The sequence below is a fragment of the Beggiatoa alba B18LD genome (genome assembly GCF_000245015.1).
Classification (GTDB): domain Bacteria; phylum Pseudomonadota; class Gammaproteobacteria; order Beggiatoales; family Beggiatoaceae; genus Beggiatoa; species Beggiatoa alba.
The window spans coordinates 1,444,437-1,502,107 of the sequence record NZ_JH600070.1 but is presented as its reverse complement, the minus strand read 5'-3'; the positions used below and the strand labels follow the sequence as shown (position 1 = coordinate 1,502,107).

Sequence of the window (57,671 nt, the reverse complement as noted above, 5' to 3'; positions counted from 1 at the left end):
GCTGAAATTTCTGCAATAATATCATTCACTTTTCTAACAGAGAGTACAATCTGTTCTAAAGTTTGTCCTGATTGATTTGTCAGGCGTGTTCCATCGCTGACTTTTTGCAAGCTGTCCCGAATCAAGCCTTTAATTTCTTTTGCTGCATTCGCGCTACGTTGTGCAAGTTGACGGACTTCACTCGCAACAACCGCAAAACCGCGTCCTTGCTCGCCTGCTCGAGCAGCTTCAACTGCAGCATTTAAAGCTAATAAATTGGTTTGAAAGGCAATTTCATCAATCACTCCAATAATATCCGCGACTTGATGGCTACTTTTACTGATTTGTTCCATTGCTGTAATCGCTTGATTCACAATATTACCACCTGTATCTGCGCGGTCTTGTGCGATAACGGCTAACTGCATTGCTTGATGTGCATTATCTGCATTTTGTTGTACCGTGCTTGTCATCTCTTCCATGCTAGCAGCGGTTTCCTCTAAAGCAGCGGCTTGCTCTTCAGTTCGTTGGCTTAAGCTGGTATTGCCAATCATGATTTCTTCGGAAGCCGTATTGACCGTTTCGGCAGATTCTTGAATAACACGCATCACTGCGGTGATTTTGCTAATGGTGGCATTGACATCATTTTTTAACTGCTCTAATGCACCAACATATTCATTTTCAACCGTTTGGCTTAAATCTCCTTTTGCCAATGCAGAAAAAATTCGCATTAAATCCTGAATTGCCTGCTGGTTATAATCCATAATGACATTAACACCCGCACTAAACGTGTTAAAAAATCCAGTTTTATTATCTAAATTAATATGCTGACTAAAGTCCCCTTGTGAAGCGGCTTGAATCACAACATTAATTTCTTGCTCTGTTGCTACTTCTAACGTGCGATCAAAAAACTCTTGGACATAACCAATTTTTTCACCTTGTTCGTTAAAAACAGGCGTAATCATGTAATCAATATGTAAATGCTCTAAATTAAATTTAGTCCGTAAACTATTGTTTAAGTTCCGTAAAATATCGCGCTGTTGCGTGGGGTTTTTATACAGCACATCAATATTTTGGTTTAACAACTGGTCAGTTTGTAAATGTGGTAACTCTTTATAACAGTTATTTTCTATGCGTTTAAATAAAGCATGTGCGGATTTATTCAGATAAATAATTTTAAACTGGCTATCGATAATCATCACACTGGTTATGCTGCTATCAACGGCTTGTTTAATCCGCAAAGCCTCTTCCATAATTTCCCTATCTCGCTGAATTCGTTCGCGGAGTTGTGTCTGCATGATAGAAAAAGATTGTAATAATTTCCCGATTTCATCCAATTGAAAAACACGAATGACGCTATCAAATTTCCCTTGTGTAATCGCCTCTATGGCTTGCACGGCGTGGCGCAATGGTACGGTGATTGAACGAGAAATACTAAATGCAGCCCAAAGACCGATAAAAATCACGCTACAGACAATGGCAAATACCCAAATGGTAGATTTATAAGCTTCATTATTGGCATTGTCTAAAAAGCTGTTTGCACGATTACTTGCAAAATTAATGACTTTTTGCACGTTAGATAACATCACAGCAAAACTATTCGCTCCTTCACCTGCTTGAACTGCTTGCATTTTTTTAGTGGATGGCAAGGTGTAGATGTTTTCTCGAGTTTCTACCCACTCTGTAAATTCTGCTCTTAAGTCAGTAATGTCTTGTTGATTACCTAAATAACGCTCTTTTAAAACATCGAATAATAAAAAAACTTTTTTATCAATATCACGGTTTTCTGCCACTATCTTCTGTGTTTTTTCACCTTCATTATCAGTTAGATAAGCCAGTTCTTTCATGTTATTGCGAATCCGCCATATTTCGCCATGAACTTCTAAAATACTCCGTATTACCGTATGCGGGTGTTTATAGAGCATATTCGTCAAATTTGACACAGCATGTATTTGAATAATCGCTGATACGCCTATAAGGAGCATAAAAATAATCATGATACCAAACCCTATCCATAGTCGGGTATTCACTGTCATTGTTCTAAACATTTTTTGTATCTCGCAACAGTTTATTATAAAAAACTTAATTAACTTCAATATATTACAAAAATAATCCTAATGCAATGATTATATTGAAACTTCATAGTTTAAGATAAATTTAAAGCATTATTTATTCCATTGTCTGGTGTAAATACGCGCTTTATACTTCATATTGTGTAGGATTTCACCCATTTCTAACAACATATAACGAAAGAGTTTTTATAATGAGTTTAAAACCACCCACTTGCTTAGATGACTATGATACAGAATCTATCACCGTAGATATTGCATTAGAACGAATTCAAAATACATTAAAACCGATACAAGGTTATGAACAAGTTGCTATTCGTAGCGCGTTAGGTCGCGTCTTAGCAACGGATATTTATTCTGCTTTAAACGTACCTGCTTACCCAAATTCTGCCATGGATGGCTACGCTGTGCGTGGCGAAGATTTGCCCATTGTAGGGATTGCCAGTTTGCAAATTATAGGGAGTTCTTTTGCGGGACATCCTTTTGAACACGAGGTTCTTACAGGGCAATGTGTACGTATTTTTACAGGGGGCGTATTGCCTGAAGGAACAGATACGGTCATTATGCAGGAACATGTTGAAGTAGAAGGTAAAACTATCCGTATTCATGCAGGGGAGAATCGGGCAGGGCAATTTATCAGTCATGTCGGTGAAGATGTAAAAATTGGTCAACGAATTTTAAATCGGGGGCGACAATTAACTGCGGCAGACATTGGCTTGCTCGCATCTTTAGGTATTCCTGAAGTACAAGTCGTGCGCCGTTTGCGAGTCGCGTTTTTTTCAACAGGGGACGAATTGAATACGTTGGGTGAACCCTTAAGCATTGGGCAAATTTATGATAGTAACCGTTATACGCTTTACAGTATGCTAGTTCAGCTTGGCGTTGATGTGATTGATTTAGGTGTTATTCGTGATAAACCTGACGTTGTTGAACGCGCTTTTTTACAAGCAGCGCAACAAAGTGATGTGATTATTACCTCTGGTGGGGTATCTGTTGGCGAAGCCGATTTCGTCGTAGAAACCTTGCGCCGTATTGGCGAGGTGAATTTTTGGAAAGTTGCCATGAAACCAGGGCGACCGCTCACTTTTGGGCGCATTCAACAAGCCCTATTTTTTGGCTTACCTGGTAATCCTGTTTCTGTGATGGTTAGTTTTTATGCGTTTTTACAACCTGCATTGTGGCAATTAATGGGGATGTCGCCTCCTTTTCGCTTACAGTTGCGAGTGCCCTGTATAACACCGCTCAAAAAATTAGCAGGGCGTACAGAGTTTCAACGCGGTATTTTAGAATACAACGCAGAAGGACGTTTACAAGTCCGTTCTACAGGGAAACAAAGCTCTAGTATTCTTAGCTCTATGAGTCAAGCGAACTGTTTTATTATCCTACCGATGGAATGTACTGAAGTCCGTGCAGGTGATGAGGTCACAGTAGAACCTTTGCCCCACATCAACATGAGTCATTTAATCAGCCCCATTTAGTTTTATCTAAAAAATAGACCCGCTAGGCTTTTGAAGCTTAACAGGTCTAAGATTAAAAATAGTTATACATTCGCTAAAGCAAGTTTTAACCCTGTCAAAAATGCCTGATTTTCATCCGCAGTGCCGACCGTGACACGTAAGCAGTTTGCTAATAACGGATGTCCACCATCCAAACATTTAATTAAAATTCCTTGCTGTTTTAAATGTTCAAAAACCATTTTTGCATTTGGAACACGAAACAAAATAAAGTTTGCCTGACTATCCCATGCGTGAACGGCTTTAATAGCACGTAAATCCGCTAATAACTGAGTGCGGTCGAGCTTAATTTGCTCCGTTTGTTTTTTCAACACCTGATAATGTTGTAAGGCAAACTCGGTACTAAGCTGAGTTAATGCATTGATATTATAGGGTAAACGAACCTTATCAATTTCATTTAACCACGTTGGCGACCCTACTAACATGCCTAAACGTAAACCAGCAAGCCCTAATTTCGAGAGCGTTCGCATTAATAAAACATTTGGATAACGACTAACCAATGATAATAAACTGTGTTCGGAGAATGGTTCGTAAGCCTCGTCGATAATCACTAAGCCTTTTGTTGCCTGAATAATTTTTTCAATCTCATGCTGAGAAAAAGTGTTACCCGTTGGATTATTAGGATAAGCGATAAACGTTAAAGCAGGTTGATGTTTCGCAATAGCGGCTAACCATGTTTCTAAATCGATAGAAAAATCCGTTGAATGTAGTGGTACACCCACATATAGCATATTCGTAAACGTTGCAATCATCCGATACATCACAAAACTGGGTTCAGGCGCAAGCACAACGCGATTTTGTTCAGCAACGGTTAAAGCAAGTAATTGGATAATTTCATCAGAACCATTGCCTAATAAAATATCCAATTCATCAGGGATTTGCATAACACGACGTAATCCCCCTTTAACACTATTCGCAGTAGGGTCAGGATAACGATTTAACTGCGCCTCACGTAACACATTTAACCACTGTTCAATTAAATCTGCATCCCAACGATAAGGGTTTTCCATCGCATCAAGTTTTATCATCTTATGCGCAGGCGGAACATGATAAGCATTCAATTGGCGAATTTCTGGGCGTACCCATTCAGTAATCAGATTAGTCATTATTCATTCAGTCATTCACAAGGATAAAAATAAAAATCACACCGCTATTATCACGTGTGACTTCATAACATTTTTTAATATTTACTTAATATCTTGAATTAATGCGTTTCAATCTCACGCCAAAAAGCCGCGACATTGTCAATTTGATAGAACTTTATCAACAATTCTATAAGTTTCTCATGAGAAAGTTGAAATAAACGTTCTTTCTCTTCTATTGTCAAAGGTGCGAAACGGGTTTCTAATAAGGTAATTAAGGCTTCAGCTTTTCCTTTAAAAACACCTTCCTCTAGTCCTTCACGTCTGCCTTCTCGTTTGCCCTCACGTCTGCCCTCTAAAATTCCCTCAAGTCTGCCTTCTGCTTTGAATTTTTCGCGCATTTGTTCCATGGCTCTGTCTAACATCTCTTTCACCTCATATTTATCTTGATACACTTGCTCTAGATTTGTGTAGTCTTCTACTGGACGGCGACCATGTTCTACAAGTTGTAAAAACCAGTTCAGTAATAAAGACGTTGCTTCTTTCTCTGCCTCATCATCGAATAAGTCTAGTATTTTTGTTTTTAGCAGTTCTATATCGTTAGGATAAGTTTCTGCAAGGAATAAAGTAGAAACCACATTTTTAATTTGCAAGAGTCGTTCTTGAGGGTATTCATTTTCGGCTATTTTGAAAAAACGAAAGTCAGGGGTATATTTATCTAATAACTCAGGTTTTTCTAAAATATCACGTAGATTGGTATGGGCTGTCCATCTCTTTTCGCCGTTGTACAACACAATTGGAAAAATAGGCGGGAGCTTTTTGATTTTTGGGTGACTTTCTGCATAGTCTAGCCAGAAACTACAGATATAGTGTAAAACACGCAATGCCATAAACCAAACGACACGCGATTGAAATTCTAGCAGAATATAAACATATGCCTCTTCACCTTTAAATTTCACCCTATAAATTAAATCGCTTTCCGTTTCTTTGTAATGTTGTGAAACAAACGATTTATCTAAACGCTCACTACTTTCAAAATCAATTTCTTGCACCCAAGGTTCTGGGACAAATGATTGTAGTAATTGGCGAAAAAAGGTTTTATTGGAAAAGAGTCGTTTATATCCTCTATCATGGATGGTTTTCATAGTTATATTTATGGTAACTTAACACTAAAATCTCAATGTGTTTCAATTTCTCGCCAAAATACATCAATGTTGTCAATTGTGTAGAGTTTTATCAATAAATCCACGAGTTTTTCATGAGTAAGCTGAAATAAACGTTCTTTCTCTTCCACTGTTAAAGGTGCGAACCGATTTTCTAACAGCATAATTAAGGCTTCTGCTTTTCCTTTAAATACACCTTCTTCTAAGCCCTCTAATCTCCCCTCGCGCTTACCTTCCAATCTCCCCTCGCGCTTACCTTCTAATCTCCCCTCACGCTTACCTTCTAATCTTCCTTCAGCCTTAAACTGTTCTCGCATCCGTTCCATTGCTCTGTCTAACATTTCTTTGACCTCATATTGACAGTAAGTCATAGAGAAAAATCTCAATGTGTTTCAATTTCTCGCCAAAATACATCAATATTGTCAATTGTGTAGAGTTTTATCAATAAATCCACGAGTTTTTCATGAGTAAGCTGAAATAAACGTTCTTTCTCTTCTATCGTCAAAGGTGCGAACCGATTTTCTAACAGCATAATTAAGGCTTCTGCTTTTCCTTTAAATACACCTTCTTCTAAGCCCTCTAATCTCCCCTCGCGCTTACCTTCTAATCTTCCTTCAGCCTTAAACTGTTCTCGCATCCGTTCCATTGCTCTGTCTAACATTTCTTTGACCTCATACTTATCTTGATAAACGCGCTCTAAACTTTCGTAATCTGTGACTGTCCGACGACCATACTCTACTATCAGTTGCAAGTTTTTACATATTTACAATTAGTTATATAATAAAAAGTATGAATGCATTTCAATTTTTCTCCAAAATACATTAATATTGTCAATAGTGTGGGGTTTTATTAATAAAACTATGATTTTTTAATAATTACTGTTAAAGATTATTGAAGTAATAGAATATACTGGAAATAGAAATGACGGAAGCAGAGCTAATTGAGTTTATTGAAGACACTTTTAAAGTAGTAGGTACAAAAGATATCTCATGTACAGATATTAACAAACAAGCTTATATTGTTAACAAGGAACAACTAAAGGTTTTTGAGCATCTAAGAATACAACCATCAGCAAATGGAAATGCCAAGGAGATAATTAGTGTTAGAGTGTTAGTTTCAGATCAAGAATTGAAGGCTTCTTTTTATGGAAGTCAGCGAACAGGCTCTGGCAGACCGCCCGAAATACGAATGGGAAGGGAAATCATACCATATTTAACTCAAAATGGTAAAATCATATTTGCAACCGATGGTTATGATATCTTTATATTTAACTTGTCTAAATTGGCTGGACTAAATATGGATGATAATGCAATTCGAGAAGCTATTTATGAGCAAATAAATATTGGTTTTTTAGAGGAGGGGATACCAACTACTCGACAAATCACTACTACAGATGAACCAACTCAACAAATCACTACTACTATAACCACTTTTAGAAGGAATAATAAAATAAATGTTTATGTAAAAAGAAAGGCAGGGTATAAATGTCAAATGCCTAATTGTGATTATGAGGGTTTTGATATGCCTAGTGGTAAAAAATATATTGAGGTTCATCATTTAGTCCCGCTAGCCGAAGGAGGAACAGACAGTTTAGAAAATACCGTTGCTGTTTGTCCAACATGTCATAGAAAATTACATTATGCTACAGATAAAGAGACATTAAAACAAATGATTGAAGCAATTGGCGAAAAAAGGTTTTATTAGAAAATAACCGTTTATAGCCTCGGTCATGAATTTTTTGCATGGTTATCGTGGGAGTTGTGCGTTTAAAAAGAAAAACGCAGGATAAACTTTAGCAAGCTTATCCTACGTTTTATACTTTTTTATAATGAATAAAAAGGCTTAAATTGCGTCGTTATCTTGTTCGCCTGTCCGAATCCGAATAATTTTATCGACTGGCGTAACAAATATTTTACCATCCCCGATTTTACCTGTTCGTGCAGCTTGAATAATCGCATCGATGCAGGGTTCTACTTGTTCACTTGCAACTATCAGTTCTAATTTTACTTTAGGTAAAAAGTCCACTACATATTCCGCACCGCGATATAATTCTGTGTGTCCTTTTTGCCGTCCAAAGCCTTTGACTTCAGTCACGGTCATCCCTGTTACGCCAATATTGGACAGTGCTTCGCGCACATCATCCAAGCGAAACGGTTTAATAATGGCTTCAATCTTCTTCACGAGATAACTCCCTTATAAAGTTCGGAAAAGATGAACGGCTAGCAATTAAAAATTGAGCCTTTATGCAGTTTATCACAACTCATGATAAACAACAGAAAGGCTCAATACTATCTTTTTAAAGACAGCTAACAGTCAATAAAAAAGGCTGTTATTTCAGACGCTCTAACATTTTCGCGCCTAATTCTGTCGGAGAACGTACCACGCTCGCGCCTGCAGCTTCTAATGCAGCAAACTTAGCTTGTGCTGTACCTTTACCACCCGCAATAATTGCGCCTGCATGACCCATCCGTTTTCCGGGGGGAGCAGTGACACCTGCGATATAGGAAACAACAGGTTTAGTAACGTTATTTTTAATGAATTCTGCGGCTTCTTCTTCAGCAGTCCCACCGATTTCACCGACCATAATAATGCCTTCGGTTTGTGGGTCTTTTTCGAATAACGCTAAACAATCGATAAAGCTCATACCGTTGATGGGGTCTCCACCGATACCGACGCAAGTGCTTTGTCCTAACCCGTTTAATGTGGTTTGGTTGACTGATTCATAGGTTAATGTACCAGAACGGGAGACAATCCCAATCCGACCAGGTTTGTGGATATAACCAGGCATAATACCGATTTTGCACGCACCAGGGGTAATTAAACCAGGGCAGTTAGGGCCAATTAAGCGCACGTCAGGATAGTTTGCGACTAAAGTGGCTTTCACTTTTAACATGTCGAGGACGGGAATGCCTTCAGTGATACAAGCAATGACTTTAATCCCTGCGTCAGCAGCTTCTAAAATCGCATCAGCGGCGAAAGCAGCAGGGACATAAATCATGCTTGCGTCTGCGCCTGTGCCTTTTACTGCGGAGCTGACGGTATCAAACACGGGCAAGCCCAGATGTTTATCACCACCACGACCAGGGGTTACACCACCGACTAATTTAGTACCGTAAGCAAGGGCTTGTTCAGAGTGGAATGTCCCTTGTTTGCCTGTAAAGCCTTGGCAAATCACTCTTGTATTGGCATCAACTAAAATACTCATTCTGCTTACGCTCCTTTAACCAAGCTAACTGCTTTTTTCGCGGCATCGGTTAAATCGTCAGCGGCAGTGACGGATAAACCGCTTTCTCTTAATAAAGATTTACCCGCTTCGACGTTTGTCCCTTCTAAACGGACGATAACAGGTAATTTTGTCCCTGTTTCTTTCATCGCGTGGATAACGCCTTCTGCAATCATATCGCAACGGACGATACCGCCGAAGATATTGACCAGAATGGCTTTAACTTTGCTATCAGACAGAATGATTTTAAAAGCTTCAGTTACTTTTGCTGTATTTGTACCGCCACCCACGTCTAAGAAGTTCGCGGGATTGCCACCATGTAATTTAATCACGTCCATGGTTGCCATGGCTAAGCCTGCACCATTCACCATACAAGCGATGTCGCCATCTAATGCCACATAGTTTAAATCGAATTGGCGAGCACGGTGTTCTTTCTCATCTTCTTGAGACGCATCATATAACGCAGCTAAATCGGTATGACGGTATAACGCGTTATCATCCAGATTAATCTTACCGTCTAAGGCTAATAAATCGCCTTTATCGGTCGTGATTAAAGGATTGATTTCTAAAAGGCTTAAGTCTTTATCTTTGAACAAACGATATAAGCTTGGGAGGATGTAAAGTAATTGTTTACGTTGGGTTGCATCTAAACCTAACGCAAAAGCAATTTCGTTACATTGATAAGCTTGAATCCCGACAGTAGGGTCAATCAATAATCTGGCAATTTTTTCAGGGGTATGGGCGGCAACTTCTTCAATATCCATCCCACCCGCAGCGGAAGCAATCACTGCAATGCGTTTGCTGGCGCGGTCAACTAATAAACTTAAATATAACTCGCTATTAATCGCGCTTGGGCTTTCGACTAATACGCAAGTGACGGGTTGACCATCTGCCCCTGTTTGATGGGTGACTAAACGCTTGCCGATTAAGCTTTTTGTAATTTCTGCAACTTCTTCTAAGCTATTGGCTTTTTTAACACCGCCCGCTTTACCCCGTCCGCCAGCATGAACTTGGGCTTTAACCATCCAACTAGAACCGCCTAAGGCTTGAGCGCGTTGTGTGGCTTCTTCGGGACTAAAAGCGGGATACCCATTAGGCACTGGTACGCCATAATCGGCGAACAGTTTTTTTGATTGATACTCGTGTATATTCATTGAGTTATCCTTAAATCTCTATCGTTCTTGTAAGAGTACAGATGAGCATGAGTACCCTGCCAATGACGGACAGGGTGGGTTTTTTATGGATTAACTTTTTTTATAGAATCCATTAAGCCTTTTATTTTATCAAAAGACACAGCGGAGTAGGGATTTTATTTTGAGTTTGTAAGATGTACAAGGGGCAAAGTCGATTAAATGCTAACTTGGATAGATGGTTAGCATGTTAATCGAGGATATTTAAGGTTTATTGCCGACGACAACGGGGGATTTCGTCTAAGAAAAAGCGTTCACGCTCTGCGCAGGTAAGGCGGAAATTTTCTATACCTGCATCGCGGGGGTCTTCTGAATAACGTGGGGGAAGCATGGTTTTTGCGTAGGCGATGGCATCGGGGGGGACTAGCCAGAGGCGGGCAGAGCCATTACCTGATGCTGTTACAATATGACTATTATCGGGGCTGTACGTCGCTGAGGTTACTCCATAGGTATGCTGAAGTGTGGCAATGCGCGTGCCCGATTCGGCATCCCACACCACCGCTGTTTTATCCAGTGATGTCGTGACGACGCGCTTGCCATCGGAGCTAAATGTCGCTGACCATAATACTTCTTTTGTATGCTTGAGTGTGGCAATGCGTGTGCCCGATTTGGCATCCCACACCACCGCTGTGTTATCCACAGAAGCTGTAACGACATACTTGCCATTGGGGCTGTACATCGCTGACATTACAAAATTTCCATGCTCAAGTGTGGCAATGCGCGTGCCCGATTCGGCATCCCACACCACCGCTGTACTATCATGGGAAGCCGTAACGACATGCTTGCTATTAGGGCTGTACATCGCTGACCATACAGGATCTGTATGCTCAAGTGTGGCAATATGCATGCCCGATTCGGCATCCCACACCACCGCTGTTTTATCATCGGAAGCCGTGACGACGCGCTTGCCATCGGGGCTGTACGTCGCTGACCGTACTGAATCGGTATGCTTGAATGTGGCAATGCGTGTGCCCGATTCGGCATCCCACACCACCGCTGTTTTATCATCGGAAGCCGTGACGACGCGCTTGCCATCGGGGCTGTACGTCGCTGACCGTACACCATCTGTATGCCCCGAGAGTACCATTATCAATTGGCGAGTTTCTACATTCCAAATGTAGCCTTTTTTGTCCACAATGGTTAAAAAAGTCTTGCCATCTGGATTAAAAATAGCTGTTGTAACAACATCATTATGTTCAAACACCCCTTGATGTTGTCGATTCATGGCTCGTACCAAAAAATCATGCGCTTCTGCAACAGCTGGACGTTCTGGATAAGTTTCTGATGCATTGGGCAAAGCTTCTAACGCCAAACGCATCGCAGTTATTGGATGCTCTTTATTTAATTCTATTTCGGCGAAGCCTGCTAACATGCGGGATTGATTCATTTTGGACTGGGTGAATTTTTCTTGAACTTCAATCTTCTTTTGATTAATTTCCAATTCTTTTTGCTGGATTTGCACTAAGCTTTGTTCAGACTCTTGCCATTTCCACATAGCTAACGCACTTAATCCTAGAGCAACCGCTAAAAATATTAAAATAGCAACTGTCCAAGCCTGTTTTTGTCGTAATTGGCGGGCTTCCTCGCGCTGTTTCTCGGCAATACTCGCTTGAATAAAGGCTTTTTCTTCCGCTAATAGTTCCGTGTTCCGCTCGTTTAACCATTCTTGTGCAACGGCGAGACGAGTATCGCGTAATAACGCATTATCTTGCATATCACGGCGTAACCCTTCTTGCCACACTCTAAATTTACGGTCGGCATCAATCCATGCGCGCAAAGGTTGCCAGTGCTTAATTAATGCCTCATGAATTAATTCCACCGTACACGTGGCATCTTTTTCGTCTTGTTGCGTAATCACTAAACGATGATTTGCTAATTCACTGACTAACTGCCAATCAGTTACCCGTGTTTGAGTCACCACTTGGCGCGTGTCCGCAGTGCCTTCCCCAAACCGTATCAACTGCATAAAAATTCGGCGGATTTCATTTTCTTGATTTTTATACTGATTTAATACAACATCCGCATGTTTTGCTAAAGCTTGTTCAATACCGCCGATGTCGGTATAAGCCTGATGAGTTAAATAACGATTTGCTTGTTTTTCCCACAATTCAGACAATGCAAATTGCAATAACGGCAAACGCCCTGATTCTTCTCCCACATCAGCAACAATCCGCTTTAATAATCCTGCTTCTAACTGCACCCCTGAATTTAACGCAGGTCGTTCAATCGCATCGTATAACTCGGTTTCACTCATGCGGTCTAAAAATAACGCGCCTTCTTTATTTAATAAATCACCAAAACTACCAATCACAAACCCTGTAAAATCAGCACGGTAAGCAAGTAATAATTTAATCGGTAATGATTGCGCTGTTGCTTGTAATAAGGTTTGTAAACACTGAATAAATGCGGTTTGAACGCTCTCTGTATTCTGGGTATATAACTCTTCAAATTGGTCAATAATTAACAATAACTGTGCTTTATCTTGTTTGCGTCGTGTCATCTCTAACACATCCGCTAATGAAATAACGCCCTTGCTTAATTTTTCAGGCAATACCGATAAGGCTTCATCTTGTTCTGCGCCTGAATAACGCAAGGGGATAATGCTATGGCTTAATTCTTTAAATGGGTCAATGCTTGGGCGGGTATTTAAAACTAACCATGAATCCTCTAATACGCTCTGTAACCCTGCCTGCAATACCGATGATTTTCCGCTCCCACTTGCGCCAATCAGAACAATAAAACGGTATTTTTCCACCCGTGCTTTTAAATCTTCGGTGATTTGTTCCCGTCCGAAAAAATTGGCGTGGTCTTGTAAACGAAAAAATGCCAAACCCCGATAAGGATTTTTAGGTGTAAACGGTTTTAAAAACGCAGAAGGGTCAATGCCTAAATCGCGCAATTCATTTTCAAAGGCTAATTTTTGTTGTTTTTTCTCAGCGACATATCCTTGATAACGTAATTTATTTAACGGGTCATTTTCTGAGATAAGCGTTTGTTCTATCGCATGTAATGATTCATAAACATCCGTTAAAGTTTCTTGTAAATGCGCAATCCGTTGTTGATTTGGGTCAATCATTACGGTAACTCACTCAGTGATAAAGTTAATCTGAGTACGGCGAGATTATTGTCTGAATCAGAATTTTCAGAATTAGCAGAATTAAAAAGCGTGATTCGTATTAATTTCTTGGTTTAAGGGTTTTAAATTCTGTGAATTCTGAAAATCCTGATTCAGACAAATGCTTGTCTTTTTAAAAAATCTCGCTGAACTCAGGTTATTTTTAGTTAAACCCCGTAATTAATCTTATTTAATCAAGGCTTTCACTTCGTCTTCTAATGCAACTGCATTCACCAGTTTACCATTGACAAAAAATGAAGGTGTTCCTGTTAAGCCTAAACGTAACGCTTCATTGTCGGCTTGTTGTACCTTTTCTTTTGTTGCAGGTTCTGCAAGGCATTTTTTGAAAGCTGCTTCATCTAATTTCAGTAACCCTGCTAACTCTTGCGGGGAATCTTTGGTTAAAGCATCTTGTTGTTCAAAGGCTAGGGCGTGGTAATCCCAGAATTTACCTTGTTGGTCTGCGCAGACAGCCCCTTCTGCGACAAGGCGGGAAATGCCTGATTGATTAATGGGATAATCCATATAAACCAGTTTAATTTTATCGCCAAAGGTCGACATCAGTTTGTTGACTGCTTCAGCAGCATGTTTGCAGTGCGGGCATTGATAATCGGCAAATTCAACGATGGTGATGTCTGCTTTTAAATTCCCTTTTGCGGGATAACCTGCGGTGTTGATGGTGACAATAGGCGCAATGGGTTCGGCAACACGTAGTTCAAAGAAGCCTTCTTCTTTGATTTTTTTGATAAAAGCGAGTTGCTTTTCTTGTATCTGTTTTTGCTTTAAGAACTGTGCAATCTGGTCTTTCGCTTTCTCTAATTCGACGGGAATGCGTGCCTTATTTTCGTTATAAAACGCTTTTACGGCTTCTTCGCTGGGTTCATCTACTTTAAACCATTCTTCCATGAGGGTTTCACGGGTTTTGCCGAGCTTTTTGGCTTCTGCATCGACGTACAGTTCAAAAACAGCCGTATCAATCAGTTGCTTTTGCTTTTCAAAATATTCAAGGTCAGCTTCATAAAGACTTTGACGGACACGTTCAGGGAAATTTGCTTGTGTATATTGCACGCCTTCGTAATTAAAAAGTTGACGTTGTGCAGGGGGTACAGGAACAGGGGGGGGCGTGTTGGTTTCTGTGGCTGGGAGATTGAGAGAAGCACAGAGTAGGCTTGCAAAAATACTGAAGCGGGAATAATTAATTTGCTGATACAGCACGGTTTTTCCTTTGTTTCAAGCAGATAAAAAGTATGAGTTTATGCGACAGTGGTTACAAATGAGTAGTCGTTACCTAATTCTAATAGGAGTTGATCGCCTGATTTCAACTCGCCGACACCTGATGGTGTGCCTGTTAGAACGACATCACCCGGTAATAGGGTGAAGTAATTAGAAATATAAGCAACTAGCTCATTTATTTTATTAATCATTTGTTGGGTATTGCCTTCTTGACGGAGTTGTCCGTTTACGGTGAGGCGAATATCAATATGTTGCGGGTCTGGAATTTGTTCGGCGGGAATGAAGGGAGAAATTGGGCAAGCATTATCAAAGGCTTTTGCCATTTCCCATGGATGACCTTTTACTTTTAATTCGTCTTGAATATCGCGGAGGGTTAAATCTAAGGCTAAGGCGTAGCCTAAAATTGCATTAGGCACTTCTTCTACACTTGTTTTTTTTAACGGTTTTCCAATGAGTAAGGCAAATTCTAATTCGTGATGGCAAATTTTTCCGTAAGTTGGAATTTCTAGCGGTTTGCGTAAATCTGCGAGTGCGGTATTTGGTTTGATAAATAAAAGGGGTTTGCTGGGTATGGGGTTATTTAGTTCTTTGGCGTGTTCTGCGTAATTTCTACCAATACAAACAACTTTACCAAAGGGTAAATTGACAGAAGACCCATCTAAATAGAGGTGTTGATAGTGAGTGGTCATGGTTATAGAGTGGTTTTATCGTTGTTTATCTATGATGCAACTGTAGCATAGTTATGAGAACTGTCAGTATGTATTTAACCTAAGTTCGGCAAGATTTATAAAATAAAACAGGGGTCTGCTAGGTTTTCAAAACCTAGCAGGTCTTTTTTTGTCTGAATCAGAATTCACAGAATTTTCAGAATTAGCAGAATTAGCAGAATTAAAAAACGTGATTCGTATTAATTTCTTGGTTTAAGGGGTTTAAATTCTGTTAATTCTGAAAATTCTGATTCAGACAAGCTGTTGTCTTTTTTAAAAGAATCTCGCCGAACTCAGGTTATTTAGCAGGGCTAAATTTATTGCTGTTTATCCGCCGAATAATGACCAGAGTTCTTTCCCTGCCATCACCGCACCCCCAATCAGGACGGTGAAGTAGATGAGGGTGAAAATGTTCATTAGGTAGCCCGCAAGGACAAAATAGCCATCTTTTTGCAACATACCAACAGCAAGAAATAGGATTGCAAGTCCTGGTAAGGTATTAGAAAAGGGGACAAAGCCAAATGGGAAAATCAGGAGAATGCCACCCAGTAATAGCATGAATCCATTGAATTGTAGAACTGTTGTCCCTTGAGTCAGTTGAGTTAAACGCGGATGAGAGAATTTATCGATTTTTTCAAAAATATGCGCACTTTTTTCTAAGGCATTAATCAAGGAAGCTGTTTGAATGGATTTCTGCATGAGTTTTTCAGGCAACCAAGGCAGGCGGTTAGTGAGTAAGCCTATGCTGATAAGGATAATGAGCGTGCCAAAGACAGTGCTCACACCTGGAATTGAGACGGGAATCAGGAATGGAAGAGTCAGAAAAATGCAGAATAGGAGTAGCCCTTGTTCGCCAATTTCAGTGAGTAATTGACGTAGCGTTAAACTTCCTGCTGGGAGATGTTGAGCAACTTCATTTAGGGTAATAGAGAGTTTTTGTTCAATCGGTTTGAGTTCAATGGACATAAGTAGTTATTGTTGAGTTAAATAAGAGAGTTTTTAGGGTTATTCTTTTGTGTTATACGGGACGTTAGAAAATAAACTGTCCCCCAATATCGGTATTTACCCATAATTCAGCCCCGTTAGCGGTGTAGCGGTTATATGTCGCCGTGCCTAAGGTTTCTACGCCCGCATTAATCCAGCCATCATTGGAGACGACAAAGCTTTGGGTATTGCCTTCGATGAGTAAGCGACCATTATCAGATATGTCTAGGACATCTTGCGCACTAAGGCGTAGTTGTGTATTGCCGCCGCTGCTATCACGAATGTCTATCGTATCGATACCACTGAGTTGGAAACCCTCGCCACTTGGTAAACTACTATTTTGTAACAGGTCTAAACTGGTCGAGCCTGTTAATTGCAGGGTGTCTTGCCCTGATTCTCCCTTTAATATCGCATTTTCTACTTGGCTGGGGTCGAATAAAAATAAGTCGTCGCCTTCGCCACCGAGCAAGATATCATTGCCTGTTGTGGCTTGAAATGTGTCATTACCGCCTAAGCCGAGAATAATATCATCGGCATTTGTTCCCGCTAAATTATCCGCGTTTGCTGTGCCTTTGATGACGTTATCCGCTTCTACAGTCACTGTGGTTTCACTTTGATTACCTTGTCCATCACTGAGGATATATTTAAAACTGATGCTGTCGAATTGGTTGTTGCTTAAGGTATCAACGAATAGTTGAATTTCGTTATTCAGCAATTTTGCCGTTACGCCGTTACTAGGGTCGTCTATCAGTTCAGTGATGCTTAATATATCGGTTGCATCGGGGTCTGTGTCATTGGCAAGTAAATCAGCAACGGGAATAAATACGGTTTGATTAAATCCTGCGCTGAGTGTGTCAGGATTGGCAACGGGTGGGCTATTGGCATCAACAACGGTAATTGCTACTTGAGCCGTGTCAAACGCGCCTTTGCCATCACTGATGCTGTATTGAAAACCCGCAGTTCCTACAAAGTTGACATCGGGGGTGAATATCACAGCGCCATCGAGCGTAAACGCAACTTGTCCATTAACGGCTTCTCCTACAGCAACAAGGCTTAAGGGGTCGTTATTGGGGTCGCTGTCATTGCTTAGGAGGGTAGCAACGGGAATTGTAATCGCTTGATTCTTTGGGGTTGATAAGACGCTGGGGTCTAAGTCATCCACAGCAACAGGGGGGGCATTTTCTACAAAGACGCTGACGGTCGCGCTTGCCGTTCCGCCGTGTCCATCGCTGATGGTGTAAGTAAATTGGTCTGTTCCGCTAAAATCTGGCGCAGGCGTATAAAGGACATTTCCATCAGTGGTGAGTGTTACTGTCCCTTGTGCTTGAGAACGGCTATCTACTTGAGTGATGGTTAAGGGGTCGTTATCGGGGTCGCTATCATTCGCCAATAATGTTGCAGCGGTTAGGAGTAGCGATTGATTAAAGCCAACGCTGTTTGTGGTTGGGTCTGCATCATCTTGTGCAATTGGCGGTTGATTGGGGAGAACGTTAATTGTAACGGTCGTGCTACTCAGTTGCCCTTGTTGATTGCTTAATACGTAGTCAAAGCTCGCCGTGCCGACAAAATCTTGTGTTGGGGTAAACGTTACTGTGCCATCGCTGTTTAAGGTAACAGTGCCTTGTTGTGGGTTGATAACATTTTGTATCTGCAAAATATCAGTTGCTTGAGCGGGTATATCATTCGCTAATAATTGCGCACTGCTGATATTTAAGGGCTGGTTATGATTTGTGATAAAACTATCGCTGACTGCTTGCGGTTGTGTATCTGGCAAGGGTTGTACTTGAATTTGTACAGTTGCCGTTGTGTTATTAACCCCATCTGAAACGTTATAGCTAAATTGTGCAATACCGACAAAATCCGTCACAGGTGTAAATATAATTGTACCATCAGCGGTTTGTGTCACAGTCCCATGGGTTGCCCCGCCAAGTGCGGTAATGTTTAATACAGCTTGTTCAGGGTCTCTGTCATTTTGCAATAAAGTTGCAGGATTAATGCTTAATGCCGTATTTTCAGGGGTGATAAAGGCATCATTGACCGCAATCGGCGGTAAATTTAATGGCTCTACTTCCCCTTGCACGGTCACGGTCGCGCTTGCCGTTCCGCCTCGTCCATCGCTGATGGTGTAGCTAAAACTGCCTATCCCTGTAAAATCAGCACTGCGTGTAAAAGTAATATTGCCTTGCGCGTCTAAACGTGCAGTCCCGCCAGCACCTGAGCTGACTGAGCTAATGCTTAATAAATCGCCATTGGGGTCTATATCATTGAGTAATAGGCTTGCACCCAACAGAACGATAGTGTCTTCAGTCCCCATTTGAAACACGCCATCAGCGTTGGCAATTGGGGCTAGATTATTCGTAATGGGCGGTTGATTATTGTCATCAATGGGTAAAATTGGCACGCCAGAACCATCTAACACAATGATAACAGTGCCACGACTCACGGCATTTTCAGCTTGTCCATCACTGACTAAATAGTCAAATTGCCCCCCTGTAAAATTGGGCGCAGGGGTGAAGGTAATCGTACCGTTGGGATTTAAAACGACGCTTCCATTTTCAGGATTTTCTACGGCAATCAGGATTAAGACTTGCTTTTCAATATCACTATCATTGCTTAATAACTGAGCAATCGGAATAGTAACAGGATTTTGTCCTGCTCCGTTTAAGACATCATTACCTACTAATGGCGCGTCATTGACAGGCGTAACGGCAACTTTAACGGTACTACTGCTCCGTACCCCGTCACTGTCTTGGACAACATAAGTAAAAATGGTCTCGCCATTAAAATTGGCAGTGGGTTGAAAACTCACGCTATTATCAGGATTTAAAACAACAGTGCCTTGTGTTGGGATAATGCCATCCGTGGGCGATACGGCATAAATCGATAATCCATCTCCATCAATCTTATCGACCTCTATATCATTTGCTAACAACACATCGGCAGGAATCGTTAAGACACTGTCTTCTGCAACGGTTAATAAATTAGGATTGAGAATTTCTGTATAGTCATCACGCACAGCAATCGGTGCGTCATTCATCGCTTCAACGTTTAACTCAATCGTAATAGGGGTATTTTGTCCTGCGGGGAGATAAGAAAAACTATCCGTACCATGAAAATTGACAGGCGGAATATAATCAACTGTGCCATCTGTCTGTACGAGTAGCGTCCCCCCTGCATTCGTCCGTATCGGCACAACATCATCAGCTTGAACAAGTGGCATATCGACTTGTGGGCGGGCAATGGTAACAGAAACGATGGTAAAGGCTTCAAACGGTGAGAAACGATAACCGAAACTATCTTCGCCCCAAAAACCTACATTGGGAACATAAGTGAATGAGCCATCCTGATTATTAAAAACAGTACCATTTTGCCCTTGTAATATCTCTGTATCTGCGCGGATAAGCTGAGGTTCTGTAAATAAGACAGGCGTAAGAATGGCATGGTCTTCTGTAAAACGATTGGTATCGCCATCATCCGTCGTCAGTGGCGATTTAAACAAGACATCATTGCTAGTATTGCCCTGTGATAAACCAAAGGGTAAAGGCGGTAATAAGACATTTTCTTCCTGCCCGTCATTCCTTCCCATTGATGAAGAAAGATGGGCTAAACGCGCTGCGGTTGTTGTTGCACTGTCCGCGCTGCTTCCCACTGTTAATAGTGCATGATCGGCTAAATTTGAAAAATGTTGCCGTCCTAAACTTTCCTGTTGTTCTGTATTCGTTTCTTCCCCATTCTCTGTTGGTGACGGTTCTTTTTGATGAACACTATTAGCACGCAATAAAGATTCATCTTCGGTTTTATGCGCATTTAAGGGCAATAGATATGCACGGAATTGTGAGATAAACGCTGAATCGGCGAGACTTACAACGGGCGCATCGTGTAAAGACAGCTCTACCCGTGTGCCTGCTAGATAAACACTAAAAGGCAAACCTACCACAGGCGTAACATCGACTAACCCTGAAATATGTAACAAGGTCATATTGCCTTGCTCATCCACGGCAATATCTAATTCGCTCCCCCGTATGCCGATAGTCGCTGCGGGCGTTTTAATCGTCGTATGCTGTCCGCGTTCATCACCGCCAATCTTTCCGCTGATAAAGCGAAAAACCCCGATAAAAACACTACTTTCAAGCTCGCCATGTTGTGCATCAGGCTGATAATTAAACTTATCTAAACTGGCTTTAGACAAAGGCCCTAATTGGAATAACGTACCATCTGACAAGGTAATTTTGACATAAGCCCGCTTACCTGTTTCAATCGTATCACCTTGAAAAACAGCATCACCTTGTGCCAAGGTTCGCACGTTGCCATCTGCGCCCACGGCTTTAATTGCTGTATCGACAATCGTCGTGACCGTTCCTATTTGCTTTGCCATAATTCACCATCCGCACAAAAATCAAAATGATTGCTGTTATTAAAGCACAACGTTTTGAAGATTTTATATAGCGTGATTGCCTTATCCGCGTTTATCCTATCTTTTCTTTATCAAGCTAAAGCAATCTTCATCTGTACTTGGTCGATGCTAAATGGGTTTGAAAACCATCCAATAGACATTAAGCAGGGGTAAAATCGTTGCAATTGCGCCAAATATCACCCATTGACGACTTAATTGCCAATAATGCTCAGGAATATTGCCATCAACAGCAAATTGTCTGGCAATACGTGCTTGTTTGATTTGAATAGGGATAAGAATAAATAGCCAAATCAACCCTGATAATGCAAATAAAATATTGCCCCATAACAGCCATTTAACCGTCATAATATCCCAATGATTCACAATGGCAGTCCCAGCACCTGCGAGAAAGAGTAGCGTTGCACCACCTGCCGTAAAAATATAATCCGTTAATGTGACCTGACGTTGTGCAAAGGCAATAATGGCAGGATGACGGGTTCTATCTGCCATAATTTTCCACCAAGCTGTTACAATAATATTCCCTAAAAACAGAATGATACCTACTAGATGCAGGCTTTTTAATACGAAATAAAGGTTCATTATTGAACACCTATCGACAACCCTGTCGCCGTGAATATCAAAAAAATACTTGAATAACAATATATTATAACACTTGTGAAGCAAAATCGGCTAAACGCGAACGTTCGCCGCGTTGTAGTGTTATATGTCCGCTATGCTGCCAATTTTTAAAACGGTCAACCACATAGGTTAATCCCGAAGTGGTTTCAGATAAATACGGCGTATCAATTTGTGCAATATTGCCTAAACAAATGATTTTTGTACCAGGTCCTGCACGGGTAATAAAGGTTTTCATCTGTTTAGAGGTTAAATTCTGCGCCTCATCTAAGATGATATAACTTTTTAAAAAAGTACGCCCCCGCATAAAATTTAATGACCGAATTTTAATTCGCGTATTCAATAAATCTGCGGTTGCTGCACGTCCCCATTCACCGCCCTGCGTTGGGTTTAAAACCTCCAAGTTATCCATTAATGCCCCCATCCACGGAGTCATTTTTTCCTCTTCTGTTCCCGGTAAAAAGCCAATGTCTTCACCGACAGGAATCGTAACGCGGGTTACAATAATTTCACGATAACGTTGTTGATCTAAGGTTTGCGCCAAGCCAGCCGCCAAAGCTAATAAGGTTTTTCCTGTGCCTGCTGTTCCAAGCAAAGAAACAAAATCGACTTCAGGATCCATCAGTAAATTTAACGCGAAATTTTGTTCACGATTTCTTGCCGTAATCCCCCAAACACTGTGCCGTGACTCCGTAAAATTGCGGGCTAATTCAATCGTGGCTTGATTACCCTCTATCTTGCGGACAATCGCTTCAAATTTATCATTTTTATCTTGAGCTTCTGCGTTATAAACAAACTGATTCGGATACCAATGTGCGACATCATCCCCTGTCACTGTGTAATAAGTCCGCCCCTGTTCTTGCCACGCGCTCAAAGCTTTACTATGCGTTTCCCAAAAATCTGCATTTAAAACAGACTCTCCTGTATAAAGTAAATCGACATCGTCTAACACCTTATCGTTAGTGTAGTCTTCCGTTTTAATCGATAACACATGCGCTTTAATTCGCAGATTAATATCTTTAGAAACCAGCGTGACTTCACAACGTGGCTCTGCTTTTTGTAAGGCAATGGCAAGGCTTAAAATACTATTATCAGGTTTATTACCCGCTAAAGTAGAAGGGAGTGGCTCTTCAGGTAACAGTTGTGTTTGAAAAAATAAACGCCCAGCTTTTCCAGACTTACTCGTTACAGGCAAAGGAACGCCTTGATCAATACAACGGCTGTCAATGCCTTGCATTAACTCGTCGATAAAACGGCTGACTTGTCGCACATTTCGCGCAACTTCAGACATCCCTTTTTTACCCGCGTCTAGCTCTTCTAACACCACCATCGGCAAATACACGGCATGTTCTTCAAAGCGAAAAATCGCTGTAGGGTCATGCATTAATACATTGGTATCTAAAATAAAAATACGATTTTTCATATTGTTTTTATTAAGCTAATAAGCATTAAGAGCAGAATTATCTTTATGGGAAATAGCTCCACCCATCAGGACGGAGCTATCATCCCTCACCATGTCAATGCTCAAGGTGTTGCAAGATAAACTTTATAATCAGTATCCTGATGCGCTAAACGATAAACACCTGATTGTTCAATATAGGTAGATGACCAAATCGGATCATGCTGGTCGACTAATAAAGCTTTTATCTTGTACTGATTACGCAGGATTGATAACTCTTCGACACTAACGGGACGAGCAAATACATCTTTAATTAATTGATATTGCTTTTTATTTTTCTCTGGGTCGTAGCGATAGGCGAATACCGTTGCATATTCCACATTCGCATAAGCAATTTTCCGATCTGCAAACACGGCATAACCTAACGTAGCAGGCCAAGGCGTTAAACTGATATAACCATCAGGATTAGATTGCACAATATCTGTCGGCTCAGTCAAACGACGTACTGTTGCCCATGCATCATATTGGCGGAGAAAACCTTGATGTAATTGGGTGACTTCAGGACTTTTATCTAAAAAATTTCGGGGTAAATGTACAATTCGAATCGTCGTTAAAATACCGATTGTTACCCCTATGCTGATAAGTAATGGTATCCATTTGCGCAAACGCACGAATAAAGCATTCTCACGCCATTGACTTAAATCTAGCGTATAAGGCAGGGTTGCCGCCACACCCGCCCACACCAGCAATAACATGACAGGCGGTAAGACTGAACGCCAACCAAAACTATTATTCCAAAACGTACTTTTTACAAAGAGGGTGACGAATAAAAAGCCGAAAATGGTTGCTATCGACAGCCATAAAAAATTTTTCGCTGTTTGATTGGATTCACGGCGGGCAAACAATGCAAAAATACCCAATAAGTAACAAATCCCCAAACTCAGCGGTAAATATTGCAACCAGAATGCAACAATATGAAATAATTGCCCCTTTAACGTATCACGTGAGGCTAATGCCGTCGTATTATAAATTTCTAAGCCAAAAGGTAATTGTGATTCTGCTAATGAAGGCCCTGAAACTTGAGAAATCAGCAATGGAAAGGCAAATAAGATTGTCACACCAATCGCTAATAAACTATTTTTCAGTAATGCAAAATAAGATGCCCATGGTAAACGTAGCCCTAACAGCATGAGTAGTAAAGCAGGACTCGCAAAGGCAAACCCAATTCCACCCACCCATGTAGAAGCTCCAAACCCTGTGGCAACGGTTAGCCCTAAAATACTGGCTGTCGCAGGTTGCAAATGTTGTTGTGCTAATAAACGCGCAATTAAGAAAATCGCTAACACAACGGCTAAAGCGGATAATACATGCTGTGGCACCCACGCCATTTGTAACCATAATACTTCAGCAGGATGGTCGGGTAATAGAAAACGTTGTGAAACCCAGTCACCAAAAAAATCAATTAAGACGATGGGTTGACTGCAAATTGCAAATAGTAAAACAAACGCGCCCGCTTTCGCTTGTTGACTAATCCGCGTCGCAAGCCCCATTAAAAACCCCATGACGGCAAAGCCTGTAAACCAATTAAAAGCGACTTCTACCGACCAACCTTGAATATTAGGAATTAATATCTTGAGTTGTGATGCTAAAAAATGCCATGTGTAGTAATAAATGAGCGGAATGGTTTCACCATCAGGCGCGTAGTAAGGATTGACAGGCAATAAGCCTTCGCGGGCAATACTATCCACCAGCGCGATTTTGGCATGATCGAAAATCATCTCGATAACATATAACCCATTATCACGAAAAAACGGGATAATCATGACGGTTGGTAACAATGACCAAAGCCCTGCCCCTATCAGTAACCAAAAACTATAACGATTTGCAATAGGACAAAATGCTTCTTGTTCACTAACAGGATGTTTAAAAATCCACGTCCAAACAATTGCTTGAAATAACAACCAGCTAAAAACCAGCGTTATCCAGTGATACGGTAAAATTGCATTAATCAGTAGTGAAAAACTACCATAGGCGCATAAACCAAGCGTTGGGGCAAGCAATAGTGTCGAAAGAAACGTTGAACGCTCTGCCAATCCCAATAAGCGTGCAACTCCCCACCCCGGCAGGGTAAACCAAAATAGACTGAGGCAAACACCCCACGCTGTTTGTGTCCAGAATTGACTCCAAAACGCCATAACAATCCTTTTTTTTGCAAGAAATGAATTTGTTTATTATAACGGTCAAGCGCAATAGCGCGTGAGTAAATGCCGTTTTTTCATGTTTGATGGGGATAAAAAAACCCAGTAAGCACTTACTTACTAGGTTTTTTATGGTTTTATTGCTTAATTTAATACAACAGCGTTATAAAATAATGTCCATACCATCTTCCGCAACTTCAATATGATGCGCGGTTAGTTCTGCACGTTCGGCAGAATCTTCAATTAAAATTGGATTTGTATTATTAATATGAATTAATACTTTACGTGGTTTTTGTAACGTATCTAAAAAGGCAATCATGCCATCTTCGCCAGATTGGGGTAAATGCCCAATTTCACGAGCGCATTTAGTCCCGACACCTGTTTGTATTAATTCATCTTCACGCCAAAAAGTGCCATCGACCAGTACGCAATCAGCTTTTTGCATGTAAGGCAATAAATGGGCTTCAATCTCGCCCAAACCAGGGGCGTAGAACGCGCTTTTCTGTGTTTTTAAATCTTCAATAAAAACGCCAATATTGTCGCCTAAATGCGGTTGGTCACGATGGGGAGAATAAGGCGGGGCTTTACTCGATAAAGCAATCGCGGTAAAGCGTAAATCTGTAATAGTTGGAATTGTAAATGATTGTCCATCAATGGGGATACTGTGACGATTAACGCCCCCGTTCCAATGCGTCAGCATCTTAAAAATGGGAAATCCAGTGGTTAAATCCTGATAAACCATCTCGGTACAATAGACTGTTAATGGCATTCCTTCGCGTAACATCAATAAACCTGTGGTGTGGTCGATTTGACTATCTACAAAGATAATGGCACTAATCCCTGTATCGCGTAATTTTCTCGCGGGTTGAATTTCAGGAAAGTTCAGTAATTGCTGACGAATATCAGGCGATGTATTAAATAATACCCAGTTTTGATTATCTGAACTGACTGCAATTGAAGATTGTGTCCGAGCTTTAGCACGCAAAGTGCCTTCTCTCACGCCTTTAGAATTGCTGTAGTTACAATTCCATTGTGGAAAACCACCGCCCGCCGCCGAGCCTAAAATATGTATGCGCATAAGCTGATTCTGCTTGAGAATTGAGAGCTACTTGCGTAGCGTTAAGAAGGGGGATATTTTTGCGGGGAGTCCGTGTATATCGGGATGGTGATATACACGGGTACAATCAATTAACGATTGGCAATGTACATGGTGACTTCAAAGCCAAAACGCATTTCGGTGTAAGCTGGTTTTGTCCACATAATTAATTCCTCCAATAAGTGTGTAACGATAGAACTTTCGGAAATAAATATTACTTCCGTCATGTTTATTTAGCAGAATATATGCCAGTCTGACGCTGACTTTTTAACTAATTGATTAAGTTGCTACAGATTTGTTTTTGATGTGTGTTATTACTCATAAACCGTATAAAACTGACAGAATGTGGCTATAAAGAAACAACTGAGTAAACAAACTGTGCCAAAAGTATAAAAGATAGGTTATTAATAGCCAATAGCTAAATAATAAAATTTTGTTTATGAGTTGATTGGCAAGGAGAAGAAAGTTTAATGATGGCGGAAAGGGTGGGATTCGAACCCACGGAAGGCTTTAAGTCCTTCAACGGTTTTCAAGACCGTCGCATTAAACCGCTCTGCCACCTTTCCGAGAGAATGGTTAAGGCGATAATTATGACTGAATTTATGGCATAACTCAAGTATTAGATAATTAACCATAAAAACAATTAGTTAATTTTATTTATTTGGCGTTTTTTCCACTGCTGATTGTTTGTTAAGCTATCTTGAACAAACTGGAAAGGATATTGCGTGAATTGTGCTAGTTTACTTTGAATTGATAAAGACATATCCCCATTGTGGTGATTAACTCATTTAATAAACTTTGTAGAATATTGATGCCATGAAAGCCAAAGCCCCTCCCCTTCTATCACTGCGTCCTGCACAAGGCGAACATATTGAAGCCGTTAATTGTGTGACCTTAACCCCAACGGGAAAATATGCACTGTCTGCTTCTAATGACCGCACGGTCAAAGTGTGGGATATTGACAGCGGTTTAGACATTCTCACTTTATCTGGGCATAAAAAACGGGTAACTAGCGTAATTGTTACGCCTGATGGTTCTCAAGCGATTTCAGCCTCAGATGATAATACGCTACGAGTTTGGGACTTAACGGTTGGTATTGAAAGCAATGTTTTACAAGAACATCAAGATAAAGTACAAGCACTTGCACTAACACCAGACGGTAAATATTTTATCTCTGCCGCACGTGATAAATACGTTATTATTTGGGATTTAGCGACATTAAAACCAATAAGAGAATTAAAAGGACATACTGATTGGATTATGACCCTTGCCGTTACTCCCGACGGTTCAAAAGTGATTTCAGCAGGGCGTGATAATGTCGTTAAAGTATGGGATATTCAGACAGGACAATTACTGCATACCTTCACAGGACACCGTTATTGGGTTGTTTCTGTTGCAGTGACAATGGATAATCAACATGTGATTTCCGCCAGTTGGGATAAAAGTATCAAAGTTTGGTCATTAGTCACTGGGCAAGAAGTCACCCATATTGAAGCGCATGAAAACTATATCGATGCTTTATCACTCAGTCCTGAAGGCTCTGTCCTCATTTCTATCAGTTGGGACAGCACCTTAAAAGTCTGGGACTGGCGAAAAGGGGAACTACTGGGGAATTTAATGATAGAGCAGAAACTAAATTGTTGCGTGATTACGCCAGATGGTAAGCGAATTGTATTGGGCGATAATAACGGCTTACTTTATTTTCTGGAGTTAATGAACTAGAAATCGTGTTAAACATTTCGATGCGTTAAGGGTTGCGGTTTCCCAATACCGTAACCTTGCGCGTAATCAACCCCAATTTCTCGCAATAAAGCTAAAATTTGGTCATTTTCCACATATTCCGCAATGGTTTTTAAGCCTAAAACATGCCCAACCCGATGGATAGAATCCACCATAGCGCGGTCAATATGGTCATTTAACATATCCTTGACAAATCCCCCATCAATTTTTAAATAATCAACGGGCATCCCTTTTAAATAAGCAAAGGATGACATGCCACTACCAAAATCATCCAACGAGAAACGGCAACCCATTTCTTTAAAATAACGGATGAATTTTGAAGCCTCTTTAATATTCGTAATGGCGGCTGTTTCAGTGACTTCAAAGCAAACTTTATGCGTAGGCATTCCAAAATTTTCAAACTGTTCAACGATAAAGCCTGTAAAGTTTCTATCCCCGATAGATAATCCTGATAAATTCACCGAACAGACTTCTAACGCCTCTAATTCTTCAGGATGACTGGTTAAATGTTCAAACAACGTGCGAATAATCCAACGGTCTAAGCGTACCATCTGGTTATAACGCTCTGCCGCAGGTAAGAAAATTCCCGGTGGAATAATCTTGCCTTCCTCATCTAACATCCGCACCAAGACCTCATAATGCAATTTTTCAACATGATCGGCTTTAATCGGTACGATAGGCTGACAATAGAGACGAAAACGACTTTCTTTAAAGGCTTGAGAAATCCGCGAAACCCACGCCATTTGGGTTTTATGGCTTTCTAGCGTATGGCTTTGCCCTAAATAAACCCGATTACGTCCGCGCTCTTTCGCTAAGAAACAAGCAGCATCCGCATCGCTCAAAATTGCGGAGGTAATATCACTGTCTTTATTGATAGAAACAGCCCCAATACTCATTGTCACATCAAATGTTTGACCTGCCCAACTGAATTTAAAATCCTGTACAGTTTCGCGTAAACGCTCGGCAATTTGTTCAGCAATTGTCATTTCACAACTATTTAAAATAACAGCAAATTCATCGCCCCCTAAACGGGCAAGCATATCTTGTGGGCGGATTTGCGATTGTAAAACGGGGCTTAATTGCTTTAATAATTCGTCACCTGCTTCATGTCCGCAAGTATCATTAATAATTTTAAAGTTATCTAAATCCATGTAACATAAAGAATGTTGCTCGCCTGTTTGTCGCGCTGCACCTAATAAATCTTCGACTCGCTGTTCAACCTCGAAACGATTATATAATCCTGTTAATAAGTCATGACTCGCTTGATACGCCATTTCTTTTGCCATAGAAATGGTTCGTCTTAAGGCATAACCATACATGAGTAAGACTAAAATTCCACTGAGTAATATCCCGCCAAAATAATACTTTAACGATGCCTGCCCAGCGGCTAACTGCTCTTGTAATTTCAATAATCGGGATTTTTGGTCAACAAAGGGTTTAAATTCTTCTAATAATAATCTTGCACTGGCTTGAGAGGCTTTATAATCAGGAATGGCTTGATAGAGCGGGGAGTTTAAATCTTTATCTAGGATAAGTTCTAACTGTTCTAAAAATCGGCTGGCTTTTTCTTTAAAAGCAACAAGGGATTCATCCTGACGCAAACGCACTGCGTTTTTTCCTTCCATCAAACGATCCAATTTGACCCAAACAACGCCTAATTGCTCTAATAATGACAACCCATCGCCATCAGATTCTGCGGTAATAGAGTCGATGCTGGCAATTTCTAAACGATGTTGAAATCTTTCAAACTCTTGATTTGCCTGTAATAATGCAAAATAATCATAGGCTTGGTCGGTTGCAGTGGCTCTACTGGTTTCTAATAAATAACTAAAGCCTGCATAAATACTCGCAATAAAGATACTTAGCCCAAAAATCAGCATCACGGAAAAATGTGACCAGCGAATTTTCTTATGTTCCATTCCTTAGTCCTTAATTGCGGTAAACCTAGCATGACTCATTAAATATCATTAATTAACAGTCAGTGTGCGTAAATGCCAAATGAGCTTATATTGTGTTTTAGGGTCTTTTTGTAACTCAGGAAAGTCATCTACAGGATACACTAAACGCACAGGTCCTTTATCGCGAATACGCATATAGTGCCCATTGTTCTTAATCGCCACTAAAACCGAATATTTATCTAAGTCAGTTAAAGGAATGGGGTCTGTATCATAACCATCCAACGCATACGCAACGATATAATTTCCTGTTGCACCAACATATTTTAATAAATCGGTTAATAAAACCCCCTCAAACTCCTGCATTCCGTCTGACCATAGTTCGGTCGTCTTAACCGTCTGTTGCGGTAATTTTGCTAACATTTCACGGTCAAAACGAGCAACACCATCATCGCTATTTGTTTGTTTAATTTTGCCTTTAATGCTTAAAATCACGCGCCCTGTTGGTTTTTCTAAATGTTCAATCATCGTCACGACCCGACTTGCAACAGTACTAGGGCTTGCCGAGTCCGAAACTGAATTGAGTGACACAGAATTGTCCGCAAACGACACAGAAGCAAACAGCGTGATAAAAGTACTCGCAAGCAGGGGAATCATAAAAATTCTACCAAAAAAACCCATTACTCTAACTCCCTACCTGACAAACACACAGCTTAAATGTCGTTTTATTATGTGTAAAATATTGAGTATGGCTTATCAGATATATTAATAACATTTTGATTTTATCTGCTTATATTTATAACGTATGAATATCAAAGTTGCATTGAAAAACGTTTTCGCAGTTAGGTTGGCGAAAGATGTTAAAGTGAGTACGAGGATGTGATACCAATAAATCTCATTGAATAAAATACTAAATTCTCTTTATATTTTATCAATCAGCTAGATACCTTATTGTCTTTATATTTTACCCCCAAAGACATGACAAACAGAAATTTAATCGGGTTAATTTTAAGACATCCACATTCAAGCTATAGATTTTCCAACTATCCACAAACAGCCCCTGTTTTCATGTCACTGAGAGTAAATAAGTGTTTAGCAATACACAGACCTTACAGTTCATATGCGTAGCTTATGCCAATTTTCCCCCTGCATGACTATGTTTTTTGCATCCCTAAAAAATACACAAGCACTATTAAAGGAAAATGCTTGTGTTCGTGAAATAATAAATAGGTATGTGTATAACCTGATTATGAAAAAACCTTCTATTTACCCATAATAACTCTGTTTTTTCCAACACCATAAGGATTATATAATGAAAAAAGTTTCTTTCATTTTGTTATGTATATGGTTGCCGTTTAGTTATGCAACCACCATTTCTGACCCGCCCACACTGCGCACAACCCTACCTACTGATACTATCGCGTATATTCGCGTTCCGAACCTATGGGGATTTTTCTCTGCACCAAAAGGAAGCGTTTTAAATGATGCGCAGAGCCATGAAGCCCATACACAACAAATATTGTCATTACAACAAGGGGTTTACGCTAACCTGATTCAACCCTTTATTAATGATAAAGCGGTAGAAACCCTCTTAACTCGCGTTCATTCTCCCATAGAAGCCGCATTTATTTATCCTGCTGGTAGTTCAAAACCCGATGATTTTAAACTCATCATTACTACACAACTGACTACAACGACACCTGAAGAAGTCAATGCCGTTTTTAACAGTTTGACGAGTAAAGCCCCAGATTTAAAAGTTGTAACGCCACTCTCTGCCGATGGCTATGGATTAATGGTGATTAATCCTTTCTCTGTTGCCTCTTATTTTGACAAAACCCAAAAACGCCTGACGCTATATATCGGCACAGGTGTTAGTGTTAACACAGACGCACTGAAAAAACAGTTAAGCCAATTACAAGCAACGCCTAATCATCCGATGTATGCCCTAGAAAATCAGATTGATAGCAGTGGGCAAGGCTTGTTTTACTGGACAAATACAGAAGCCCTCCTGCCTTTATTACAAAACATGCTCCCGCCTGAAGAATTAGCGATGTATAAAGAGTGGGGCTTATTATCCATGCGAGCTTTTGCATTTGGCTGGGGCGTGAGTAATGGCAAAGGACGGTTAGGTTTATTAGCAGATATTCCCAAAACAGGTTATTTAAGCTATTTGCCCGCTTTACACAATGAATTCCCTGTTAATTTAACAGGACGTGCAACCTTAGCGGCAACGATTAATTTACCCCTATTGGAAATGTGGCAAAACCTAGAAAAATATTGGCAAGTCACCAAAAATGAAGAACAACTCGCTGAATTAGCTGAAGCTGAAAAAGTCTTTAAAGAAAACATTGGACTTGATTTAAGAACCGTTTTAGAGACTTTTGGCGGAGAAATTGGCATTTTTATGGATGATGCAGGACAATTTTTAGCCCTGCGAATTCGTAACGCTGAAAACTGGCAAACCGTGCTAAAACACTTGATTGATAAATATAAACTCACCTATGAAACCCGTGATATTGGTGGCAAAACTTATCATCATTTAGCTGTTCCTAACATCGTGGGCTGGGCGTGGACAAAACAATTAGCCGATGAATACCCTGACAGTACCGACGACATGGAAAAGTTGCTGTTATCCCTGTTTGAAAAAGTCAACGCCCATTATTACTGGGTTGAAGAAAATGGCTTTTTAATCCTTGGTGAAGTGCCACAAAGTCTTATTGACCGTGAACAAAATCCCAAAAAAATCACCTTACAAGCTTGGCTGACTGAACGCCATCGTTTAAATGTCTCAGGGACATTACTATCATTCTCTGGCAGCTTAAATGGAACACCGCGTTATATCTATTATGCTTACTTGCAACTCATTAATATGATGGGAGATTTTTCAAGCACTCCAGTGGATTTATTCGCATTACCCAATGCTTACGCTTTAAACTTCCCCACAGAAGGGACTTATGCCTTACAAATCGACATGGCAGAATCTCAAATTGGCTTAACAATGACCTTTGAAAATAGTCCCTTAGATTTATTCTTTGGACTCAATGATAGTGCTGGATTTATTGGCGTTGCCGCCATTGGCATTCTTGCTGCTGTAGCGATTCCTGCTTACACCGATTATCTGAACCGTCTGGAAGAAGCAGCAAATACGGGGACTTTCGAACAAGATTCAGAAAGTTATAGCGGTGACGATGATGAGGAATCAACGGCAACAACATCATCCCCAGCAATTGCAGAAGCGATTCAATTAATAACGCCTTTAAAAGTCGCTGCTGAAGAAGGCTATTTTAGTCAAGGCAAACTACCCACCATCGCAGAAATCGGCATAAACACAGAAGGACAATATGTTGCGAATATTGAACTACTGGAAAACGGTAGCGGTTATGGGATTTACTTCAAAGAAGATTCAGGCATTACAGGCGCGTTATTTTTAACGTATGATACTGAAGGTTATTTTTGGAAATGTGAAGCAGATGAGATAGATACAAGCCTACTCCCAGAAGCCTGCCAACCTGCAACCGATGCACAATAATTATAGTAAACTTACCATAAAGTAGTTCAAATTTAGGACTGCCAGTCCTTCGTGTCGTTTTATAGTACGGTTACTATAAGACATCGCAGACATAAAAAAACCTAGCAGATACCCATGTCTGCTAGGTTTTTTAATATCAACTCATCACGCTTATTTTAACGCGGCTTGCATTCTTTCCAACGCTTTTTTCAGATTATCCATGCTGGTTGCGAAAGATAAACGCACATAACCCTCAGCCCCAAAAGCAGAACCAGGCACTAACGCAACGCCAGCTTTCTCGATTAAAAACTCACTGAGTTCTAAATCGTTTTTCATGCCTTTACGCGCAATCACGCCTTGAAAACTGGGGAAAATGTAGAAAGTGCCTTGAGAGGCTTCACATTGAACGCCTTCAATTTTCAATAATTCAGCTAAGACGAAATCATGGCGTTCTTTAAAGACTTTAACCATTTCTTGAATAAAAGTCGTATCGCCATTAATCCCTGCTTCCGCCGCATATTGAGAAATAGAGGTCGGATTAGAGGTTGATTGCGATTGAATATTAGTCATCGCTTCAATCAACTTCACAGGACCCGCTGCATAACCAATCCGCCAACCCGTCATAGAATAGGCTTTAGAAACCCCATTTAAAACAATGGTGCGCTCATACAAATCAGGCGCGACATTTAAAATATTCTTAAAGGGTAAATGTTCCCACAGAATATGCTCATACATATCATCAGTAGCGATGAATACGTGCGGATGTTTCCGTAACACTTCGGCTAACGCGCTTAATTCATCAGGCGTGTAATGTGAACCTGTTGGATTAGACGGGCTATTAATCACAAATAACTGCGTTTTCGGCGTAATTGCGGCTTCTAACTGCGCAGGGGTAATTTTAAAATGTTGCTCGATGCCCGCGCTCACAATTACAGGTGTTCCACCCGCTAAAATCACCATATCAGGATAAGAAACCCAATAAGGTGCGGGAATAATGACTTCATCGCCATCATTTAACATCGCTTGAGCGAGATTGTAAAAACTTTGCTTACCGCCACAAGAGACTAAAACCTGTTTTGCGGTATAAGTTAAGCCATTCTCACGCGCAAATTTATCAACAATGGCTTTCTTTAAAGAGGGTGTACCATCAACCGCCGTGTATTTAGTCAACCCCTTATTTAATGCAACGATAGCGGCATCTTTAATATGTTGGGGGGTATCGAAATCGGGTTCACCTGCGCCTAAGCCGACAATATCATGTCCTGCGGCTTTCATTTCATTAGCACGTTTGGTAACGGCTAACGTGGGTGAGGGTTTGATTGCTTGTACTCGGTCAGATAATTGCATTTTGCGTGACACACCTGAATGAAGAAAAAACGGGGAGATAATTATCTTTTTTCAACAAGGTTTTTTCAATTGCTATCTTGTCAGCAGACAGATAATTGAACAAGGAATTAAAGACAAGGGTGTATCCATTCACCCTTATCTATTCAGTAGCTTACTTCGCATTCATTAAGGCAAGAGTCGTGTCTAACATACGATTAGAGAAACCCCATTCATTGTCATACCAAGATAAAACTTTCACTAACGTGCCATCGATGACTTTAGTTTGTGTTGCGTCATAGGTAGAAGAGACAGGATTATGATTGAAATCCACAGACACTAAAGGCGCGTGATTAATCGCTAAAATCCCTTTCAGTTCACCTTGTGATGCTTCGGTTAAAATTTGCGTGATTTCATCTTTAGTTGTGGCACGTTTAGCCACGAAGGTTAAATCGACCACAGACACATTAATCGTTGGCACACGGATTGAGAAACCATCTAATTTGCCATTTAATTCAGGCAACACTAACCCAACGGCAGCGGCTGCCCCTGTTTTAGTGGGAATCATGGACATCGTTGCAGAACGGGCGCGACGTAAATCTTTATGAAAGACATCGGTTAACACTTGGTCATTGGTGTAAGCGTGAACCGTGGTCATTAAACCATGTAACACCCCGATTTTATCGTGTAAAGGCTTGACTAAGGGGGCGAGACAGTTAGTGGTACAAGACGCATTAGAAATAACGGTATCGCTAGCTTTGAGGACAGCATGATTAACCCCATAAACCACAGTTGCATCTACATCTTTTTCACCAGGTGCGGAAATAATGACTTTTTTCGCACCACCAGCTAAATGTGCGCCCGCTTTGGCTTTACTGGTAAATAAGCCCGTGCATTCATAAACCACATCAACGCCTAACTCTGCCCAAGGCAATTTGCTGGGGTCGCGCTCGGCAAATACGCGGATTTTGTCGCCGTTAATGACCATGTACTCGCCTTCGACTGCGACTGTGCCGTTAAAACGACCGTGTGCGGTATCGTAGCGGGTTAAGTGCGCATTGGTTTCAGCATCGCCTAAGTCGTTAACGGCAACGATTTGAATCTCGTTCGTCCGTCCTGCTTCATACAATGCCCGTAACACGTTACGTCCAATACGACCATAGCCATTGATTGCAACTTTAATTGTCATTGAATTCGCTCCCTGTGTAGAGAAAAAATGTTTATTGTAGCTTTTTTTGTGGGGGGTCTAAATAGGATAAAAAGCGTTTTAATCAAGTCGCTTTTTCCCAAGAAAAGCATTAAATTAATTTTTTAAATAAAATCTATATATTCCGCTAGTTTTGAAACAGAAAGATTGTTTTTATCGTTTATAAAGTAAGTAAAAAATTCTTTAAATTAAAGATAAGCTATTCATGAATATTCCACAGCTATATATTTATCCATTAAATTACAACTATTTTCAAAATGACGCGGGATATAGAGGGATTCCATTATAATTTAATGAAAATATGAATATTATTCATATCCCATCCCTAGCGTTTGTGAAAGGGCTGTAAGTTCGTTAAGCGTTTCTAAACGTTTAGCTTGTAGGTTTTTTTTATATTCAATGATGTCCTTTGCTAAAACACGACGATGTGAGCCAATTTTATGAAAAGGGATTTCTCCTTTTTCTAATAGGCTGACTAAATAGGGGCGACTGACATTTAATAGTTCAGCGGCTTCTTGGGTTGTCAATTCAGCGTGAATAGGCATTAAAGTAATTACATTCTTTATATGACATCAGACTTTAAAACCCCACTTGTAAAAACAAGCAGGGTCTAAAATCATTTCAAATTATAGAAGCGATTCCACCGTTTGCATCACATTCTCAGTGGTAAAGCCGAAATATTTCATCAGTTCACCACCGGGTGCGGATTCACCGAAAGTATCTAAACCAATTACTTTGCCTGCCAAACCAACGTATTTAAACCAGCCTGCGGTTACACCCGCTTCAACCGCTACCCGTTTGCTTACGCTTGCAGGTAAAACAGATTCACGATATTCAGGGCTTTGTTGGTCAAAGGTATCCGTTGAAGGCATAGAAACCACGCGCACCGCTTTCCCTTTCGCTTGCAATTGTTTACCTGCATCCATCGCAATGCCGATTTCTGAACCTGTAGCGATAATAATGGCTTCAGGCATACCCGTGCAGTCTAATAGCGTATAACCACCCCGTTCAACAGCTTGTAATTGTTCAGCGGTGCGGGCTTGATGCGGTAAATTTTGCCGTGAAAAAATTAAACAACTGGGTGCGTGTTCGCGCTCAATCGCTAATTTCCACGCAATCGCAGATTCAACTGCGTCGCAGGGTCGCCACACGGACATGCGCGGAATCATGCGCAGGGTTGCAGTTTGCTCGACACATTGATGCGTTGGGCCATCTTCGCCTAAGCCAATAGAATCATGGGTAAAGACGAAAATATTACGCGCTTTCATCAAGGCTGCCATGCGCAAAGCATTGCGGGCATATTCAGAAAACATTAAGAAGGTCGAGCAGTAAGGAATAAAGCCACCGTGTAAACTGATACCGTTGGCAATCGCTGCCATGGCGAATTCACGCACGCCATAATAAATATAGTTGCCGTCGGTATGTTCTTGTATGCCTTTACTGCCTGACCATAAAGTCAAGTTAGAGGCCGCAAGGTCAGCAGAACCGCCAATTAATTCGGGTAAAACGGGCGCGTAACCGCCGATTGCATTTTGTGAGGCTTTCCGCGATGCAATGGTTTCCGCTTTTTGATTGACATTGGCAATAAATTCAGCGGATTTACTCGCCCAGTCTTTCGGCAATTGTTTTGCCATTCGGCGTGTAAATGCTTGGGCTAATTCGGGGTAAGCTTTTTGATAGGCTTGGAATAAGGCTTGCCATGATTGTTCGGCTTGTTCGCCTTTGGTTTTTGCATCCCATCCAGCATAAATATCGGCAGGAATTTCAAAGGCGGGGGCTGTCCAGCCTAATTGTTCGCGGGCTAAGGCAATTTCTTTGTCACCTAAGGGCGAGCCGTGACATTCTTCTTTGCCTTGCTTATTTGGTGCACCGTAACCGATGATAGTTTTACAGCAAATTAAGCTGGGTTTATCTTTGACAGCACGGGCTTGTTCAATCGCTTGTTTAATCGCGGTTGCATCGTGTCCATCAACATTAGGAATCACATGCCAATGATAGGCTTCAAAGCGTTTTGGGGTGTCATCGGTAAACCAGCCCTCGACTTCACCATCAATAGAAATACCATTATCATCATAGAAAGCAATAAGTTTACCGAGTTTTAACGTTCCAGCCAGCGAGCAGGCTTCATGCGAAATCCCTTCCATCATGCAACCATCGCCTAAAAATACATAGGTGTAGTGGTCAACAAGGGGGAAGCCTTCGCGGTTAAATTGTCCCGCTAAGGTTTTTTCTGCAATTGCCATCCCAACTGCGTTGGTAATCCCTTGTCCTAATGGGCCTGTGGTGGTTTCTACGCCTGCGGTATAGCCATATTCAGGATGCCCTGGGGTTTTTGAGTGTAATTGACGAAAGCGTTTAATTTCATCAAGGGGTAAATCATAGCCCGATAAATGCAGTAGAGAATACAGCAACATAGAGCCATGACCGTTAGATAAGATAAAGCGGTCACGGTTAGACCATTGTGGATTGACTGGATTGTGTTGTAAGTAGTCATTCCACAACACTTCGGCAATGTCAGCCATGCCCATCGGCGCACCGGGATGTCCTGAGTTGGCTTTTTGGATAGCGTCCATACTCAACACACGGATGGCGTTGGCAAGTTCTCTACGTGTAGGCATTGAATTCCCCCCCTTGAATGGGACTTAGGTTAAAACGACAGTTTTTTAAAATCATTTGCAGTCTATTCTCTCTTATTTATGATTAATCATCAATATATAAATAATTTTTATATAAAAGTAAAAGTTCTGATTATTAGAGCAGATTTACATGGGGATTTTATGAAATAATCTGTATTGTTTATTAACAAAAATCGGGCGAATAAAATTCGCGCTCCATTTTACCCACCTATTTTCTATTTCCCAAATGTTACAGAGTTATCAACAAGAATTTTTAGACTTTGCGATTCAACGTCAAGTGTTACGCTTTGGCAATTTTACCTTAAAGTCAGGGCGACAAAGTCCGTATTTTTTTAACGCGGGCTTATTCAACACAGGTAGCGCGATGGCGCAATTAGGACGTTATTACGCCGCAACGATTCAACAATCGGGCATTGAATTCGACATGCTGTTTGGACCTGCCTATAAAGGCATTCCGCTGGTTGTTGCAACCAGTATCGCGCTTGCTGACCATTATCAACGCGATTTCCCCTTTGCCTTTAATCGGAAAGAGGCGAAAGACCACGGCGAAGGCGGGACAATTGTCGGTGCACCGTTACAAGGTCGGGTGTTATTAATTGATGATGTGATTAGCGCAGGTACAGCGATTCGTGAATCGATGCAAATCATTCAAACCGCAGGTGCGCAACTGGCGGGGGTAGTGATTTCTTTAAATCGTCAAGAACGGGGACAAGGTACATTATCAGCAATTCAAGAAGTTGAACAAAGTTATCAGACACGGGTTTTAAGCATTGTGACGCTAAAAGAGTTGATGACATACCTACAAGAACAACCTAATCAAACTGAAACAATAACCGCTATTCAAGCCTATCGTGCTATGTATGGTATTGATTAACTTGTAAACAACTCATAAAAATCCAGTCCTCTGTCACTTAAAAGATGATTGGATTTTGCATAAACGCTTAAGTTAAAGAATACTTGTGTATGCCTCGTCACTTACCTCATCAACTACATAAGCCAGTAAATACTTTTCATCATGAACATGAAAATGTTATATCAACTCTTTATCTTAGGATAAAACGGATGTTTTCTTGTCGTCAGCCAACTATCAATATTATCAATGAGCTAGCCTTACATATTTTAGAGCGGCAACAAATTGGTTATGCCCTATTAGACGAAACATTAATGTTAACTCATCACAATGATATGTTTGCCTTGTTATTAAACAAGAAAGATACTCAACTTCTGCATCAACCGCTTTTTACGCTTATCCCCCATTTGGAAAGTGAACGGCAAAAGCTAGACGAAGTTGCACAAGCACAAGTAAAAGAATGGCAAATTAAGCGTTTTCTGGGTGCGCATATTGATGGCTACGTAAATATCACCATTGAATCAGGTAAAGCCTTTGGTGCGATGTTGTTACTTACACTTACACAAATAAACCCGCCAGCTCGTGGACAAAAAACGAATCAAGATGTCGCAAGACTTACCCCACTTTTAGTCAAATACCAACAAGCCGAAAAAGCCTTAAGAAAAAGTGAAACACGCTTTCGTGAAATTGTCGAATTCTCCCCTGTCGGTATCGCGTTAACCGATATTAATGGTAATTTTATCAAGGTAAATCAAGCATTTTGTAACATGATTGGATACACTGAAATGGAGGTTTTGGGAAAAAATAATGTGCTCTTTACCCATTCTGATGATATCGAAAAACAATTACTTCTACGTCAAAAGCCCTTAAATACAGAAACGCAAACCTATGAAAAACGGTATATTACTAAAACAGGGGAGATTATCTGGGGAAGTATAACCACTAAGTTAATGTATGATGAACAAGGCGAAGTACAATGCCGATTAAGCATTATTGTCGACATTACAATGCGCAAACAAATGGAAGAATCTTTAAGACAACGCTCTGAAGAATTAGCTAATTTAAACATTGCCCTAGAAGCGGCAGTCCATTTAAAAGACGAATTTCTGGCAAACATGAGCCATGAGCTACGCACGCCTTTAAACTCTATTTTAGGACTCACTGAATCCTTACAAGAAGGCATATTCGGCGTATTAAATGAAAAACAACTGCGCTATTTACAAGTTATCAACAATAGTGGACAACATTTATTAAGCTTAATTAATGATATTTTAGACCTTTCTAAAATTGAGACAGGTTTATTTGAATTACAATTTGATAACGTTAGTATTGATAATATTTGCCAGCTTAGTTTACAACTAATACGCCAACAAGCCCATAAAAAACAACTACAAATTAATTACTACCGCGACCCTAAAGCTCGATTTGTTTATGCCGATGAAAGACGTATAAAGCAAATGCTTATCAATTTACTAACAAATGCGGTTAAATTTACTGAAAAAGGCGGAAAAATAGGGCTAGAAGTTCTCAGTAATATACAACAGCAAACCTTAACATTTACTGTATGGGATACAGGTATCGGCATTAAACATAAAAACTTAGACCGACTCTTTAAGCCTTTTATACAACTAGATGCATCACTCAATCGACAATATGAAGGAACAGGATTAGGGCTTGCAATGGTTTCACGCCTTGCAAGCCTGCACGGCGGTAGCGTTGCGGTAGAAAGCGAAGAAGGCAAAGGCAGTCGCTTTAGTTTTACCCTAAACTGGCGCGACAGTATGCTAGAAACGCCACCGCCTCCCCCTTTAACAACTCGTGCTTCTAATGATATTGAAAACAGTGACATCGTCGATATAAAAACAAGCAACGCGCAAACTGTCCTCATCGCAGAAGATAACTTAAATAATGTGCTCGTGATTGCTGAATATTTAAGTAATCATGGCTATCAAGTCATTATTGCAAAAACAGGCATAGAAGCCTTAGAAAAAGCAGAAAAATCACACCCCGATATCATTATTATGGATATTCAAATGCCTGATATGGACGGTATTACCGCTATTGAACGTTTAAGAAAATGTAAAGAATTTCAGACAATACCGATTATTGTCGTCACTGCACTGGCAATGAAAGGTGATGAAGAACGTTGTTTAGCTTCTGGCGCAAATCTTTATCTCAGTAAACCCATGACTTTAAAAAAATTACATTACGCAATTGAAACACTGCTACAAGCCTAACGTATTCAAAACATGATAATGCTTCGTTTACACGATTATATAAAACTAACACGCCTGAATCGCCCGATTGGAATTTATCTACTGTTATGGGCAACACTCTGGGCAGTTTGGATTGCAGGAGAAGGACAACCGAATTTTTGGATTACCTTAATTTTTATTCTAGGCGTTGTTTTAATGCGCTCGGCGGGGTGCGTCATTAATGATTTTGCAGACAGAGAGATAGACCGCCACGTACAACGCACCCGCGACCGCCCACTCACCGCAGGACGAGTGAGCCACAAAGAAGCCCTTATCCTCTTTGCCGTTTTATGCCTACTCGCCTTCTTATTAGTCTTATGCCTCAATCTTAAAACAATACTGCTATCATTTGGCGCGCTGTTTTTTGCAAGTCTCTACCCCTTTACTAAACGTTACACCTACCTCCCACAAGTTTTCTTAGGTATCGCGTTTGGTTGGGGAATTCCAATGGCATTTACAGCGTTACAAAATGAACTCCCTTTTACAGCATGGTTACTCTTTAGCGCAAATCTTGCTTGGACAGTGGCATACGACACCCAATACGCCATGGCGGATAAAGCAGATGATTTAAAAATTGGGGTGAAATCCAGTGCTATCTTATTCGGACGTTGGGATAAAGTAATTATTGCACTATTACAAAGTGTTGCCTTACTCCTACTGATTTGGGTTGGCGTACTACACAAATTTAATGCTTTCTTCTTTTTTGGCTTAGTCATCGCGCTAGGCTTATTTATTTATCAACAGATTTTAATCAAAGACCGCGACCCCGCCCGCTGTTTCCAAGCCTTTTTAAATAACCATTGGGCAGGCTTTGCCATTTTTTTCGGTATTTTTCTAAGCTATCTTTAAAATCAATATGCGCTATTTTCTTAACTTTCTCTGTCTGCTGATAGGGATTAGCCCATTAATCGCTAGTGATGCACAAGTTCGTGTAATTGGTGGCTCAACGGCAGCGATGGGACAATATCCATGGATGGTCTTAATTACCTATAAAAACGATAAATTATTCAGTTGTGGCGGAACACTCATTGCCTCCGATTGGGTACTCACTGCCGCCCACTGTACCCACGATGAAAACACAAAAATATCTTATAAAGCCAGTGATTTAACGGTTGCTATCGCGGAAAATAATTTAACCGTCACCGCAATTGCCCAAGTACAAAGACCTATCCGTCAAATTATTCTTTCTCCCCAGTATAATTTCGATAGCCTATTCCCACAGGCTGATTTTGCACTGTTACAACTACAAACCCCGATGACAACCGTTACACCTGTTCATCTCGTTGATGCTTATACACTCTTGGACGAAGTAGGGATGGTTGCAACTGTAGTAGGTTGGGGACAGCCAACCCAAAATAGCTATCCAAGCTACTCAGAAGTACTGAAACAAGCCAATGTTCCCATTATCAGCACAGATATCTGTAACGAACCCCGTTCTTATAACGGTTATATTAAAGACTTCATGCTATGTGCGGGATATGCGCAAGGCGGGATAGATGCCTGTGTTGGCGATAGTGGTGGCGGATTAGTTATTAATACCGCAACAGGCTGGCAACAACTGGGCATTGTGAGCTTTGGCAACGGATGTGCGCAACCCAATTACTATGGTATTTACACCCGTATAGCCAGCTATCTGAGTTTTATACAAAGCCAAATTTGCACCACTTTTCCCGAATCCCCTAAACTCATCGTGAGTTATGCTGATGGAATTGCCACGGCTATTTGGGACACCGTAGCGGGTGCGGATGGTTACAATTTATATTTTGCCCCCTATTCCTATCCCATGGATAACCGCACATTAGAACATATCGCCAGCGTAGATTTAGGACAACAACCGTTTTTTCAAGCATCCTTACAACCAAATGAACGCTATTATGTTGCCGTCACAGCCTATCGTGGCAATTGCAGCAGTCCTTTTTCTAATATTGAAAGTACGAAGAATTTTTAATTCACTAAAGACTTTTGTCTGAATCAGAATTTTCAGAATTAGCAGAATTAACAGGATTTAAACCCCTTAAACCAACGCGAGTACGGCGAGTTTCTTTTAAAAAGACAACAGCTTGAATGTTGTAGGGTGGAATAGCGAAGCGTATTCCACCTTGAAATTCTGCAAAAACTGAGCAAAAACAGATTATAAATCGTATGGTGGAATACGCTTTGCTATTCCACCCTACGTTTTTTAGTTGAAAAATTCTAAAAGGTTTTCGCCACTCGCCGAACTAGCGTTAAACCAAGAAATTAATGCGAATCACGCTTTTTAATTCTGCTAATTCTGAAAATTCTGTGAATTCTGATTCAGACAAAAAAAGACCTGCTAGGTTTTCAAAACCTAATCTCATAGAACAAAAATTAATTCGGTAAATCAACAAGCTCTAATCGATACAAGGCTGTTTTATCTGTAATATGATTTTCCACTAAACGGGTATTTTGCCGAATTATCATTTCTTCCAATAAATTCCGTACATCGCGGGCGTTGCCGAATGTCGCTTGAGTGTTTTTTTCCCAATTACTAAATAAAATCTTTAATTGGACATGAAGTTCAGGGGCAAGGGTTAATCGTTTTTCTATCGCCATTGCTTGAAAAATCGCTAACATCTCCGTTGCATTGTAATTTTCAAATAGAATATGTCCCGCAAAGCGGGAAGGTAGCCCAGGATTACTGTTTAAAAAACTTTTCATACTGTCAGGATAGCCCGCGACAATCACACAGAGGCGGTGTCGATAGTTTTCCATGTCCGCGACTAAAGTTTGTATTGCTTCTTTGCCAAATTCATCCTCAGCACTTTCCAACAGTTGATAGGCTTCATCGATGAATAAAACCCCATCTAAACTGTTTTCTATCACCCGTCGAGTTTTTAACGCGGTTTCGCCGAGGTAAGAGCCAACTAAATCCGCACGGGTGACTTCTATCAATTGCCCTTTTTTTAAGATGCTGAGGGCTTTAAAGACTTGTCCCATATAACGCGCCATCATGGTTTTACCCGTCCCTGGGTTGCCAATAAAAACGTAATGCCCCGCGACGACGTGCGCCGATTCACCGCGTAATTGTTGGACTTTAATCGCATTAATTAAGCCATGAATACGGTGTTTAACCGTTTGTAAACCAATGAATTGGTCTAATTCGTTTAACAGCGTTTGAATATTATCGTTATCGCTGGCTTGTAAATAGGCTTGTAGCGGTTCGGGAATATCGGCTAGCGTTAGGGTAAAACGCAATTGTTTATCAGCGAGTTGATTTTGACGCACGCGCATAATGCGCTGTTCATCCATTTGTTGATACAAATTTAAAACATCACCCGCATTGCCAAAGTTTTCGGGGTTACGGTGCTGATACCAATTGTGAAAAAAGTGCGGGAGTTTTTCCTGTAATTCGGGGGCGAGTCGCCGACTTTCTCGGGCAACCTGTTGAAGGAAAATCGTTTGTAAAATATCAGGGGTATAGTCGGGAATACTTAAAATATTGCCTTCTCCAAAACGGCGACGCAGTCCAGGGTTAGTATTTAAAAATTGTTCAATCCGTTGGGGATAACCTGCAATGATAACGGCAAATTTGCCGAGGTGGTTGGACATGGCTTCCATGATGGTTTCTATCGCTTCGCGCCCAAAATCATTTTCACCCCCTTCGACCAATCGATAAGCCTCGTCGACAAAGAGAACACCGCCCATAGCATCAGCAATTTTTTGCGCGGTTTGGATAGCTGTTTGTCCGACATAGCCCGCAACTAAATCCTCGCGTGAGGCTTTAACAACATGCCCAAGTTCTAATAATCCTGCTTCGCGGAAAATTTCAGCGATGAGATAAGCAACCGTGGTTTTGCCCGTGCCGGGATTGCCTTTTAAAACGATATTGAGAGATATATTTTTTTCAGCGGTTGCAGTAACTGGGAGTAAACGACAAGTTCCTGTTTGGTGTTTATTCTCCAGCGTCCTGCTTTCATCGCTTAAGCGTTCTTGTTCACGAGCGATGAGCCGCTCCATTTTTTGCAAAATAATTTCTAAACCATTCATCTGGCGCAAGCGGTCAATGGCGGGCTGTTGGGCAGTTTGTTGTGCCAGTTGTTTGAGCGTATTCGCGCTTAAGTCTTGGCAAGTTGAGAGTTGATAACTAAGGGCTTTTAATGATTGTCCTGTCGCGCAAAGTTGGCGCGTGATAGCCAGCGCGGCATCAGGAAGCAGTTGCCAATCGGTCAATAATTGGCGTTTCAGTCGCCAGTAGTGGAGTAGGTTTAAAACTTCATCTTGGCGCGGAGAACCGATAGAAATCACCCGTTGTGAGGGGGTATTGTCTTTATCTAAAAACTGATTGAGCAGGAATAACCATTCTTTTTGTTCTAACACTGTGCGGATATTTTGCGGGTTGGTGTCGGGTAAGAGAAATAAACAAAGGTTATGATTGGTTGAAGGCAATTGTCCAAAGCGGGTCAACATTGCCGCCATTGTGCGCTGTGCGCTGGCTTCAAAATGAAGGATAAAATCCAAGCCATCGGTAAAAATAACCGCCGTTTTGGGTTGTTCCTCCTGCATACAACGGGCGATAAAGCCCACTACGTCGGTATCAGACATGCGCCCCAGTTGTAACGAGTTATAGACGATGGTTTGCTTCATCGGTGGCAGTCGTGAGGCGGGGTCGGCGGGGTTGGGTTCGGTTTCTGTGGCGCGGGTGCGTAATCGTTGTAAACCGACGGGCCCAGAACATAATTTACTGGCGGGACGAGCAGGGCTTGGGGTTGGTTTGGATTGGGGTTTATCCGTTTGTGCTTGTGGACTGCTGGCTTGTCGGGATTGAAAATCGTGAAAATAAATTTTTTGCCGTCCGTTATAGAAGATGATGCGGGTATAGCCGAGTTGTTGCAAATGGGTGAAGAGCATTTCTTCTAAGGTATAAATACCTAACTGGGGCGGGCAAAATTCATCATCAGTATGCCCATGCAGAAAGAAAAATCGTTCATAGGCATTTTGAAAATAGCTTGAGCGTTGGGGCGGTGTAGGCATGGGAAGTGGATGGACTGCTGTAATAATTGCAATAAAATTAGTTACTAATATATTTTTGTATTGCGTTTAATATTCTACTTTGCCTGATGCTGAAATACGAAAATACCCTTTTGAGTGTAAATAATCAAAAATAGCAACTTCGACGTTAGGCATTTTTTTCTGGCTGAATGCCCGAATACTATTCAGTAAGGTTTCTTTTTTTGCAGGACGGGCTTGAGATTTTTTAATGGTCGCATTCAAATGGTGTTGATAATAATCCTGTGCTAATTCTATGATTTCATTTGTTATAGATTTGCTTTCATGTTTAAGTGGAGATATTTCTGTTACCGTCTGATTTTCTTGCATTGTTCCAATACGTTGAGCTGAATGTCCTACGGTTTGCAATAGATTAACTGCATGGTCTAAATCAGTATCGTTCGATAAAATAATAAATTCTGCTTGTGTGATTTGTTGCGATAGTCTTCCTGCTAAGAAACATAACCCAAAATCAGCCGCATTTTTTCCTTTCTTTTGCATACCAATAATTTCTAATTTTTTTTCATTCATCATGTCCGCAAAAGCACATAATAAATTCAATGAGACTTTGGGAACTTGTCCACCATAGCAAATTACAATACGACTATAAATTTTTGAATTACCAATAATATTGTTGATTTCACTTGGGCAGTTATCAATATCAATCAACAGAATTTTTTGTATTTCGGTTAAATTCTCTTGCATGTTCTGTAACCTGATTTTGCTTTAGACTAGATAATCTTTTAAAGATTACCAACTATAGATAATAGTTTGATTTAAAAAATATTTAACAACTATATTTGACACAACCGCTCTATCGTTGCAACTAATTGTCTCAGTGTAATGGGTTTGCTGAGGTACTCTGTTGCACCTGCCTCTAAACACTTTTCACGGTCATTTGGCATTGCCATTGCGGTGATGATGATAATGGGGATATGGCAACACTTTGGATTTTCTCGGATTTTACGAGTAACAGATAAGCCATCTAATTCAGGGAGTTGTACATCTAACAGAATAATATGCGGTTGCCAATGTGTTAGCGTTTCTAAGGCTTGTCGCCCTGTTTCTACGGTTTGCATTTGATAGCCACAGCTTGTCAGATAGTCAGACACTCCTTGAGCAGTAATTAAATTATCCTCTACTAATAATATGTTGATTTCTTTAGCAGTACGAACAATTGGTGGTTTTTCTTCGGCGTTAATTTTGGTCATAAGTTGTTTTTCATGGTCGGTTTGCCAAGGTAAGGTGACAATGAAGTGACTGCCATAATTTAATTCGCTAGCAACACTAATACTACCGCCGTGAAGTTTGACGAGGTGATAAACAAGATTTAAACCTAAGCCTGTTCCTTCATATTCTCTATTCTGTTCTTTGTGCAGTTGTACGAATGCGGTAAATAGCTTCTTTTGGTCTTCAGGGGCAATGCCGATGCCTGTATCCCAGACGGTGAACACGATTTGTTTTTGTTCTGCATTAGTATGAACTTTAAGCCCTATCGCGCCTTTTAGAGGGGTGAATTTAATCGCGTTACTGAGAAGATTAACAAGAATTTGTTTTAGTCGACGTTCGTCGCTGTAAATCAGTAGCCCAATTTCTGCCATGTCGAAATGTAGTTGTTGTGACTTTTTATGGGCCATTTGTCGCACCAATCGCAGACTTGCTTGACAAACAGGTTCAACCGCTATCATTTGTAAATTCAGTTCTACTTTATCCGCTTCTATTTTCGCAAGGTCGAGAATATCGTTAATGAGGGAAAGTAGGTGTCGTCCGCTCTCTTCTATCGCGTGGAGAAAGCGTTGTTGTTGTGGGTTGAGTGTACCGTATGAACCTTCTTGTAATCCTTCTGCCAGAATCAATAGTGTATTTAATGGGGTACGGAGTTCATGGCTCATATTGGCGATAAACTCTGTTTTAGCGCGGCTGGCGATTTCTGCACTGTGTTGGCGACGAGAGGCATTTTCTGCACTGAGTCTTGCAATAACACCTTGTATTTTATTAGTAATAGTTTCTATTGCGTGGCGACTGTTAGGTGAAATATCTTGGTAGATGTGGGAAGCTAATTGAATCGCACCGATAATTTTTCCTTCATCTTGAATTGGTAAAATAGCGGTTGCTTGTAACCCTTCGCGCATGAGGTTGTTGAGACGTGCAAGTGGCAAGTCGCGGAAATTGGCATAGAGTGAATGCCCTGTTTGTGTGAGTTGTGCCTCTATGCTATCCGCAGCGTAATAGCTGGTTTTTTTAACAAAATCCTCTGATAAGCCAATGTAAGCGATAAGAGAAAGTCCACCACGTTCTATGTCGGTCAAATACACGCTACCGCAATCTATTTCGCGAATTTGACAGCAAGCAGTCAGTAATTGTTGACTTGCGCTATTGATATTATTCGCGGTAATGAGGTTTAGGCTTAAATCGCGTTGAATACGTAAGAGATGTTCTGCATGTTTGCAATCGCTGATGTCGGTAAAGCTTGTGAAAACTCGCTCAATATATAAATTATCCGTAGTGAGCAGCGGCACGCTTTCAACACGGACATAGGTGATATTTGGCGAGGCTTTGCGCTTAATCTCGAGTTCACAAGTTTGGCGATTACGATATTTTGCGAGCGATTGTAAATGCTGATAAAAAATAGATTGTGAGGGATGAGTTAAACAAGAAAAAATCGAGCGATGGTAGGATATATGCGGGTCGACGCCTAATAGCTGTATGCCTTTTAGATTGGCTTCTAGGATAAGCCCTTGTGCGTTTAGGGTGAAATAAGCAACAGGAGAAAAATTATAAAGTTCAAAATATTTGCTTTTAACTTCTTCTAAAGCGTGACGGGTTTGTTGTAGTTCTTCACGTTGAATATCTAACTCAATTTGGACAAGACTCAATTCTTGATAGAGTTTTTGATATTCTTCTGCTGTCACCGTGCTTTCTTCTTTGGAATGATTAGCACGTTGTAAGAACAGTAATTCTGCTTTTAAACGAATATCATCAATGGACACTGTTAATTATCCCTCTCGCTAAAGATGCAGTGTTTATAACTTTCAATCTATCGCCATTAATAATGACTTGATAGCGGTCACGCTAATCATTCACAATGCTAAATAGTTGTACTGTTATTGATTATAAAGGCAATGTTTATGCAGGCATTTACTGAAAATTACTTTAACATAAGCGTCATTGAGTCACTCAAATTTGTCATGTGATATCGTTGGTAATGTGAAGTATTGAATAAATGATGCCAGTTAGATTTTACGCTTATTTTTTAATGGATGATGAAGGGTAGAAAGCATTTCATGCTACGTTTATTTTAAGTCAGTTACATTTTTTTGCGTCTTTTTAGGAAATCACTATGTCGCCTCTCAATATTCGTGCAGAAGATGCCGTACAAGAGTTATTAGAATTTAACAAAAAGCTGGGTGATGGGTTAAAAACGCTCGCAGATATTACCGAAATAGATATCGGTGTAACCCCTAAAGAGGCTGTTTATAAAGAGGATAACTTAGTTTTATATCGTTATACCCCCATTGTTGACCATCCTAATCCTATTCCGTTATTAGTGGTTTATGCACTAGTCAATCGCCCCTACATGCTGGATTTACAAGCTAATCGTTCAACCATTCGCGGTTTATTAGAAGCAGGGCAAGATGTTTACCTGATTGACTGGGGATATCCTGACGAGGCTGACCGTTATTTGACATTAGAAGATTATATTCAAGGTTATTTACATCGTTGCGTTAAAACTGTTTGTAAACGCCATGGGATTCAAAAGATTAATATTCTAGGTGTTTGTCAAGGTGGAACTTTTAGCTTATGTTACAGTGCATTATATCCACAAAAAGTTAAAAACTTGATAACTATGGTGACGCCTATCGATTTTCATACCAGCGACAACTTATTAAGTCACTGGATAAAGAAAATGGATGTGGATTTAATGGTAAATACCTTGGGGAATATTCCCGGTGAATTGCTGAATTGGACATTCTTATCCTTAAAACCGTTTCGCCTTACAGGACAGAAATATTTAGACATGTTAGATAGTTTACACACCGTCGACGCAGCTAAAAATTTCTTGCGAATGGAAAAATGGATTTTTGACAGCCCCGACCAAGCAGGCGAGGCTTTTCGCCAATTTATAAAACTCTTCTTTCAACAAAATGCGTTAAAACAAAACCGTTTGATTTTAGGAGAGAAAAGGGTTGATTTACACAATATTACGATGCCTATTTTAAATATTTATGCAACGGAGGATCATATTGTTCCACCAGCGGCATCCGTTGTGCTTAACAAATTAATCAAAAGCACAGACTATCAAGAACTCGCCTTTAAAGCGGGACATATTGGTATTTATGTAAGCGGGCGTATTCAAAAAGAAATGCCTGCAACCATTGGAAAATGGTTAGATACACGCAGTTAATATCAGGGCAAACGGCTATATTTTCTTCACAATTTGCCCTTATGATGAAAGCCTTGCAACTTGCAACTTGCAAGGTTGTTGATTTAACGACTTTATTCTGATAACACCAATAATTAAGGAGATAACGTATGCTAAAACGTTTTATCGGTTTATTACCCCTTGTTTTATTAAGCCTGTCCGCTCAAGCGGATAATTTGGACAAAGTTCAGCAAGCTTTAGATAAAAAACTTCAAGCCGCCCGCGAAGCAACCTCCAATAAACGTTTTTATAATGAGGGCGGTAAATGCTTGGATATCGCGGGCAATCCCAATGAAGCAGGGACAAATGTACAAATTTGGGACTGCAACGACGCGCCTAACCAAAAATGGCGTTTAGACGGCGGACGTTTAATGAATGAAGCGGGTAAATGTTTAGATGTCGGTGGCGATATCAAGCGGGCAGGCACAAATGCGCAAATTTTTAATTGCAATGACGCGCCTAATCAACAATGGCGTTTAGAAGGTGGGCGTTTAGTCAATGCAGGCGGTAAATGCTTAGACGTGGGTGGCGATTTCAACAAAGCAGGAACGAATGTACAAATTTGGGACTGCAACGACGCGCCCAATCAAAAATGGCACTGGTAAATTCATACTGATTTAAGCTGTTTTAAATATAATCCATTCTTTAGGACTTGCTAGGTTTTGAAAACCTAGCAGGTCTGTCGGTAACAGAATTTAAAACCCTTAACCCAAAAATTTAAGGTGAATGACGCTTTTTAATTCTGCTAATTCTAAAAACTCTGTGAATTCTAATTCAGACAAGCTGTTGTCTTTTTATATAAATCGATAATTTCAACATGACTATTCCTCCTCCCCCAATATCCTAAATCAATTGGGTATATTCCGTTTATCTAATAGATAACAATTTTTATCTAAAAAATACTACAAATGATAAAGATTTTAACCGCTAATACGGCAAAATAAATCAACATACCTTTGTCATCAATTCGTGCTAATACATCAAAAATATTCAAACACTTATAATAATAAGGTCTAAATAACAATCTTTTTTTTATGGATATAGAGCAGTCCTTATTTTCTTTTATAACGAATTTACTATATTTATAACCATTCCATTCCATACACTTTGTCAGGTATTTAACAGCAAATACCTAAACATCTATACCCATCCGTTGACAATAAGAGGGCGCGACCATGCAAGTATTACAATTGCTAAAAACAAAATGGCAAGTGTGGAAAGAAAAGAATATTGAATTTCCAGCAGTACAACGAATTAGAAATTTTAACTGGTTCTATGGTGTGTTAAATGATGGTGGTGAAGCACGGACAGGGGCTTTTTGCATCGTGTACGAAAAACCCTCCCCGCAAGAACACTACGTTCCGAGTCCTGTGTGGGTGTTTGCCGACGGCACGATTTGGATGCAATTACAATCAGGCGTTATTATCCGCCATCTCAAAACGTTACGCACATATATTCAACACAATGAAATTGTTTCTTTTGTACCACTCACACCCGATGTGACATCTGCACAAGAAGAAGCCGACTTATTTCTAGAAATAAGTGACATTATGAGTCAATTAAACGGTGGAAAGTCGGCATATGATAAATGCGAGGAGGCAGTACAATCCTATGTGACGCATCCCTCTCAAGAAAATTTAGCGATTTTAAGAATGGCTTATAGCAGTATTCCCAGCTACTTACGCAAGTTTCTCGTCACGGATAAAGAACAAGGCAATGTCAAACGCTTATTGAATATTAACGAAAGTCGCGGAGACTCTTCCCCCTTAAAAACCATCTTAGAATGTCAATAACATCTCCACGCCGCACTTATTACCCATAGAAATAAGACCTATCTGACCAATAGGCCTTATTTTTAATCATTAAATCCTTCCATTTGACCTTTTTATCACTATCCTATTACGCCATTCTGTTGTTCCCTTTAAGAAACTTATCATAAAAGGGTATATTATTTGCCTAGAGAACCTTTAATAAGGTATATCGGATAAGGATATTACATCATGTTATTCAAACACAGTTGGCTACTCAGTATGCTCTTAAGCTTAACAGGCTGTAGCGGTTTACTGCCTGAAGTTGACACCACAACACAATCCCCTTGGCAGTCATTTGAAGAAGTTAAAATTAGTTTTGATAATGTTGAACCAATGGTGACAACAACAGAGAAACTCAAAAAATTAGGAATAGACCCCTTTTCAACACCAAACGTTAGATTAATTAACTATTTAGAGTTAATTGAGCGTTTTATTCCCAATTCATCTATTACTTTGGCAGATTTACCAGACGCAGTACGCGACTGCTTGGCAATCAAAGAGAAGTGCCAAGGCTATGAAATCATTCCTATGCAGAGAAACAGTAAGCGGTATGGGAACGCATTGTTAGACATCTTAAATTTCCGTCGTAAAACAAAGACAACAGGCTGGCGATTTGATGCACTATTTGTGTTAAAAGAAGATTTAGTTATTTATAAACTATGGGGCGGTGAACCCCATATTCTCGAATATGAAGACCGTAAGAACCCTTTAGGCCCTTTACAAGATGTGGGCAAAGTATTATCGCCGTTTAATTAGTTGATAAAACGCGAAATCAATTAACGCGAGTACGGCGAGATTCTTTTAAAAAGACAACAGATTGAATGTTGTAGGGTGGAATAGCGAAGCGTATTCCACCTTGAAATTCTGCAAAAACTGAGCAAAAACAGATTATAAATCGTATGGTGGAATACGCTTCGCTATTCCACCCTACATTTTTTTAGTTGAAAAATTCTAAAAGGTTTTCGCCACTCGCCGAACTAGCGTTAAACGTACCATAAAGTGATTAAATTTAGGACTGGCAGTCCTTCGCATCGTTTTATAGTGCGTTTACTATATAATTTAATGAGATTAGCCTCAAAATATGCCATATTTACAAAAGCTATTCTATGAAAGAGATTAATTCCTACTCATCACCTGTATCTACAGTCGTCTAGCCTGCAAGTCCAGCAATAGAAGCAATCCGTCGTGAACACTTTGGGTGTGAAACAGAAATTAAAATACTTGGTTCTATTTGCATCCTCATTGGACTACCTTTAATGATTATCGGTGGCATAGCTTATTTTATAAAGGTCTTCTACTCTTTTCACAGGCTTGAATATATTGAAATATTAGTGTTTATAGCTGGGATTGCTTTGCTTTTTGTTGGGTATGGTATTCTTACCTTAAAAAATTGGGTGTACATTCCAACAATCATATTGGCAATTGCTCCAATGATTAGCTTTCCTATGGGAACAATATTAGGTATTTACATACTCTATTTACTACTGGCTAAAAAAGGACGTTTTATTTTTTCACCAGAATATCAAGATATTTTAAAAGCAACTCCCTATATTCAATATACTACCCCACGGTTCATATACCAGATATTTTTTATTTTGCTATGTTTATTCATTGGCTCTGCTTTTATTGCTTTTTAAAAATTCAAACCAATCTATAAACAGCTAAAATTATCACTTGTTATACGTTATAGTCCCCCTCTTTTGATGTCACCTGAATTCTAGTTACTATGTCGCAACTGTATCAAATGCAATTAAGTTTTGACCCTTTGGAAGACCGCTTACAATTTCGGGTCAACACACACGATAAAGCAGAATACCGTTTCTGGTTTACACGGCGATATGTTCGCTTACTCTGGGCGGTTTTATTAGAAATGCTAAAAGAAGTTGAAGCCAGCAAACGCTACACAGACCCCCATATACAAGCCGCTGTTTTATCCTTTCAACATGAAAATCTATTACAACAAATGGATTTTTCTAAACCGTTTGAAAATGGAAACCAACACTATCCATTAGGAAAACCAGCTGTTTTATTATCACGGATTAGTCGCAAAAAACGTGAAGACGGCTCACAATTGCTCTGCTTACACCCAAAAGAAGGCGCAGGCGTGGATTTAGTCTTAAGCGAAAATATGCTGCATTCCCTCTGCAAAATGCTGTCAGAAACAGTAAAAATCGCTGAATGGGATTTACGGTTGCAAATTACCCAAACGTTTCCAACCCCTCCCGCTTATGCACAACACCTTAATTAACCGCATTAACTCCAGTTTTTAACGAGGCATATTGTGGAGCGTTTAAACTTTGTCTTACCTGATTTTACACGGGTTAGCTGGGTGAGTGAGACAGCTAGAACCGTTTGGGAAAACCGTTTCACCCGTTTAATACAGGTTTGGCAAATCTTAGAATGGCAATCGGTGAAATCAGGGTTACGCGCTTGTGGCATCTTGGTTTTATCCCCAACACAACTGATAACGCTTGCAAGCGAATGGATAACACATGGATTAGTCAGTTTACCGCTAGAAGTGCAATCCATCGCCCAATACGCCAATGCAAGCGCGTTGTTACAAGTGACGGGTGAAACACCGTTTTTACTACGGGTTGCTGTTGGCTATCCTGTCGCCATTCAAACCTTACAACAAGCCATTACACAACAAGACGAGGCAAGCATCAGCCAATTATTGGGTTATCCTGCCTGTTGCTATCACGCATTTCACCAATATTGCACAGAACAAAATTATCTCGATATGACATGGCACAGTGCGTTAGCCAGCCAACAACCCTCCAATGCTGATACCCAACTCATTGAATTACCACCGCGTATTGAAACCAATCTTTTCTGGCAAGCCTTAGGACTCCGCTTAATTCCGCACCACCCCTGCCGTTATGATTGCCCTGCAAGTGTAGAATTAGGGCGACAAATGGGGCAATTGATGCAAACATTAGGATTTACTGAAGAATGGCAATGGTTACAAACCTTACTGAATTTTCCAGTTGCGTGGTCGGTTTTACACGGCATTGCAGAAATTAAAACGCCTTTATTAAAAATTGCAACGACAAGTGATGCAACTTCGATAAAATATAGTGTGCACTATCAAGGGCAAACCTACCCTACCGAAGGAGGGCAAGGTTTAGAATTTCCATATCGTTTAGCGCGTCAACCCGTTTTAACACAATCACCCAGTTTTCAACGGGGGTTAGCGCATCAGCTAGAAAGGCGTTCATGATGGGCGTTGCTTATTATTTAATAGCAAATCAATCTACAAGCACAATCGACGCAACATTAACAGCAATAGATGGTAAATTAATCGGCAAACATGCTGATTTAATGAATCAACTCGCAAATTTGCAAGATTTACCATTATTAGATGATTTTGTTGGAATGGATGCGGCTTTACTAGAGGCATTAGATGTGCCTGACGATGTTGTACAAGTGGACAATCAATGGTTTGAGCCAGAACAAGGTATCGAATGGTTTTCTACCATGATGGGCTTACTTGCACAACAACCACAACATATTGAACACATCGACGCACTCTTATTTGAATTACAACAATTTGTCGATGCACTACAAATCTTACAAACAAATCATTTACAGTGGCGATTAGGCATTGATTATTAACTTAACCCAAGCTCTGCGAATTTTATAAAATAAAACTTTTTTTGTCTGAATCAGAATTCACAGAATTTTCAGAATTAGCAGAATTAAAAAGCATGATTCACCTTAATTTTTTGGTTTAAGGGTTTTAAATTCTGTGAGTTCTGATTCAGACAAACTGTTGTCTTTTTAAAGAAATTTAACGAACTCAGGTTAATTCACGATGTCGCAATAACACACCATCACGCTTTTCGCTAAAACGTTGCGCGAGCTGTTCACTGATATAAACTGAACGATGTTGTCCACCTGTACAACCGACGGCAACGGTTAAATAACTACGGTTATCCGCTTCAAATTGTGGTATCCAATCTGTTAAAAATTGTCCAATTTGATTAAGCATTTGTTGAACTTTAGGCTGTGAAGCAAGAAATTGAATAACCGCATTGTCGCGTCCTGTCAGTGGGCGCAATTCTGTGTCCCAGTGGGGATTTGGTAAACAGCGGACATCAAAAACAAAATCGGCTTCTTGGGGAAGCCCATATTTAAAACCAAAAGACAGGAAAAGAATAGAAATACTTTGATTAACCTGCAAATCAGTCCGTAAACGTATCATATCGCGCAGTTGGTGGACATGCATTTGACTGGTATTAATACGGATGTCGGCACGACTGGATAACGGAGCAAGGAGTTGGCGTTCATACTTAATCGCTTCTGCTAAAGGCAATTGTTTCGTCGTGAGCGGATGTTTTCGACGAGTTTCGCTATAACGTTTGATGAGAACATTATCATCTGCCTCTAAAAATAAGATTGAATACGGAATATGAGTATCGCTCAACATTTGTAAAAGGCTGGGGAGGTCGTGCAGAGCGGCTGTGCGAGCATCAACGCCAACGGCAACATAATCATGTAAATTTGCGAGTTGTTGCGCTTGTTCGGCAAAAGCAGGCAAGAGACTAACAGGCAAGTTATCAACGCAGTAAGTGCCCATATCTTCTAAGCTGTGTAGGGCAATCGTTTTACCAGCACCTGATAAACCACTGACAATTAAAAGTTTCATACATCCACCCATTACTTTAAGAATCCTTTTTAATCAGCGTTTATTATCTCTGAAGGTTATATGCATAAGCTATAATAACCTCAGTTTTGCAAAAAATACCTTAAATAAAAATAACCTGAGTTCGGCGAGATTTATAAAATAAAACAGATACCTGCTAGGTTTTGAAAACCTAGCAGGTCTTTTTTTGTCTGAATCAGAATTCACAGAATTTTCAGAATTAGCAGAATTAAAAACATAATTTTTTATTCTTTTAATTTTCTTGTCTTTTTAATTCTGAAAATCCTGATTCAGACAATCTTTTAATCCTGTTAATCCTGATTCAGACAAGCTGTTATCTTCTTAAAAGAAACTCGCCGAACTCAGGTTACGTGACACTTATAGCAAGCGAAT

At 40.4% G+C, this 57,671-nt stretch carries 44 protein-coding genes and 1 tRNA gene (1 of these 45 only partly in view); 16 read left to right on the top strand and 29 right to left on the bottom strand.

The window, feature by feature from the left end; translation table 11 throughout:
• A protein-coding gene (locus BEGALDRAFT_RS06055; protein WP_198284611.1) for a methyl-accepting chemotaxis protein crosses the window boundary here: on the bottom strand, positions 1-2,012 show its 5' portion. 184 nt of this gene lie to the left of the window's left edge; only the first 2,012 of its 2,196 coding nucleotides appear in the window; it begins with the start codon at positions 2,010-2,012; its stop codon lies beyond the left edge, outside the window.
• Positions 2,013-2,239: 227 nt separating this feature from the next.
• Between BEGALDRAFT_RS06055 and moeA the strand changes: the two genes are divergently transcribed.
• Positions 2,240-3,523, top strand: coding sequence for a molybdopterin molybdotransferase MoeA (moeA, locus tag BEGALDRAFT_RS06050; protein ID WP_002684773.1), 1,284 nt, complete (start codon positions 2,240-2,242; stop codon positions 3,521-3,523).
• A 62-nt stretch (positions 3,524-3,585) separates the two neighbouring features.
• On the opposite strand, the gene hisC is transcribed toward moeA, so the two are convergent.
• From hisC to BEGALDRAFT_RS06030, 4 genes are all read right to left on the bottom strand, one after another.
• Entirely contained in the window at positions 3,586-4,665 is a 1,080-nt protein-coding gene (gene hisC, locus BEGALDRAFT_RS06045) for a histidinol-phosphate transaminase (protein WP_002684772.1), read from the bottom strand.
• 98 nt (positions 4,666-4,763) lie between these two features.
• Positions 4,764-5,786, bottom strand: a complete 1,023-nt coding sequence (locus BEGALDRAFT_RS06040) for an Rpn family recombination-promoting nuclease/putative transposase (protein ID WP_002684771.1) — start codon at positions 5,784-5,786, stop codon at positions 4,764-4,766.
• Positions 5,787-5,818: 32 nt separating this feature from the next.
• On the bottom strand, positions 5,819-6,145 hold the full coding sequence (locus tag BEGALDRAFT_RS06035; protein WP_232281971.1) for a FliH/SctL family protein: 327 nt from the start codon (positions 6,143-6,145) through the stop codon (positions 5,819-5,821).
• 41 nt (positions 6,146-6,186) lie between these two features.
• Positions 6,187-6,555 carry an RpnC/YadD family protein gene (locus BEGALDRAFT_RS06030; protein WP_002684769.1) on the bottom strand — a complete coding sequence of 123 codons (369 nt, stop codon included), beginning with the start codon at positions 6,553-6,555 and terminating at the stop codon, positions 6,187-6,189.
• 170 nt (positions 6,556-6,725) lie between these two features.
• Here BEGALDRAFT_RS06030 and BEGALDRAFT_RS17990 point away from each other — a divergent pair, with 170 nt between their 5' ends.
• Positions 6,726-7,508, top strand: coding sequence for an HNH endonuclease (locus BEGALDRAFT_RS17990; RefSeq protein WP_002684767.1), 783 nt, complete (start codon positions 6,726-6,728; stop codon positions 7,506-7,508).
• A gap of 138 nt (positions 7,509-7,646) precedes the next feature.
• Here the strand turns inward: BEGALDRAFT_RS17990 and BEGALDRAFT_RS06020 are convergent, their stop codons facing one another.
• The 14 genes from BEGALDRAFT_RS06020 to BEGALDRAFT_RS05960 all read right to left on the bottom strand — a co-directional run bounded on the left by BEGALDRAFT_RS06020 (position 7,647) and on the right by BEGALDRAFT_RS05960 (position 26,544).
• Positions 7,647-7,985, bottom strand: coding sequence for a P-II family nitrogen regulator (locus BEGALDRAFT_RS06020; protein WP_002684765.1), 339 nt, complete (start codon positions 7,983-7,985; stop codon positions 7,647-7,649).
• A gap of 148 nt (positions 7,986-8,133) precedes the next feature.
• Positions 8,134-9,009, bottom strand: a complete 876-nt coding sequence (gene sucD, locus BEGALDRAFT_RS06015) for a succinate--CoA ligase subunit alpha (RefSeq protein WP_002684764.1) — start codon at positions 9,007-9,009, stop codon at positions 8,134-8,136.
• Between the two features lie 5 nt (positions 9,010-9,014).
• On the bottom strand, positions 9,015-10,181 hold the full coding sequence (gene sucC, locus BEGALDRAFT_RS06010) for an ADP-forming succinate--CoA ligase subunit beta (protein ID WP_002684763.1): 1,167 nt from the start codon (positions 10,179-10,181) through the stop codon (positions 9,015-9,017).
• 247 nt (positions 10,182-10,428) lie between these two features.
• The gene (locus BEGALDRAFT_RS06005) at positions 10,429-13,293 is read right to left on the bottom strand and encodes an NACHT and WD repeat domain-containing protein (RefSeq protein WP_002684762.1); all 2,865 of its coding nucleotides are present in this window, start codon (positions 13,291-13,293) and stop codon (positions 10,429-10,431) included.
• A 225-nt stretch (positions 13,294-13,518) separates the two neighbouring features.
• Entirely contained in the window at positions 13,519-14,547 is a 1,029-nt protein-coding gene (locus BEGALDRAFT_RS06000; RefSeq protein ID WP_002684761.1) for a DsbA family protein, read from the bottom strand.
• Between the two features lie 38 nt (positions 14,548-14,585).
• Positions 14,586-15,254, bottom strand: a complete 669-nt coding sequence (locus BEGALDRAFT_RS05995; protein ID WP_002684758.1) for a fumarylacetoacetate hydrolase family protein — start codon at positions 15,252-15,254, stop codon at positions 14,586-14,588.
• A 345-nt stretch (positions 15,255-15,599) separates the two neighbouring features.
• A complete protein-coding gene (locus tag BEGALDRAFT_RS05990; protein ID WP_002684757.1) occupies positions 15,600-16,238 on the bottom strand; it encodes an exopolysaccharide biosynthesis protein in 639 nt (212 codons plus the stop codon).
• 64 nt (positions 16,239-16,302) lie between these two features.
• Positions 16,303-20,631, bottom strand: a complete 4,329-nt coding sequence (locus BEGALDRAFT_RS05985) for an Ig-like domain-containing protein (protein WP_002684756.1) — start codon at positions 20,629-20,631, stop codon at positions 16,303-16,305.
• Positions 20,632-20,778: 147 nt separating this feature from the next.
• Positions 20,779-21,249: a DUF2269 family protein gene (locus BEGALDRAFT_RS05980; protein ID WP_002684751.1), complete on the bottom strand. Its 471-nt coding sequence runs from the start codon at positions 21,247-21,249 to the stop codon at positions 20,779-20,781.
• 64 nt (positions 21,250-21,313) lie between these two features.
• Positions 21,314-22,708 carry a PhoH family protein gene (locus BEGALDRAFT_RS05975; protein WP_002684749.1) on the bottom strand — a complete coding sequence of 465 codons (1,395 nt, stop codon included), beginning with the start codon at positions 22,706-22,708 and terminating at the stop codon, positions 21,314-21,316.
• A gap of 101 nt (positions 22,709-22,809) precedes the next feature.
• Positions 22,810-24,879, bottom strand: a complete 2,070-nt coding sequence (locus BEGALDRAFT_RS05970; protein WP_002684741.1) for a hypothetical protein — start codon at positions 24,877-24,879, stop codon at positions 22,810-22,812.
• Between the two features lie 166 nt (positions 24,880-25,045).
• Positions 25,046-25,960 (bottom strand): pyrroloquinoline quinone biosynthesis protein PqqB, encoded by a 915-nt coding sequence (pqqB, locus tag BEGALDRAFT_RS05965; RefSeq protein WP_002684739.1) that lies wholly within the window; start codon positions 25,958-25,960, stop codon positions 25,046-25,048.
• Positions 25,961-26,070: 110 nt separating this feature from the next.
• A complete protein-coding gene (gene pqqA, locus BEGALDRAFT_RS19655; protein ID WP_083991600.1) occupies positions 26,071-26,142 on the bottom strand; it encodes a pyrroloquinoline quinone precursor peptide PqqA in 72 nt (23 codons plus the stop codon).
• 310 nt (positions 26,143-26,452) lie between these two features.
• Positions 26,453-26,544, bottom strand: a tRNA-Ser gene (locus tag BEGALDRAFT_RS05960).
• A gap of 250 nt (positions 26,545-26,794) precedes the next feature.
• Here BEGALDRAFT_RS05960 and BEGALDRAFT_RS05955 point away from each other — a divergent pair.
• Complete coding sequence (locus BEGALDRAFT_RS05955) at positions 26,795-27,700, top strand: WD40 repeat domain-containing protein (RefSeq protein ID WP_002684736.1); 906 nt, start codon at positions 26,795-26,797, stop codon at positions 27,698-27,700.
• Between the two features lie 8 nt (positions 27,701-27,708).
• Here BEGALDRAFT_RS05955 and BEGALDRAFT_RS05950 read toward each other — a convergent pair whose 3' ends face one another.
• Complete coding sequence (locus BEGALDRAFT_RS05950; RefSeq protein ID WP_002684732.1) at positions 27,709-29,637, bottom strand: EAL domain-containing protein; 1,929 nt, start codon at positions 29,635-29,637, stop codon at positions 27,709-27,711.
• A gap of 48 nt (positions 29,638-29,685) precedes the next feature.
• Positions 29,686-30,204 (bottom strand): molybdopterin-dependent oxidoreductase, encoded by a 519-nt coding sequence (locus tag BEGALDRAFT_RS05945; RefSeq protein WP_198284610.1) that lies wholly within the window; start codon positions 30,202-30,204, stop codon positions 29,686-29,688.
• Positions 30,205-30,925: 721 nt separating this feature from the next.
• Here BEGALDRAFT_RS05945 and BEGALDRAFT_RS05940 point away from each other — a divergent pair.
• Positions 30,926-33,142, top strand: coding sequence for a pilin (locus BEGALDRAFT_RS05940; protein WP_002684729.1), 2,217 nt, complete (start codon positions 30,926-30,928; stop codon positions 33,140-33,142).
• A 150-nt stretch (positions 33,143-33,292) separates the two neighbouring features.
• On the opposite strand, the gene BEGALDRAFT_RS05935 is transcribed toward BEGALDRAFT_RS05940, so the two are convergent.
• From BEGALDRAFT_RS05935 to tkt, 4 genes are all read right to left on the bottom strand, one after another.
• The gene (locus BEGALDRAFT_RS05935; RefSeq protein ID WP_002684726.1) at positions 33,293-34,468 is read right to left on the bottom strand and encodes a pyridoxal phosphate-dependent aminotransferase; all 1,176 of its coding nucleotides are present in this window, start codon (positions 34,466-34,468) and stop codon (positions 33,293-33,295) included.
• Positions 34,469-34,619: 151 nt separating this feature from the next.
• On the bottom strand, positions 34,620-35,633 hold the full coding sequence (gene gap, locus BEGALDRAFT_RS05930; protein ID WP_002684724.1) for a type I glyceraldehyde-3-phosphate dehydrogenase: 1,014 nt from the start codon (positions 35,631-35,633) through the stop codon (positions 34,620-34,622).
• A 326-nt stretch (positions 35,634-35,959) separates the two neighbouring features.
• Positions 35,960-36,196 (bottom strand): helix-turn-helix domain-containing protein, encoded by a 237-nt coding sequence (locus BEGALDRAFT_RS05925; protein ID WP_050978415.1) that lies wholly within the window; start codon positions 36,194-36,196, stop codon positions 35,960-35,962.
• Positions 36,197-36,277: 81 nt separating this feature from the next.
• A complete protein-coding gene (gene tkt, locus BEGALDRAFT_RS05920; RefSeq protein WP_002684722.1) occupies positions 36,278-38,269 on the bottom strand; it encodes a transketolase in 1,992 nt (663 codons plus the stop codon).
• Positions 38,270-38,513: 244 nt separating this feature from the next.
• On the opposite strand from tkt, the gene pyrE reads away from it, so the two are divergent.
• The 4 genes from pyrE (at position 38,514) to BEGALDRAFT_RS05900 (ending at position 43,340) form a co-directional block, all read left to right on the top strand.
• Positions 38,514-39,161 (top strand): orotate phosphoribosyltransferase, encoded by a 648-nt coding sequence (gene pyrE / locus BEGALDRAFT_RS05915; RefSeq protein ID WP_002684720.1) that lies wholly within the window; start codon positions 38,514-38,516, stop codon positions 39,159-39,161.
• 188 nt (positions 39,162-39,349) lie between these two features.
• Positions 39,350-41,374, top strand: coding sequence for an ATP-binding response regulator (locus tag BEGALDRAFT_RS05910; RefSeq protein ID WP_002684710.1), 2,025 nt, complete (start codon positions 39,350-39,352; stop codon positions 41,372-41,374).
• Between the two features lie 18 nt (positions 41,375-41,392).
• The gene (ubiA, locus tag BEGALDRAFT_RS19050) at positions 41,393-42,241 is read left to right on the top strand and encodes a 4-hydroxybenzoate octaprenyltransferase (RefSeq protein WP_002684697.1); all 849 of its coding nucleotides are present in this window, start codon (positions 41,393-41,395) and stop codon (positions 42,239-42,241) included.
• 7 nt (positions 42,242-42,248) lie between these two features.
• The gene (locus BEGALDRAFT_RS05900; RefSeq protein WP_002684691.1) at positions 42,249-43,340 is read left to right on the top strand and encodes a serine protease; all 1,092 of its coding nucleotides are present in this window, start codon (positions 42,249-42,251) and stop codon (positions 43,338-43,340) included.
• A 401-nt stretch (positions 43,341-43,741) separates the two neighbouring features.
• Here the strand turns inward: BEGALDRAFT_RS05900 and BEGALDRAFT_RS17985 are convergent, their stop codons facing one another.
• The 3 genes from BEGALDRAFT_RS17985 to BEGALDRAFT_RS17975 all read right to left on the bottom strand — a co-directional run bounded on the left by BEGALDRAFT_RS17985 (position 43,742) and on the right by BEGALDRAFT_RS17975 (position 49,389).
• Positions 43,742-46,384, bottom strand: coding sequence for an AAA family ATPase (locus BEGALDRAFT_RS17985; RefSeq protein ID WP_002684689.1), 2,643 nt, complete (start codon positions 46,382-46,384; stop codon positions 43,742-43,744).
• A gap of 66 nt (positions 46,385-46,450) precedes the next feature.
• Positions 46,451-47,104 carry a PIN domain-containing protein gene (locus BEGALDRAFT_RS17980; protein ID WP_002684687.1) on the bottom strand — a complete coding sequence of 218 codons (654 nt, stop codon included), beginning with the start codon at positions 47,102-47,104 and terminating at the stop codon, positions 46,451-46,453.
• 89 nt (positions 47,105-47,193) lie between these two features.
• On the bottom strand, positions 47,194-49,389 hold the full coding sequence (locus BEGALDRAFT_RS17975) for a PAS domain-containing hybrid sensor histidine kinase/response regulator (protein WP_002684686.1): 2,196 nt from the start codon (positions 49,387-49,389) through the stop codon (positions 47,194-47,196).
• A gap of 350 nt (positions 49,390-49,739) precedes the next feature.
• Here BEGALDRAFT_RS17975 and BEGALDRAFT_RS05880 point away from each other — a divergent pair, with 350 nt between their 5' ends.
• The 8 genes from BEGALDRAFT_RS05880 to BEGALDRAFT_RS05845 all read left to right on the top strand — a co-directional run bounded on the left by BEGALDRAFT_RS05880 (position 49,740) and on the right by BEGALDRAFT_RS05845 (position 56,248).
• Positions 49,740-50,804, top strand: a complete 1,065-nt coding sequence (locus tag BEGALDRAFT_RS05880; protein ID WP_002684684.1) for a class III poly(R)-hydroxyalkanoic acid synthase subunit PhaC — start codon at positions 49,740-49,742, stop codon at positions 50,802-50,804.
• 128 nt (positions 50,805-50,932) lie between these two features.
• Positions 50,933-51,427: an RICIN domain-containing protein gene (locus tag BEGALDRAFT_RS05875; RefSeq protein WP_002684682.1), complete on the top strand. Its 495-nt coding sequence runs from the start codon at positions 50,933-50,935 to the stop codon at positions 51,425-51,427.
• A 570-nt stretch (positions 51,428-51,997) separates the two neighbouring features.
• Positions 51,998-52,615, top strand: a complete 618-nt coding sequence (locus BEGALDRAFT_RS05870) for a DUF7639 domain-containing protein (RefSeq protein WP_002684681.1) — start codon at positions 51,998-52,000, stop codon at positions 52,613-52,615.
• A 207-nt stretch (positions 52,616-52,822) separates the two neighbouring features.
• Positions 52,823-53,389: a hypothetical protein gene (locus tag BEGALDRAFT_RS05865; protein WP_002684679.1), complete on the top strand. Its 567-nt coding sequence runs from the start codon at positions 52,823-52,825 to the stop codon at positions 53,387-53,389.
• Between the two features lie 500 nt (positions 53,390-53,889).
• Positions 53,890-54,270: a hypothetical protein gene (locus BEGALDRAFT_RS05860; RefSeq protein WP_002684678.1), complete on the top strand. Its 381-nt coding sequence runs from the start codon at positions 53,890-53,892 to the stop codon at positions 54,268-54,270.
• 89 nt (positions 54,271-54,359) lie between these two features.
• Positions 54,360-54,881 (top strand): hypothetical protein, encoded by a 522-nt coding sequence (locus BEGALDRAFT_RS05855; protein WP_002684677.1) that lies wholly within the window; start codon positions 54,360-54,362, stop codon positions 54,879-54,881.
• Between the two features lie 33 nt (positions 54,882-54,914).
• A complete protein-coding gene (locus BEGALDRAFT_RS05850; RefSeq protein WP_002684676.1) occupies positions 54,915-55,853 on the top strand; it encodes a hypothetical protein in 939 nt (312 codons plus the stop codon).
• Positions 55,850-56,248 carry a hypothetical protein gene (locus BEGALDRAFT_RS05845; protein WP_002684675.1) on the top strand — a complete coding sequence of 133 codons (399 nt, stop codon included), beginning with the start codon at positions 55,850-55,852 and terminating at the stop codon, positions 56,246-56,248. Before BEGALDRAFT_RS05850 ends, BEGALDRAFT_RS05845 begins: the two co-directional genes overlap by 4 nt.
• 184 nt (positions 56,249-56,432) lie before the next feature.
• On the opposite strand, the gene rapZ is transcribed toward BEGALDRAFT_RS05845, so the two are convergent.
• On the bottom strand, positions 56,433-57,281 hold the full coding sequence (gene rapZ, locus BEGALDRAFT_RS05840) for an RNase adapter RapZ (protein WP_040295292.1): 849 nt from the start codon (positions 57,279-57,281) through the stop codon (positions 56,433-56,435).
• Positions 57,282-57,671 lie beyond the last annotated feature (390 nt).

What these genes read in the sequence shown, in the direction of transcription:
- moeA (WP_002684773.1), top strand. Translation starts at nt 2,240, where the DNA reads ATGAGTTTAAAACCACCCACTTGCTTAGATGACTATGATACAGAATCT.
- hisC (WP_002684772.1), bottom strand. Translation starts at nt 4,665, where the DNA reads ATGACTAATCTGATTACTGAATGGGTACGCCCAGAAATTCGCCAATTG.
- BEGALDRAFT_RS06040 (WP_002684771.1), bottom strand. Translation starts at nt 5,786, where the DNA reads ATGAAAACCATCCATGATAGAGGATATAAACGACTCTTTTCCAATAAA.
- BEGALDRAFT_RS06035 (WP_232281971.1), bottom strand. Translation starts at nt 6,145, where the DNA reads ATGTTAGACAGAGCAATGGAACGGATGCGAGAACAGTTTAAGGCTGAA.
- BEGALDRAFT_RS17990 (WP_002684767.1), top strand. Translation starts at nt 6,726, where the DNA reads ATGACGGAAGCAGAGCTAATTGAGTTTATTGAAGACACTTTTAAAGTA.
- sucD (WP_002684764.1), bottom strand. Translation starts at nt 9,009, where the DNA reads ATGAGTATTTTAGTTGATGCCAATACAAGAGTGATTTGCCAAGGCTTT.
- sucC (WP_002684763.1), bottom strand. Translation starts at nt 10,181, where the DNA reads ATGAATATACACGAGTATCAATCAAAAAAACTGTTCGCCGATTATGGC.
- BEGALDRAFT_RS06005 (WP_002684762.1), bottom strand. Translation starts at nt 13,293, where the DNA reads ATGATTGACCCAAATCAACAACGGATTGCGCATTTACAAGAAACTTTA.
- BEGALDRAFT_RS05995 (WP_002684758.1), bottom strand. Translation starts at nt 15,254, where the DNA reads ATGACCACTCACTATCAACACCTCTATTTAGATGGGTCTTCTGTCAAT.
- BEGALDRAFT_RS05990 (WP_002684757.1), bottom strand. Translation starts at nt 16,238, where the DNA reads ATGTCCATTGAACTCAAACCGATTGAACAAAAACTCTCTATTACCCTA.
- BEGALDRAFT_RS05985 (WP_002684756.1), bottom strand. Translation starts at nt 20,631, where the DNA reads ATGGCAAAGCAAATAGGAACGGTCACGACGATTGTCGATACAGCAATT.
- BEGALDRAFT_RS05980 (WP_002684751.1), bottom strand. Translation starts at nt 21,249, where the DNA reads ATGAACCTTTATTTCGTATTAAAAAGCCTGCATCTAGTAGGTATCATT.
- BEGALDRAFT_RS05975 (WP_002684749.1), bottom strand. Translation starts at nt 22,708, where the DNA reads ATGAAAAATCGTATTTTTATTTTAGATACCAATGTATTAATGCATGAC.
- BEGALDRAFT_RS05970 (WP_002684741.1), bottom strand. Translation starts at nt 24,879, where the DNA reads ATGGCGTTTTGGAGTCAATTCTGGACACAAACAGCGTGGGGTGTTTGC.
- pqqB (WP_002684739.1), bottom strand. Translation starts at nt 25,960, where the DNA reads ATGCGCATACATATTTTAGGCTCGGCGGCGGGCGGTGGTTTTCCACAA.
- BEGALDRAFT_RS05955 (WP_002684736.1), top strand. Translation starts at nt 26,795, where the DNA reads ATGAAAGCCAAAGCCCCTCCCCTTCTATCACTGCGTCCTGCACAAGGC.
- BEGALDRAFT_RS05950 (WP_002684732.1), bottom strand. Translation starts at nt 29,637, where the DNA reads ATGGAACATAAGAAAATTCGCTGGTCACATTTTTCCGTGATGCTGATT.
- BEGALDRAFT_RS05940 (WP_002684729.1), top strand. Translation starts at nt 30,926, where the DNA reads ATGAAAAAAGTTTCTTTCATTTTGTTATGTATATGGTTGCCGTTTAGT.
- BEGALDRAFT_RS05935 (WP_002684726.1), bottom strand. Translation starts at nt 34,468, where the DNA reads ATGCAATTATCTGACCGAGTACAAGCAATCAAACCCTCACCCACGTTA.
- gap (WP_002684724.1), bottom strand. Translation starts at nt 35,633, where the DNA reads ATGACAATTAAAGTTGCAATCAATGGCTATGGTCGTATTGGACGTAAC.
- BEGALDRAFT_RS05925 (WP_050978415.1), bottom strand. Translation starts at nt 36,196, where the DNA reads ATGCCTATTCACGCTGAATTGACAACCCAAGAAGCCGCTGAACTATTA.
- tkt (WP_002684722.1), bottom strand. Translation starts at nt 38,269, where the DNA reads ATGCCTACACGTAGAGAACTTGCCAACGCCATCCGTGTGTTGAGTATG.
- pyrE (WP_002684720.1), top strand. Translation starts at nt 38,514, where the DNA reads ATGTTACAGAGTTATCAACAAGAATTTTTAGACTTTGCGATTCAACGT.
- BEGALDRAFT_RS05910 (WP_002684710.1), top strand. Translation starts at nt 39,350, where the DNA reads ATGTTTTCTTGTCGTCAGCCAACTATCAATATTATCAATGAGCTAGCC.
- ubiA (WP_002684697.1), top strand. Translation starts at nt 41,393, where the DNA reads ATGCTTCGTTTACACGATTATATAAAACTAACACGCCTGAATCGCCCG.
- BEGALDRAFT_RS05900 (WP_002684691.1), top strand. Translation starts at nt 42,249, where the DNA reads ATGCGCTATTTTCTTAACTTTCTCTGTCTGCTGATAGGGATTAGCCCA.
- BEGALDRAFT_RS17985 (WP_002684689.1), bottom strand. Translation starts at nt 46,384, where the DNA reads ATGCCTACACCGCCCCAACGCTCAAGCTATTTTCAAAATGCCTATGAA.
- BEGALDRAFT_RS17980 (WP_002684687.1), bottom strand. Translation starts at nt 47,104, where the DNA reads ATGCAAGAGAATTTAACCGAAATACAAAAAATTCTGTTGATTGATATT.
- BEGALDRAFT_RS05880 (WP_002684684.1), top strand. Translation starts at nt 49,740, where the DNA reads ATGTCGCCTCTCAATATTCGTGCAGAAGATGCCGTACAAGAGTTATTA.
- BEGALDRAFT_RS05875 (WP_002684682.1), top strand. Translation starts at nt 50,933, where the DNA reads ATGCTAAAACGTTTTATCGGTTTATTACCCCTTGTTTTATTAAGCCTG.
- BEGALDRAFT_RS05870 (WP_002684681.1), top strand. Translation starts at nt 51,998, where the DNA reads ATGCAAGTATTACAATTGCTAAAAACAAAATGGCAAGTGTGGAAAGAA.
- BEGALDRAFT_RS05865 (WP_002684679.1), top strand. Translation starts at nt 52,823, where the DNA reads ATGTTATTCAAACACAGTTGGCTACTCAGTATGCTCTTAAGCTTAACA.
- BEGALDRAFT_RS05860 (WP_002684678.1), top strand. Translation starts at nt 53,890, where the DNA reads ATGATTATCGGTGGCATAGCTTATTTTATAAAGGTCTTCTACTCTTTT.
- BEGALDRAFT_RS05855 (WP_002684677.1), top strand. Translation starts at nt 54,360, where the DNA reads ATGTCGCAACTGTATCAAATGCAATTAAGTTTTGACCCTTTGGAAGAC.
- BEGALDRAFT_RS05845 (WP_002684675.1), top strand. Translation starts at nt 55,850, where the DNA reads ATGATGGGCGTTGCTTATTATTTAATAGCAAATCAATCTACAAGCACA.
- rapZ (WP_040295292.1), bottom strand. Translation starts at nt 57,281, where the DNA reads ATGAAACTTTTAATTGTCAGTGGTTTATCAGGTGCTGGTAAAACGATT.